The organism is Mesorhizobium sp. L103C105A0, assembly GCF_000502215.1.
Lineage (GTDB): Bacteria > Pseudomonadota > Alphaproteobacteria > Rhizobiales > Rhizobiaceae > Mesorhizobium.
In genome coordinates, this window is the sequence record NZ_AYXF01000002.1 from 1 (window position 1) to 56,050 (window position 56,050).

General features: G+C 62.5%; 56 protein-coding genes and 3 tRNA genes (1 of these 59 cut by a window edge). 24 read left to right on the forward strand and 35 right to left on the reverse strand.

All coding sequences use genetic code 11. The annotated features are described in order from the left end of the window. Positions 1-170: GTP-binding protein (locus X727_RS1000000166075; RefSeq protein WP_245266236.1), on the reverse strand; the 170-nt coding region annotated here is incomplete at its 3' end. Between the two features lie 312 nt (positions 171-482). Between X727_RS1000000166075 and X727_RS159645 the strand changes: the two genes are divergently transcribed. Beyond that, the gene (locus X727_RS159645; protein ID WP_023833708.1) at positions 483-1,445 is read left to right on the forward strand and encodes a DMT family transporter; all 963 of its coding nucleotides are present in this window, start codon (positions 483-485) and stop codon (positions 1,443-1,445) included. A gap of 65 nt (positions 1,446-1,510) precedes the next feature. On the opposite strand, the gene X727_RS159640 is transcribed toward X727_RS159645, so the two are convergent. Continuing rightward, on the reverse strand, positions 1,511-1,768 hold the full coding sequence (locus tag X727_RS159640) for a GlsB/YeaQ/YmgE family stress response membrane protein (protein ID WP_023688411.1): 258 nt from the start codon (positions 1,766-1,768) through the stop codon (positions 1,511-1,513). 130 nt (positions 1,769-1,898) lie between these two features. Here X727_RS159640 and X727_RS159635 point away from each other — a divergent pair, with 130 nt between their 5' ends. Next, entirely contained in the window at positions 1,899-2,375 is a 477-nt protein-coding gene (locus tag X727_RS159635) for a YidB family protein (protein ID WP_023833241.1), read from the forward strand. Here X727_RS159635 and X727_RS159630 read toward each other — a convergent pair. After that, positions 2,372-3,259 (reverse strand): helix-turn-helix transcriptional regulator, encoded by an 888-nt coding sequence (locus X727_RS159630; protein ID WP_023833709.1) that lies wholly within the window; start codon positions 3,257-3,259, stop codon positions 2,372-2,374. The genes X727_RS159635 and X727_RS159630 overlap by 4 nt on opposite strands. Positions 3,260-3,357: 98 nt before the next feature. Between X727_RS159630 and X727_RS159625 the strand changes: the two genes are divergently transcribed. Further along, positions 3,358-3,747 carry a VOC family protein gene (locus X727_RS159625; RefSeq protein ID WP_023688409.1) on the forward strand — a complete coding sequence of 130 codons (390 nt, stop codon included), beginning with the start codon at positions 3,358-3,360 and terminating at the stop codon, positions 3,745-3,747. 16 nt (positions 3,748-3,763) lie between these two features. Here X727_RS159625 and X727_RS159620 read toward each other — a convergent pair. The 3 genes from X727_RS159620 to X727_RS1000000166080 form a co-directional block, all read right to left on the reverse strand. Beyond that, a tRNA-Gly gene (locus X727_RS159620) sits at positions 3,764-3,837 on the reverse strand. Positions 3,838-3,865: 28 nt separating this feature from the next. Continuing rightward, positions 3,866-3,950: transfer RNA gene (locus X727_RS159615), tRNA-Tyr, on the reverse strand. Next, positions 3,929-4,162, reverse strand: coding sequence for a hypothetical protein (locus X727_RS1000000166080; RefSeq protein WP_023818201.1), 234 nt, complete (start codon positions 4,160-4,162; stop codon positions 3,929-3,931). The genes X727_RS159615 and X727_RS1000000166080 overlap by 22 nt, the downstream gene beginning before the upstream one ends. Between X727_RS1000000166080 and rlmB the strand changes: the two genes are divergently transcribed. Next, entirely contained in the window at positions 4,161-5,012 is an 852-nt protein-coding gene (gene rlmB, locus X727_RS159610; protein WP_023833710.1) for a 23S rRNA (guanosine(2251)-2'-O)-methyltransferase RlmB, read from the forward strand. The two genes, X727_RS1000000166080 and rlmB, sit on opposite strands and share 2 nt — an antisense overlap. Positions 5,013-5,074: 62 nt before the next feature. On the opposite strand, the gene X727_RS159605 is transcribed toward rlmB, so the two are convergent. The 3 genes from X727_RS159605 to gcl all read right to left on the reverse strand — a co-directional run bounded on the left by X727_RS159605 (position 5,075) and on the right by gcl (position 8,936). Next, positions 5,075-6,193, reverse strand: coding sequence for a 2-hydroxy-3-oxopropionate reductase (locus tag X727_RS159605; RefSeq protein ID WP_245274125.1), 1,119 nt, complete (start codon positions 6,191-6,193; stop codon positions 5,075-5,077). Then, positions 6,180-6,977 (reverse strand): hydroxypyruvate isomerase, encoded by a 798-nt coding sequence (hyi, locus tag X727_RS159600; protein ID WP_023821365.1) that lies wholly within the window; start codon positions 6,975-6,977, stop codon positions 6,180-6,182. The genes X727_RS159605 and hyi overlap by 14 nt, the downstream gene beginning before the upstream one ends. Before the next feature lie 168 nt (positions 6,978-7,145). Continuing rightward, positions 7,146-8,936: a glyoxylate carboligase gene (gene gcl, locus X727_RS159595; protein ID WP_023833712.1), complete on the reverse strand. Its 1,791-nt coding sequence runs from the start codon at positions 8,934-8,936 to the stop codon at positions 7,146-7,148. Between the two features lie 204 nt (positions 8,937-9,140). Between gcl and bhcR the strand changes: the two genes are divergently transcribed. Together bhcR and X727_RS159585 are read left to right on the forward strand one after the other, a co-directional pair. Then, positions 9,141-9,959, forward strand: a complete 819-nt coding sequence (gene bhcR, locus X727_RS159590; RefSeq protein WP_023667454.1) for an HTH-type transcriptional regulator BhcR — start codon at positions 9,141-9,143, stop codon at positions 9,957-9,959. Between the two features lie 47 nt (positions 9,960-10,006). Next, a complete protein-coding gene (locus X727_RS159585) occupies positions 10,007-10,375 on the forward strand; it encodes a hypothetical protein (RefSeq protein WP_245261846.1) in 369 nt (122 codons plus the stop codon). Positions 10,376-10,449: 74 nt separating this feature from the next. Here X727_RS159585 and X727_RS159580 read toward each other — a convergent pair whose 3' ends face one another. The 3 genes from X727_RS159580 to X727_RS159570 all read right to left on the reverse strand — a co-directional run bounded on the left by X727_RS159580 (position 10,450) and on the right by X727_RS159570 (position 11,473). Continuing rightward, a complete protein-coding gene (locus tag X727_RS159580) occupies positions 10,450-10,758 on the reverse strand; it encodes a BA14K family protein (protein WP_023667455.1) in 309 nt (102 codons plus the stop codon). A gap of 202 nt (positions 10,759-10,960) precedes the next feature. Further along, complete coding sequence (locus tag X727_RS159575; RefSeq protein WP_023688402.1) at positions 10,961-11,170, reverse strand: hypothetical protein; 210 nt, start codon at positions 11,168-11,170, stop codon at positions 10,961-10,963. A gap of 120 nt (positions 11,171-11,290) precedes the next feature. After that, entirely contained in the window at positions 11,291-11,473 is a 183-nt protein-coding gene (locus X727_RS159570; RefSeq protein WP_023667458.1) for a hypothetical protein, read from the reverse strand. Between the two features lie 158 nt (positions 11,474-11,631). On the opposite strand from X727_RS159570, the gene X727_RS159565 reads away from it, so the two are divergent. Next, positions 11,632-11,707: transfer RNA gene (locus X727_RS159565), tRNA-Thr, on the forward strand. 126 nt (positions 11,708-11,833) lie between these two features. On the opposite strand, the gene X727_RS159560 is transcribed toward X727_RS159565, so the two are convergent. The 4 genes from X727_RS159560 to X727_RS159545 form a co-directional block, all read right to left on the reverse strand. Beyond that, positions 11,834-12,361, reverse strand: a complete 528-nt coding sequence (locus tag X727_RS159560; protein ID WP_245260196.1) for a DUF2569 family protein — start codon at positions 12,359-12,361, stop codon at positions 11,834-11,836. Positions 12,362-12,527: 166 nt separating this feature from the next. Next, positions 12,528-13,217, reverse strand: coding sequence for a TetR/AcrR family transcriptional regulator (locus tag X727_RS159555; protein WP_023725772.1), 690 nt, complete (start codon positions 13,215-13,217; stop codon positions 12,528-12,530). 69 nt (positions 13,218-13,286) lie between these two features. Then, positions 13,287-14,714 carry an amidase gene (locus tag X727_RS159550; RefSeq protein ID WP_023830719.1) on the reverse strand — a complete coding sequence of 476 codons (1,428 nt, stop codon included), beginning with the start codon at positions 14,712-14,714 and terminating at the stop codon, positions 13,287-13,289. 97 nt (positions 14,715-14,811) lie between these two features. Beyond that, entirely contained in the window at positions 14,812-15,846 is a 1,035-nt protein-coding gene (locus X727_RS159545) for an extracellular solute-binding protein (protein ID WP_023833713.1), read from the reverse strand. Positions 15,847-16,131: 285 nt separating this feature from the next. On the opposite strand from X727_RS159545, the gene X727_RS159540 reads away from it, so the two are divergent. The 3 genes from X727_RS159540 (at position 16,132) to X727_RS159530 (ending at position 22,124) form a co-directional block, all read left to right on the forward strand. Then, entirely contained in the window at positions 16,132-19,107 is a 2,976-nt protein-coding gene (locus X727_RS159540; RefSeq protein ID WP_023833714.1) for a caspase family protein, read from the forward strand. Positions 19,108-19,550: 443 nt separating this feature from the next. Then, the gene (locus tag X727_RS159535) at positions 19,551-20,318 is read left to right on the forward strand and encodes an NAD kinase (protein ID WP_023715779.1); all 768 of its coding nucleotides are present in this window, start codon (positions 19,551-19,553) and stop codon (positions 20,316-20,318) included. A gap of 192 nt (positions 20,319-20,510) precedes the next feature. Continuing rightward, positions 20,511-22,124, forward strand: coding sequence for a DEAD/DEAH box helicase (locus X727_RS159530; protein ID WP_031203971.1), 1,614 nt, complete (start codon positions 20,511-20,513; stop codon positions 22,122-22,124). A 167-nt stretch (positions 22,125-22,291) separates the two neighbouring features. On the opposite strand, the gene X727_RS159525 is transcribed toward X727_RS159530, so the two are convergent. Continuing rightward, on the reverse strand, positions 22,292-23,185 hold the full coding sequence (locus tag X727_RS159525) for a LysR family transcriptional regulator (RefSeq protein WP_023833715.1): 894 nt from the start codon (positions 23,183-23,185) through the stop codon (positions 22,292-22,294). A 117-nt stretch (positions 23,186-23,302) separates the two neighbouring features. Between X727_RS159525 and X727_RS159520 the strand changes: the two genes are divergently transcribed. Beyond that, complete coding sequence (locus tag X727_RS159520; RefSeq protein WP_023833716.1) at positions 23,303-24,187, forward strand: NmrA/HSCARG family protein; 885 nt, start codon at positions 23,303-23,305, stop codon at positions 24,185-24,187. Between the two features lie 47 nt (positions 24,188-24,234). Further along, a complete protein-coding gene (locus X727_RS159515) occupies positions 24,235-24,504 on the forward strand; it encodes a DUF2798 domain-containing protein (RefSeq protein WP_023667468.1) in 270 nt (89 codons plus the stop codon). Positions 24,505-24,741: 237 nt separating this feature from the next. Here the strand turns inward: X727_RS159515 and X727_RS159510 are convergent, their stop codons facing one another. The 4 genes from X727_RS159510 to X727_RS159495 form a co-directional block, all read right to left on the reverse strand. Next, a complete protein-coding gene (locus tag X727_RS159510; protein WP_023667469.1) occupies positions 24,742-25,350 on the reverse strand; it encodes a hypothetical protein in 609 nt (202 codons plus the stop codon). A gap of 235 nt (positions 25,351-25,585) precedes the next feature. Continuing rightward, complete coding sequence (locus X727_RS159505) at positions 25,586-26,236, reverse strand: OmpA family lipoprotein (RefSeq protein WP_023667470.1); 651 nt, start codon at positions 26,234-26,236, stop codon at positions 25,586-25,588. A 149-nt stretch (positions 26,237-26,385) separates the two neighbouring features. Then, the gene (locus X727_RS159500) at positions 26,386-26,754 is read right to left on the reverse strand and encodes a GFA family protein (protein ID WP_023667471.1); all 369 of its coding nucleotides are present in this window, start codon (positions 26,752-26,754) and stop codon (positions 26,386-26,388) included. 146 nt (positions 26,755-26,900) lie between these two features. Continuing rightward, positions 26,901-27,791: a LysR family transcriptional regulator gene (locus tag X727_RS159495; protein ID WP_023681487.1), complete on the reverse strand. Its 891-nt coding sequence runs from the start codon at positions 27,789-27,791 to the stop codon at positions 26,901-26,903. A 103-nt stretch (positions 27,792-27,894) separates the two neighbouring features. Here X727_RS159495 and X727_RS159490 point away from each other — a divergent pair, with 103 nt between their 5' ends. After that, positions 27,895-28,764: an NmrA/HSCARG family protein gene (locus X727_RS159490; RefSeq protein WP_023833717.1), complete on the forward strand. Its 870-nt coding sequence runs from the start codon at positions 27,895-27,897 to the stop codon at positions 28,762-28,764. Between the two features lie 54 nt (positions 28,765-28,818). Here the strand turns inward: X727_RS159490 and X727_RS159485 are convergent, their stop codons facing one another. From X727_RS159485 to X727_RS159465, 5 genes are all read right to left on the reverse strand, one after another. After that, complete coding sequence (locus X727_RS159485; RefSeq protein ID WP_023708478.1) at positions 28,819-29,217, reverse strand: hypothetical protein; 399 nt, start codon at positions 29,215-29,217, stop codon at positions 28,819-28,821. Between the two features lie 286 nt (positions 29,218-29,503). Beyond that, complete coding sequence (locus tag X727_RS159480) at positions 29,504-29,923, reverse strand: GFA family protein (protein WP_023833718.1); 420 nt, start codon at positions 29,921-29,923, stop codon at positions 29,504-29,506. 118 nt (positions 29,924-30,041) lie between these two features. Beyond that, a protein-coding gene (gene prfB / locus X727_RS159475; protein ID WP_155922402.1) for a peptide chain release factor 2 occupies positions 30,042-31,173 on the reverse strand; the annotation gives its coding sequence in 2 pieces (ribosomal slippage) (positions 30,042-31,106 and positions 31,108-31,173; 1,131 coding nt in all). Between the two features lie 130 nt (positions 31,174-31,303). Further along, positions 31,304-33,760, reverse strand: coding sequence for a penicillin-binding protein 1A (locus tag X727_RS159470; RefSeq protein WP_023695364.1), 2,457 nt, complete (start codon positions 33,758-33,760; stop codon positions 31,304-31,306). A gap of 213 nt (positions 33,761-33,973) precedes the next feature. Beyond that, complete coding sequence (locus tag X727_RS159465; protein ID WP_023833719.1) at positions 33,974-35,233, reverse strand: N-acetylmuramoyl-L-alanine amidase; 1,260 nt, start codon at positions 35,231-35,233, stop codon at positions 33,974-33,976. Between the two features lie 646 nt (positions 35,234-35,879). On the opposite strand from X727_RS159465, the gene X727_RS159460 reads away from it, so the two are divergent. After that, positions 35,880-38,798 carry a ribonuclease E/G gene (locus X727_RS159460; RefSeq protein ID WP_023691224.1) on the forward strand — a complete coding sequence of 973 codons (2,919 nt, stop codon included), beginning with the start codon at positions 35,880-35,882 and terminating at the stop codon, positions 38,796-38,798. Positions 38,799-38,902: 104 nt separating this feature from the next. On the opposite strand, the gene X727_RS159455 is transcribed toward X727_RS159460, so the two are convergent. Both X727_RS159455 and X727_RS159450 read right to left on the reverse strand, forming a co-directional pair. Beyond that, positions 38,903-39,832, reverse strand: coding sequence for a glutaminase (locus X727_RS159455; RefSeq protein WP_023691223.1), 930 nt, complete (start codon positions 39,830-39,832; stop codon positions 38,903-38,905). Further along, entirely contained in the window at positions 39,819-40,991 is a 1,173-nt protein-coding gene (locus tag X727_RS159450; RefSeq protein WP_023725769.1) for an aminotransferase class I/II-fold pyridoxal phosphate-dependent enzyme, read from the reverse strand. The genes X727_RS159455 and X727_RS159450 overlap by 14 nt, the downstream gene beginning before the upstream one ends. Positions 40,992-41,143: 152 nt before the next feature. On the opposite strand from X727_RS159450, the gene X727_RS159445 reads away from it, so the two are divergent. From X727_RS159445 to aat, 6 genes are all read left to right on the forward strand, one after another. Further along, the gene (locus X727_RS159445) at positions 41,144-42,556 is read left to right on the forward strand and encodes a M48 family metalloprotease (RefSeq protein WP_023691221.1); all 1,413 of its coding nucleotides are present in this window, start codon (positions 41,144-41,146) and stop codon (positions 42,554-42,556) included. Between the two features lie 58 nt (positions 42,557-42,614). Continuing rightward, positions 42,615-43,418, forward strand: coding sequence for a DsbA family protein (locus X727_RS159440; protein WP_023667484.1), 804 nt, complete (start codon positions 42,615-42,617; stop codon positions 43,416-43,418). A gap of 147 nt (positions 43,419-43,565) precedes the next feature. Then, entirely contained in the window at positions 43,566-44,000 is a 435-nt protein-coding gene (gene aroQ, locus X727_RS159435; RefSeq protein ID WP_023667485.1) for a type II 3-dehydroquinate dehydratase, read from the forward strand. Positions 44,001-44,026: 26 nt separating this feature from the next. Further along, positions 44,027-44,491: an acetyl-CoA carboxylase biotin carboxyl carrier protein gene (accB, locus tag X727_RS159430; protein WP_023681496.1), complete on the forward strand. Its 465-nt coding sequence runs from the start codon at positions 44,027-44,029 to the stop codon at positions 44,489-44,491. A gap of 10 nt (positions 44,492-44,501) precedes the next feature. Beyond that, on the forward strand, positions 44,502-45,845 hold the full coding sequence (gene accC, locus X727_RS159425) for an acetyl-CoA carboxylase biotin carboxylase subunit (RefSeq protein ID WP_023681497.1): 1,344 nt from the start codon (positions 44,502-44,504) through the stop codon (positions 45,843-45,845). 27 nt (positions 45,846-45,872) lie between these two features. Beyond that, positions 45,873-46,490, forward strand: a complete 618-nt coding sequence (aat, locus tag X727_RS159420; protein ID WP_023681498.1) for a leucyl/phenylalanyl-tRNA--protein transferase — start codon at positions 45,873-45,875, stop codon at positions 46,488-46,490. A gap of 42 nt (positions 46,491-46,532) precedes the next feature. On the opposite strand, the gene X727_RS159415 is transcribed toward aat, so the two are convergent. The 3 genes from X727_RS159415 to X727_RS159405 form a co-directional block, all read right to left on the reverse strand. Next, on the reverse strand, positions 46,533-46,916 hold the full coding sequence (locus X727_RS159415) for a hypothetical protein (RefSeq protein WP_023667489.1): 384 nt from the start codon (positions 46,914-46,916) through the stop codon (positions 46,533-46,535). Positions 46,917-46,991: 75 nt separating this feature from the next. Continuing rightward, complete coding sequence (locus X727_RS159410) at positions 46,992-47,543, reverse strand: DUF2155 domain-containing protein (RefSeq protein ID WP_023681499.1); 552 nt, start codon at positions 47,541-47,543, stop codon at positions 46,992-46,994. A 115-nt stretch (positions 47,544-47,658) separates the two neighbouring features. Further along, the gene (locus X727_RS159405) at positions 47,659-48,057 is read right to left on the reverse strand and encodes an NADH:ubiquinone oxidoreductase subunit NDUFA12 (protein ID WP_023710575.1); all 399 of its coding nucleotides are present in this window, start codon (positions 48,055-48,057) and stop codon (positions 47,659-47,661) included. Positions 48,058-48,386: 329 nt separating this feature from the next. Here X727_RS159405 and panB point away from each other — a divergent pair, with 329 nt between their 5' ends. The 4 genes from panB (at position 48,387) to X727_RS0133380 (ending at position 53,054) form a co-directional block, all read left to right on the forward strand. Next, positions 48,387-49,217 (forward strand): 3-methyl-2-oxobutanoate hydroxymethyltransferase, encoded by an 831-nt coding sequence (gene panB / locus X727_RS159400; protein ID WP_023744843.1) that lies wholly within the window; start codon positions 48,387-48,389, stop codon positions 49,215-49,217. An 11-nt stretch (positions 49,218-49,228) separates the two neighbouring features. Then, positions 49,229-50,086 (forward strand): pantoate--beta-alanine ligase, encoded by an 858-nt coding sequence (panC, locus tag X727_RS159395; RefSeq protein WP_023738938.1) that lies wholly within the window; start codon positions 49,229-49,231, stop codon positions 50,084-50,086. A 224-nt stretch (positions 50,087-50,310) separates the two neighbouring features. Next, positions 50,311-51,471 carry a PAS domain-containing protein gene (locus tag X727_RS159390; RefSeq protein ID WP_023738939.1) on the forward strand — a complete coding sequence of 387 codons (1,161 nt, stop codon included), beginning with the start codon at positions 50,311-50,313 and terminating at the stop codon, positions 51,469-51,471. Positions 51,472-51,608: 137 nt separating this feature from the next. Next, positions 51,609-53,054, forward strand: coding sequence for a glycosyltransferase family 39 protein (locus tag X727_RS0133380; protein WP_155923526.1), 1,446 nt, complete (start codon positions 51,609-51,611; stop codon positions 53,052-53,054). A 16-nt stretch (positions 53,055-53,070) separates the two neighbouring features. Here X727_RS0133380 and X727_RS159385 read toward each other — a convergent pair whose 3' ends face one another. The 4 genes from X727_RS159385 to X727_RS159370 all read right to left on the reverse strand — a co-directional run. Then, a complete protein-coding gene (locus tag X727_RS159385; protein ID WP_023710580.1) occupies positions 53,071-53,559 on the reverse strand; it encodes a GNAT family N-acetyltransferase in 489 nt (162 codons plus the stop codon). Between the two features lie 4 nt (positions 53,560-53,563). After that, positions 53,564-55,063, reverse strand: coding sequence for an Asp-tRNA(Asn)/Glu-tRNA(Gln) amidotransferase subunit GatB (gene gatB, locus X727_RS159380; protein WP_023688375.1), 1,500 nt, complete (start codon positions 55,061-55,063; stop codon positions 53,564-53,566). A gap of 202 nt (positions 55,064-55,265) precedes the next feature. Continuing rightward, positions 55,266-55,697 carry a CBS domain-containing protein gene (locus tag X727_RS159375; RefSeq protein ID WP_023667498.1) on the reverse strand — a complete coding sequence of 144 codons (432 nt, stop codon included), beginning with the start codon at positions 55,695-55,697 and terminating at the stop codon, positions 55,266-55,268. Between the two features lie 138 nt (positions 55,698-55,835). Further along, positions 55,836-56,050: the 3' end of a rhomboid family intramembrane serine protease gene (locus X727_RS159370; protein WP_023667499.1), read on the reverse strand. 553 nt of this gene lie beyond the right edge of the window; the window shows 215 of its 768 coding nt (coding positions 554-768); its start codon lies off the right edge, out of view; it ends in the stop codon at positions 55,836-55,838.

A 56,050-nucleotide genomic window follows, 5' to 3' on the forward strand; every position in this document is an offset into this window, starting at 1 on the left:
GTGATGCCGCGGGCCTTCTCTTCGGGCGCCGCATCGATCTGGTCGTAGCGCTTGTACTCGCCAAAATACTTCGTGATCGCCGCCGTCAGCGACGTCTTGCCATGATCGACATGGCCAATCGTGCCAATGTTCACATGAGGCTTGTTACGCTCGAATTTACCTTTTGCCATAGTCTCTTTCCTTGGACGGCCTTGACCTTCAGTTCAGTCGAATGCGGGGCGATTAGCGACTACGGCCGAAAAACACAAGTGCCTTGTGGCCGGGTGCGCTGTCCACTCGGTCTCAACCGATGATCCGATTGCGGGATGTGGCGCTGATATAGGAACGCGCGAGCGGAAATGAAATGGGGGCTGCGGGCTCCAGCACCTGTTTGCTATTCCCGCCCATGTCCTGTCCCGCCCATGTCCTGGCCTTTGCCTGCCGGATGTGCAGCCGGCGCCTGGCCCATTGCCGCTACGGCGGCGGTCTGATTTGGTTGCCCCATGCAATTCATACCGACCTCCATACGCGGCCCGCTGTTCATGATCGTTTCGACGGGGTCGTACCTCGTCAACGACACGATGATGAAACTCGCGACCGCGGGCTTGCCGTCCTATGAAGTGCTGTTCCTGCGCGGGGTCGCGGCCACGCTATGGGGCATGCCGCTGCTGTTCCTGCTGGGCTATGGCAGGCAGATTCCATTGATCTTCGACAAACGCGTGCTGCGCCGCAACCTGCTCGAGCTGGCGGCCATCCTTTGCTACGTCGTGGCGCTGGCCAACATGCAGATCGCCGATTCGACCGCGCTCGGGCAGATCACCCCGCTTTTGATGCTGGTCGGCTCCTCCATCCTGTTCGGCGAACGGATCGGCGGCGTGCGCATGGCGCTGATCGGGCTCGGCTTCATCGGTGCGCTTATGGTGGCCCAGCCGACCATGCAGGGCATCTCGGTCTATGCGTTGCTGGCGCTCGGCAACGCGGCATTGGCGGCGGCGCGCGATCTTGCGGGCAGGCGGGTCGCGGCCGAGGTGCCGGGCATGATCGTCGCCATTTCCGCCGTCGTGGTGGTGCTGATCGGCGCGGGCGCCGCGCATCTCGTTTCCGAGCGCTGGGTCATGCCGGAAGCCCGGCACCTGCTGCTCATGGCCGGCGCCGGATTCTTCCTGATCTTCGGCCATTTCTTCATCTTCATGGCCTATCGCGTCGGTCCGACCGGCGTGGTGGCGCCGTTCTACTACTGCTTCACCGTCTGGGCGGTCATCTCAGGCGTTCTGGTGTTCGGCCAGTTCCCGAATGCCCTGGCGGTCTGCGGCATCCTGCTGGTGGTCGCGAGCGGGCNAGGCGTTCTGGTGTTCGGCCAGTTCCCGAATGCCCTGGCGGTCTGCGGCATCCTGCTGGTGGTCGCGAGCGGGCTGACCATCGTCTCGCTTGATGAACGCAAGCGCAGGCTGACCGTCGTCGCCTGACCTTCAAGTCAACGCGTCGAAGCAGGTTTGGCCGTCCTGCGGTCAGCCAGTCGGCAGACTGGTGCCTAAAGCGTTCGCTTGCCGGAGAACTGGTGATAGGCCCACAGCACGACCACCGCGCCGATGATGGCGACGATCAGGCTCCAGATGTTGAGGCCGGTCACACCCGTGGCGCCAAAGGCGCTGAAGATCAGCCCTCCGACGATGGCGCCGACAATGCCGAGCACGATATCCATGATCAAGCCCTGGCCGGTCTTGTTGACGATCTTGCTGCCGATAAAGCCGGCGATGACGCCGAGGATGATCCAACTGATAATGCCCATTTTTCCTCTCCATTCCCCGCCCGCCGATCATGGTCACATGATTGTCAAAAGCTCAAGCCAACTTGAAATTCCGCCCGCATGGTCCATTGTAGCCGGCGGGACGGGCTTGGCCGTTATGGAGGATTGACCTATGGGACTCTTTGACAACGCCGTACCCGGCGGCAACATCACCAAACCGCTGATGATCGCGCTCGGCGCGCTGCTGGTCGGAAAGATGCTGAGCGGCAGAAGCGCCGAACAGACGAGTGACGGAGAGACGGGCGAGCCCGCCCCACCTCAAACGCCAGCCCCCACCGGCACCACGGCCTCAGGGGATGGCGGCCTGCTTGGCGGACTGGGCGGACTGCTCGACAAGCTCAAGACTGCCGGCCAAGGCAATGTCGCTGACTCCTGGGTCGGCACCGGACAGAACCAGCCGATCAACGCCAATGATCTGGGCAAGGCGATCGGCCCGCAGGTCATTCGAGAGATCGCGCAAAGGACCGGACTGGACGAGCAGGAGTTGCTCAAGCAATTGTCCACAGCCCTGCCAGGCATTGTCGACAGACTGACGCCGAACGGACAGGTGCCGCAGCAACACCAGGTCGCGTCCGCCTTCAACAGCTAGACTTCTGCGCCTGCATCACGCGCAAACACGCCCGGCACCGCCTTGCGGCTGTCGGGCGTTGCTTCGACCAGCGCCGCGAACCGCCTGGCAGTCGACGCATCGACCGGCGTGTAGAGGGAAACCGAGAAATCACTGTCGCGGCCGCCCGGCTGCAGCGTGGCGAAATCGAACGCCATTGCGCCGACGAGAGGGTGCCGGATGGATTTCCGCCAGATCGGTGGCTCGGCGATGTCGTGGCTGTTCCAGCACGTGGCGAACGCTTCGCTTGCCGCTTCCAGTGACGAAACCAGGGCGGCCAGCACCGGATCGCGAGTCATGGCAACAGTGGCAAGCCGGAACTGCGCGACCGCCGAGCGCGAAACCTCCGGCCAGTCGACAAAGCGCTGCCGCCATTCCAGGTCGAGAAACAGCCGGGCGAGCAGGCTGCCGGACCACTCATCATCCGTCTCGAAATCCCCGAGCAGCACCGCCGCGGGGTGGTTCCAGGCGACGACCTGCCAATAGCGATTGACGACATATGCCGGGTGCGGCGCCAGCCCGTCGAGCAGGCTGAGCAACGGCGCGCTGGGCAGGCCTTGCTCGCCGAGCCGGTTTCGCCAGTCGAGATCGGGCCGCGCCAATTGGAACAGATAGGCCTGCTCGGACCGGCTCAGCTTCAGCACCCGCGCCAGCGAGCGAAGCACCTGCGGCGACGCGTTCACCTCCCGTCCCTGCTCGAGCCAGGTGTACCAGGTGGTGCTGATCCCCGCCTCGGCGGCGACCTCTTCGCGCCTGAGGCCCGGTGCCCGGCGGCGGCCATTGGCGCCATCGATCCGCGGCAAGCGGTCCCGCCGCTCGCGCAGGAAGCGGGCAAGCTCATCGCGCCGTGGGCCGTCGTATGGCATGCAGTCACCTCCGATACCAGTATAAGCTATAGTCTTGTACTACTTTAAAGGAAAGCTAGGTTGCGGGCGACCGAACATCAGCCCACGGGACTTCGACAATGAACGCGCTCAATGAAATCCGTCAGATCGACTACACCGTCATCTTCGCCCGCGACATGGCCGCCATGCGGCACTTCTACGGGGATGTGATGGAATTTGATCTGCAGCGCGAACTCGGCGACAGGTGGATCGAATATCGGGTCGGCCCGAACACGCTGGCCTTGACCAGCCTCGGCATGATGTTCAACGACACGCCGCAGCAGCGGGATGCGCTGTCGCTGCAGCTGGCATTCCGGGTGGCGCCGGAGATGGTCGCTGCCTGCGCCGAGGCGCTTCAGGCCAAGGGCGTGCAGCCGGTCCTGCCGCTCACCGACCAGGAATGGGGCCACAGAACAGTGTTCTTCCGCGATCCGGACGGCAACGTTGTCGAGATATTCGCTGAGATCTGATGCGGAGTGGGGAGTTTGGAGCGGGTAGCGGGAATCGAACCCGCATATTCAGCTTGGAAGGCTGCTGCTCTACCACTGAGCTATACCCGCATCGTCCTCAAGGTTCGCGGGCTGGCAGTGGTGGAGAGGGTTGGATTCGAACCAACGTAAGCTAAGCTAACGGATTTACAGTCCGTCCCCTTTAACCACTCGGGCACCTCTCCAGCCTGCCGTCGAAGCCTTGCAACGAGGCATTCTCGCCGATCAGGTCGAAACCAGGGTTTTGTCCGAAATCAGCGAAGCGCCTTATGGCGGCAAGGCCAGTGGGTGTCAACCGCACCCCAAGGCAAAATGCGCTGAATTTGACAGCCTGCCCGGCAAGCCGGGTTTCTGCCTGTATCCACAGCCCGGCGACGCGGCTATAGAAGCCGGCCATGAGCAATGACAACACGCCCAAGACCGCCAAAGACACCCATTACGCCAAGCTGCGCCGCGCCCATCGCGACGAGAAGGCCGGCGGCGCGCCCGCCTTCCGGCCGCGCCAGCCGGTGCCGCCGGGCGAGAACGCCGCCGACGGGCTGGTGCGGCTTTATGGCCTGCACACGGTGCGCGCCGCGCTCGACAATCCGCGCCGGCGGATCAGAAAGATGTTGGTGACGCGCAATGCCGCCGAGCGGCTGGCGATCGCCGACCTCGCCGCTTTGCCGTTCAAGGCCGAACTGGTCGAGCCGAAGGACATCGACAAGATCACCGGTTCGGACGCCGTCCACCAGGGCGTGCTGATCGAGGCCGAGCCGCTGAAGCCCAAGCGCCTTGACGCGCTCGGCGATACCAAACTGGTGCTGGTGCTCGACCAGGTCACCGACCCGCACAATGTCGGCGCCATCCTGCGCTCGGCGGTCGCCTTCGGCGCCGGTGCGCTGATCACCACGGCCCGCCACAGCCCGCAGGAATCCGGCGTGCTGGCCAAATCCGCCTCCGGCGCGCTGGAACATATCGACCAGATCGAGGTGAAGAACCTGGCCGACGCGCTGGAACAGCTGCACGAAGCCGGCTTCCAGACCATTGGCCTCGATTCCGATGGGCCGGCCGAACTCGAAACGAGTTTTTCAGGCGAAAAGATAGCGTTGGTGCTCGGCGCCGAAGGCAAGGGCCTGCGCCAGAAAACGCGCGAGACGGTGACGACACTCGCCCGCCTCGACATGCCCGGCGCCATCCGCTCGCTCAACGTGTCGAACGCCGCGGCGGTGAGCCTTTATGCGGCACGGAAATTCCTTGGAAAGTGAATGGTGAAATAGTGAATGGTGAATGGTGAATGGTGAATGGAAGCGTTCTTACCATTCACCATTCACCGCACTTCATGTCCCGCCATCCGCTCCAGCGCCCGCACCAGCGCCGAATGATCCTCTTTCGCCCCGCCATTCGCCGCGCACGAGTTGAACAGCTGCTGCGTCGTCGAGGTGTTGGGCAATGAGACGCCGAGCGCCTTGGCGCCTTCCAGCGCCAGGCTGAGATCCTTCTGGTGCAGTTCGATGCGGAAGCCCGGCGCGAAGGTGCGCTTTATCATGCGCTCGCCATGCACCTCGAGGATGCGCGATGCCGCCAGCCCGCCCATCAGCGCCTGCCGGACCTTGGCGGGGTCGGCGCCGGCTTTTGCGGCAAAGACCAGCGCCTCGGCGACCGCCTCGATGGTCAGGGCCACGACGATCTGGTTGGCAACCTTGGTGGTCTGGCCGACGCCGTTCGGGCCGACAAGCGTGACGTTCTTGCCCATCTTTTCGAACACGGGCTTGGCGCGCTCGAACGCCTTGTCCTCGCCGCCGACCATGATGGTCAGCGACGCCGCCTTTGCGCCGACCTCGCCGCCCGACACCGGCGCGTCAAGATAGTCGCAGCCGAGATCGTTGATTTTCTTGGCGAAAACCTTGGTCTCGATCGGCGAGATCGAGCTCATGTCGATGACCAGCTTGCCCTTGCTCAGGCCGGAAGCGACACCATTGTCGCCGAACAGCACGTCGGCTACCTGCGGCGTGTCTGGGACCATTGTGATGATGATATCTGCGGCCTTGGCCACTGCCGCGTGGCCGGTGATGCTTCTCAAGCCCTTGGCGACGAGATCGGCCGGCGGCTTCGAGCGGTGGTCGCTGGCGACGACGGTGTAGCCGGCATTGAGCAGATGCCCCGCCATCGGCGCGCCCATGATGCCGAGGCCGATGAAGCCGATGGTTTCCATTGTTGTCTCCTTTGTTGAGGCTGAGTTCCTTCGCGCCCCCCTCTGGCCTGCCGGCCAATCTCCCCCACTTGTGGGGAGATTGGCAGTTTCGGCGCCTCGCTCACCCTGCAATGTTGGGGATTGGCGAAAGCCGGGATGACGTCCGATCTCCCCACCTGTGGGGGAGATGGCCGGCAGGCCAGAGGGGGGCGCGAAGGAACGCGACTTCAAATTGCAACAGCTAAGCCGCAGCACTCCCCTGCCCGGCCAGCTCTCTGAACCACTCCAGCCCGGCCTCCGTCCCCGCCTTCGGCTTGTATTCCGCCCCGACCCAGCCGGAATAACCAATCCGGTCGATATGCTCGTAGAGGAAGGGATAATTGATCTCGCCCGTCCCCGGCTCGTGACGGCCGGGATTGTCCGCAAGCTGGATATGCGCGATGCGGCCAAGGTTTGCCTCGATGGTACGGGCGAGATCCCCCTCCATGATCTGCATGTGATAGATGTCGTATTGCAGATAGAGGTTCTTCGAGCCGACGCGGTCGATCAGCGCCAGCGCCTGGTTCGAATAGTTCAGGAAGAAGCCCGGGATGTCACGCGTGTTGATCGGCTCGATCAAAAGCCGGATGCCGGCCTGCTCCAGTTTCTCGGCCGCAAACGCGAGGTTCTCGGCTAAAGTATTTTCCAGCACCGAACGATCCACGCCCTGCGGCGCGATGCCGGCGAGGCAATTGACCTGCTCGCAGCCGAGCGCATGGGCATAGCTGATCGCCTTGGCGATGCCTTGCCGGAATTCCGGCGCGCGGTCTGGCAAAACCGCGATGCCGCGCTCGCCCTTGCCCCAGTCGCCGGCCGGGAGGTTGAATAGCACCTGTGTCAGGCCGTTCTTCTTCAGCCGGGCCGCGACCACGTCAGGCGTATGATCATAGGGGCCGATATATTCGACGCCCTTGAAGCCGGCGCGGGCTGCGGCATCGAAGCGATCGAGGAACTCATGCTCGCCAAAGAGCATCGACAGATTGGCTGAAAAACGCGGCACTCTTTTTCTCCTTCTTCTGCTTGGCCCTAGGCGTGTTGAGATTCAGGTCGGGCAGAGTCGAAAACGGTGACTTTCGACAACCGGAGCGGAACGTACTTTCTGTACGTGAGCACCGGAAGCGCAGGAAGGCGCCGTTTGCAGGCCTGTCTCACCTGAATATCGGCGCGCCTAATCGAGCAACACAATCGCCGTCGGCGCATCCTCATGGCTTTCGGCAAGGTCCTCGAATTCGGTGATCTTGTCGATTTCCGTGCCCATGGAAATGTTGGTGACGCGCTCGAGGATGAATTCGAGCACCACCGGCACCTGGTATTCCTTCATCAGCCGCTGCGCTTCCTTGAACGCGCCGGCGAACTCTTCCGGTTTGCGCACCCGGACCGCCTTGCAGCCCATCGCTTCTGCGACCGCGACATGGTCGACGCCGTAGCCGGCCTCCGGATCGTTGGCGCGGTTGACGTTCTCGAAGGCCAGGCTCACCTCGAAATCCATCGCAAAACCGCGCTGCGCCTGGCGGATCAGGCCGAGATAGGCATTGTTCACGACGACATGGATATACGGCAGTTTGTGCTGTGCGCCGGCCGCCAGTTCCTCGATCATGAACTGGAAGTCGTAGTCGCCCGACAGCGCCACGATGTTGCGATCCGGATCGGCGGCGCGCACGCCAAGCGCTGCCGGCAGCGTCCAGCCGAGCGGGCCGGCCTGGCCGCAATTGATCCAGTTGCGCGGCTTGTAGACATGCAGGAACTGCGCCCCGGCGATCTGCGAGAGGCCGATCGTGGTGACGTAGGTGGTGTCACGGCCGAACGCCTTGTTCATCTCCTCATAGACGCGCTGCGGCTTCAGCGGCACCTGCTCGAAATGCGTCTTGCGCTTCATCGTCTTCTTGCGGGTCTGNCGGGTCTGGCATTCCTTCGCCCAGCCCGACCAGTCGCGCAGCTTTCCTGCCGTCTTCCATTCGGTGGCGACGTCGAGCAGCATCTTCAGTGCCGCACCGGCGTCCGAGACGACGCCGAGATCCGGCGCGAACACCCGGCCGATCTGGGTCGGTTCGATGTCGACATGGATGAATTTCTTGCCCTTGGTGTAGACATCGACCGAACCGGTGTGGCGGTTGGCCCAGCGATTGCCGATGCCAAAGACGAAATCGGCTTCCAACATCGTCGCATTGCCGTAGCGATGCGAGGTCTGCAGCCCGCACATGCCGGCCATCAGCCGGTGGTCGTCGGGGATCGCGCCCCAGCCCATTAGCGTCGGGATGACCGGCACGCCCGTTATCTCGGCGAATTCGATCAACAGATCCGACGCATCGGCGTTGATGATGCCGCCGCCGGCGACGATCAGCGGCTTTTCCGCGGCATTGAGCATCGCCAAGGCCTTTTCGGCCTGGGCGCGCGACATTGCCGGCTTGAACGGGACCAGCGGTTCATAGGCATCGATATCGAATTCGATCTCGGCCAATTGCACGTCGACCGGCAGGTCGATGAGCACCGGGCCCGGTCGCGACGAGCGCATCAGGTGAAATGCCTTCTGCAGCGCCATCGGCACGAGATAGGGCTCCATGACCGTGACCGCCCATTTGGCGACGGGTGCGGCTATGGCGGCGATATCGACCGCCTGGAAATCCTCCTTGTTGAGCCGTGCCCGCGGCGCCTGACCAGTGATGCACAGGATCGGGATGGAGTCCGCCGCCGCCGAATAGAGCCCGGTGACCATGTCGGTGCCGGCCGGGCCCGACGTGCCGATGCACAGCCCGATATTGCCTGATTTGGCTCTCGTGTAGCCCTCGGCCATATGCGAGGCCGCCTCGACATGGCGCGCCAGGATGTGGCGGATCGAGCCCCTCGCCTTCAGCGCCGAATAGAACGGATTGATCGCCGCGCCCGGCACGCCGAAGCCGCAGGAAATGCCTTCCTTTTCGAGAACGAGAACCGCTGCATCGACAGCGCGCATCCTGGCCATGTCCAGCCTCCTCAAGATTGTTGGTTGGTTGACAATGCCAGTGTCGTTTTCATTTTTCAATTTTTTCAGAATAATTTTTCATTTCGAGAAAACCCCTTCTATACACTGATTCCACTGGCTTTTTCGTTTTCCATGAATCCGGCCATCAAAATTGATGAAAAAGTTTTTCATTGCGATTTCGGCGAAACCGGCGACAATGCCGCCATGGAAACCAGCGAAAAACGCCAGCGCGGCCGGCCGCGCGCTTTCAACGGTCCGTCCGAGGCCGGTTCTGTACAGTCGCTGGACCGGGCCTTGCGCATCCTGGCCATCGTCGCTGAAGGCAGTGGCCTGTCGCTGAGCGAGATTTCGGCGCGTAGCGAGCTCGCGGCGTCCACCGCCTACCGCATGCTGACGACGCTGCAGAACCACGGCATGGTCGAGTTCGATACATCGGACCAGCTGTGGTCGATCGGCGTCGAGACCTACCGCATGGGTGCCGCCTTCCTGCGCCGCCGCAAGCTTGTCGACCGGGCCCGCGTGGTCATGCAGGAATTGATGGAGAAGACCGGTGAAACCGCCAATCTCGGCGTCGCCGAGGACGATTGCGTCGTTTTCGTCAGCCAGGTCGAGACGCATCAGGCAATCCGCGCCTTCTTCCGCCCGGGCACGCGCAGCTCGTTCCATGCCTCCGGCATCGGCAAGGCGGTGCTGGCGCAGCTCGAGCCGGAACGCGTCGCCGCCATCCTGCGCAAGTCGGGCCTGCAGCGCTTCACCGACAAGACGCTGTCCGACATTTCGGCGCTGGCCCATGACCTGGCTGTCATCAAGCACCGCGGCTGGTCGGTCGACGACGAGGAGCGGCATCCCGGCATGCGCTGCGTGGCCGCCGCCATTTTCAACGAGTTCGGCGAGCCGATCGGCGGTGTCTCGGTCTCCGGACCGACGGTGCGGGTGACGATGGAGCGGCTGGACGAGATCGGGCCGCTGGTGCGCGACGCCGCCGCTGAGGTGACGAGGATGATCGGCGGGTTCCGATCATAATGCGGAGAACGCTTCAGCTTTTGCTCGCCGCTTCACTGTGCGGATGCGTGGCGACGGCGCCCGAGCCCGCCCCTGTCTCCCAGCAAGTCAGCGAGATTCCGATCTCGCTCGCTTTGGAGGAGACAATCACGATCGGCATTCGCCAGCATTTGCAGGATCCTGTATCCGCCAAATTCGGGACGATGCGCGCCGGCGAGCGGACGCTCAACGGCCGCCGGGAAATCGTGGTCTGCGGCCATGTCGCCGCGAAGTCATCGTCCGGTGGTCATACAACAGACCAACCGTTCGCCGCCAAGATCTATCCGGATGAAGGAAGCAGCTTCGAACTCATCGCCATGGGCGATCAATCGCTGAATGCGAGCGGTGGTGTTGTCGGCACCTGCCATGCAGCCGGATTACCGATCTCCAAACCGTAGCTGACACTGCCACGCGCTCAAATGTAGGAAAGAGGGGCTGCGTACAGCCCCTCCTTCTTGTGGGGAGCCTCCTCTTAGAGGCGGCAATAGTGGCGGTAGCCGTCATAGCCGACATAGGTGTCGGAGTACGGATCGTAGCTGGCGTAGCGATTGGCGCAGCGGCGGACGTGCCAGGAACCACCCTCGTCGTCGACATAGACGGTGCGGGGCTGCTGGTTGAGCAGGCTGCCGAGCACGAAGCCGCCGACGCCGGCGGCGATGCCGATGCCGATTTCGCGGTTGTGGTGATGGCTGTGGGCGGCCGAGGGCTGGACGGTGCCGACCAGCGAGGTGGCGGCGACGGTGCTGGCGATGAGGGCAGAAGCGATTTTGCGCGTGAACATGACGATCTCCTTGTTTCGTTGCGAGAGGCGATCCATCCGCCTCTTGATCATCTGTCGTTTCGGCGCGGAAAAAGGTTCGAAAGAATTTGGGATTTTCTTGAAGGCCGGAAATCAGCCGATGGAAACCAAGATCTGATCGATCGAGCGCTCAACGCAAAAAAGGGCGGCCGAAGCCGCCCTTCCGCGAGGCAGGTCGTCTCGCTCAAAGGAAGATGATCACCTTGCCGTGGTGATGATGATGCTTGTGGTGATGGTGCTTGTGTTGATGGTTCCACCACCAAGAGGGCTTGTCGTGGTGCTTGTGATGGTGGTGATGATGGCTGTGAGCGGAGGACGACTGCACGGTACCGGCGAGCGCGCCGGTGGCGACGAAGATGGCGACCAGGCCCGAAGTAAGACTGCGCTTCAACATGATGATCTCCTTGATCGAGGCGACCATTCGCCTCTGGAGATCAGTCGCGGTGACGTGGTGAAAGGTTCGAGGTTTTGAGCGAGTAGTGAGTAGTCAATGGTCCGAAAGGCGTTCGCCCATTCACCATTCACCATTCATCCCCATCCCAGTCACATGCCGCAGCCAAAACGCCATCGCGATAAAACCGACGATGGCGGCGATGCCGGTCCAGTCGACATTGGCGCTCTTCACGTCCCTGATGAGCTTTACCGCAAGCAGCCAGGCAATGACGACAAGCGGCAGGATGATGACAAGTCTGATCATGCGACACCCCGTTCGATGCGTTTGCACCTGAGAGATATGTAGGGATCGCATTGGCGGTTTTCAGCATGGCGGCCCGCCCACCTCGGCGGGGTCCATTAGCGATCGAAAACGGAGTTTTGTCTTTACTGGCGCACGAAATATGCTAACCGGAGCGCCGTGCCCTTGTAGCTCAGCTGGTAGAGCAGCGGTTTTGTAAACCGAAGGTCGGCGGTTCGATTCCGTCCGGGGGCACCACCCTTCGCTCTTCGAGCTTCGGGTGGCAGGCCACTCGAAGCTCGTTAGTCGAAGGAGGACTGCCGACGGTTCTATTCGGCGGAGCTGGCAGCACGACATCAGGCCAACTCGCAGCCGTCGGACCTTCTAGGAAAATGTGGCAGCCTGTATGGCTGCCGTATCGCCGAACGTGTTCCTCACCCTAACCGACCTGTAGACGTAGGCGGCCCAGATCCCTGTGACTATGAAGGATGCCAAAGGTGTAACCAGAGCTCCTCCGGCAAGCAAACGGTTTACCGGGACACCCAGAACAGTCGATATCCAAACTGTGTCCAGTACGAATAAGAGAGGGATCGCGAACCACAGACATATGAACAGCTGCGGAAAGCGGTGGCTTCGCCGCAGCATCGAAACAAGCACGACCAGCTGAAGCACCAGAAATGCCAGATTGAGGGCTGCCTCGCCATAGATGGCCAAGGCCCCGTTGGGCACTGTAACAAGCTGTTGGTAGGTTTTGACCAGACTGGCCATATCGACAAGTGTGCGCAACGGCGAAAGGGACAGGCTGATCGCCAGCAGGATCAGCCAGCCGCCGAACCCCACGAGGTCATCTGGGCTCTGTGAGGATTTGCGCGACGACCGGACGGCGAAGAAAACCGGCACGCCAATCAGCAACAGAAGTATCGCCCAATGCCACATTTACCCACCCTCGAATGCATCCCTGGGTTGTTTAGCTCGCACCTCTGGATTGTGCAAGCGTTTTTACAGAGATCAAGGCATCGTAGAGATTTTCGGGTTTAGGTTTGCAGAGGACGCTTTCGTCGCTCGCAATGGCCGCATCTCACCCCAAGTCAAAATGCCGCGGAAAGGCCTGGTGCAGCAGGAGCAGCATGGTCTTGCGCAGCACGTCGGTGTCGCGGCTGGACGGGTTGAGATGGTCCCAATACCAGGCGCCGTGAACCAGATAATTCAGGCTCTCCGACAGCGTGTCTATGTCGACGCCGGTGTAACCGCCGCTGCGCGAAATCTCGATCAGCAGTTCGCGCGCTTCGGCCGTGTAGGCGAGATCGCTGGGCAGGCCTATCTCGTTGTAGAGCTGCATGCTCTTGCGGTCGCTGGAGAACACGACGAAGACCGACACCCAATTCGGATGCTGGCGGGCAAAGCGTTGCGCGCAATCGACCGCGCCCAAGACCCGCTCGACCGGCGACAGGCCGGGCGCCCGCACCAGCGTCAGCCACAGCGCGTCATATTGGTCGCTGAGATATTGCAGGACGGCTCGGAACAGGTTCTCCTTGCTGCGAAAATGAAAGACCACCAGTGCGTTGGACGAGCCGACATGCTCGGCGATGCGCTGCATGGTGACGCTGGCCAGCCCCTCCTCCGCGATGAGCTCGATTGTGGCGTCGATGATGCGCTGGATGCTCGCTTCGCCGCGCTCGCGCCGGCGGTCCTTGGGCGCAGCGTCGTTCGCCGCACCCTTGGCCGCCTTGCTTTTTCCCGCATCCGGAGTGGCTATGCGTTGCGCCATTGTCGTCAGGCCTTTCCCCGGCGGCCGAAACATCCCGCCGCTGCCTTGGGATGCCGGCGCCCTGCGGACTCACAGCGCCGGGCGTGTCCCGGCATTCGTGTACCACTGACCACGAGCCGTCTCATAGGCCATACCCGCCCGGAACACGTCGGCGTCGCTATAGGTGCGGCCGACAATCTGGATGCCGGTGGGCACGCCGTTGGCGGCGCGGCCCGACGGCACGGACAGAACCGGGCAGCGGCTCAGCATGTTGAACGGCGTCGTCATCACCCAGCCCAGCGACGGGTTCACCTCTCGTCCATTGATCTCGACCTTGCCTTTGGTCTGATCGAATTCCGCCGGCACTGCGGGAAGCGCATTGGTCGGGCAGATCAGCACATCGTGTTTTTCCAGCAACGGCCCCAGCGTCAGATACATCCTGGCCGCCACGTCCAAGGTCGCGACGAAGTCCGTGGCCTTCGACTTCTGCCCGTCGTTGGCAAACTGCCTGGCATAGCTGGTCATGTCCTTGCCGTGCTTGGCGAGCAGCGGCGACAGCGAGGCGCCGAAGAGATGTTCGAGATAGGCCATGCCGGCCTTGAGCACCTCGTCGCCCCAGCCGAGGTCCACCACCTCGACGGTGGCGCCGAGCGAGCGGAACACATCGCAGGCAGCGAGCGTGTTCTTGCGCACGTCCGCATCCACCTCGAAGGACCCGAGATCCATGGAGAATGCGATCTTCCAACCCTTGATCGGCTTGTAGTCGAGCGGCAGGCGCAGTTTCGGGCGCAGCGTGGCGATGTCGAGCGGGCTCGGCCCGGCCATGACGTTCTGCAGCAGGATCGCATCCCCGACGTTTCGGGCCAAGGGCCCGGTGTGGCAGTAGAAATCGAGATTGAACGGCGCCTCATCGGGATTGCGGCCGTAAGGCGGCTTGAAACCGACCAGGCCGCAGGCCGAGGCAGGGATGCGGATTGAGCCCGCTATGTCCGAGCCGGTTGCGATCGACGACGTGCCGGAGGCCAGCGTTGCCGCCGAACCGCCCGACGAACCGCCCGGCGTGAAATCCGGGTTCCAGGGGTTGCGCGTGACGCCCCAGCGCTTCGACCAGGTATAACCGGCGCAGCTGAATTCGGGCGTCGCGGTGCGGGCGTGGACGATGCCGCCGGCCTTCATGACACGCTCGTTCATGGTCGAGGTATGGCCGCCAATGGCGTCCCCGGACAGCAGCGAGCCATGCGAGGTCGGCTTGCCCTTGATGTAGCTCTCATCCTTGATGCCGATCGGCAGGCCCTCGAGCGCGCCGGTCCTTGCGCCTCTGGCGTATTTCGCCTCGGCTTTTCTGGCGAGATCCATCGCCTCGTCGAAATGCGTGAAGGTGAGGCAGTTGATCGTCGCCTTGGTTGCCTCGGCGCGGCGGATGGTGGCCTGCATCAGTTCCACAGGCGACAGTTTCTTCGCCTTGAACAGCCGCAACGCCTCGCTGGCCGGCATGTAGCAAAGGTCGAGATCGGACATAAAAAATCTCCCGCGGCGGCTTTACGGCATCTGGCATTGGGGATGGCCGAGCCGCGATGCGCGGCCCGATGTTGGTCAGCTTCGGCCGGCGGCGCTGCTATTTCTGCAGATCGGTCCAGATCCTGGTGTAGAGCGCCTGGACGTCTGCGGGACAGGCCGGCATGAATTGGCCCTTGTCGGCAAATTCGGCCGGAACATCCACTTCGGACGCGCCCTTCATATCGGCCGGCAGGAAGGGCTCGGAGCCCTTGATGCCGTTGGCGTAGTGCGCGAAGGCCGAGATCATCGCCGCATTCTTCGGGTCCATGATGAAATTCTGGAAGAGCTTGGCGTTCTCGACGTTCTTGGCATCCTTGAGCACCGCGACATTGTCCATCCAGATTGGAAAGCCCTCCTTGGGATAGCCGTAGACGATCTTGTCGTTCTCCAGCCGCTCGCGCAGCGATATGCCGTTCCAATTGACGCCGGCGGCAATGTCGCCCCTGCCGAGACCGTCGACGGCCGCGTAGTCGAGCGACAGCCATTTCGCTTTCGCCTCGATGAGCTTGTCATGCACCTTCTTCAAAAGCACCTTGTCGTCGGTGCAGTACTTACCGCCCTCATAGGCAATGGCGAGGAACATGATGTCTCCCATTTCGGGCACGACATTGATCTTGCCCACGAGTTCCGGCGGCGGATCGAGGAAAATCGCCGAGGTGTTCGGATCGCCCGCATAGACCGATTTGTTGACCGAGATGCCGGTCGTGCCCCATTGCCACGGCACCGAATATTTGCGGCCGGGGTCGAACGGCACGTCGACCCATCTCGGATCGACGTTTCTAAAGTTCTCCATCGTGTTGGGATCGGTTTCCAAGAGCAGGCCTTCGCTGATCCAGATCGGCATCACGCTGGCCGATGGAACGACGATGTCATAGCCGGAAGCGCCCTGGCGGACCTTGGCCAGAGCCGTATCGTTGGAGTCGTAGTCGGTGACGGTAACCTTGACCTTGTAGCTTTCCTCGAACTTCTTGATCAGGTCCGGGCTGGTGTAGTTGCCCCAATTGTAGATTTGGAGTTCGCCCTCGGCGCGGGCAATGCCGGTCATCGCCAGCAGCGACAGGCCGAGCGCCGTGGCGGTCGATTTCAACTGCATGCTTGTGTCTCCCATTGTTGGGACCGGCGGGATTGCGCCTCGAGTCCCTAAGTTCCCTTCGTCCTGGTGATCATTCACCGGCGAATGCCGGCTGACCAACTCGGTATCCCGGGCAACGGTATTAATTACTAAACATACAGTCAATATCTTTTAGCGACACAACTGCATCATCGGCACCGGCAGTGCGCCGGCGAAGCCGACATGATATGGTCAAGGTTGGGCCATTGATGAATTGGGGCAAGCCGTGGCGTGAGCGCCGCAGCCTGCAGGGCTTGGAGCACGGTCATGCGCCTTTTTCTGGCGGTCGTGCTGCTGATGACCATGGCGCTCTTCTCCGCTGCGCGCGGCGAAGAGCGGATAGCGCTGGTTGTCGCCAATCCGGCCTCTGAGGGCTCACCGGCAATCGCCAACGCCGACCTCAGTGCCGAACTCGTTGCAGCGACACTACGATCGCTTGGCTTCACCGTCCGGCAGGTGTCGGATGGCGACCGCGCCGATGTCGCGCGCGCCATGCATGATTTCGCCCAATCCCTGGCCAATCCGGACTCCGTCGGCATCTTCTACTATGTCGGCCACACCGCGCAGGCCAACGGCAGGAACTATTTACTGACGCGCGGCACCCGGATCGATTCAAAGGAAACGGTCGACCAGACGGCATTGCCCCTCGATCTGTTCATGCAGGCGCTCGAGGCAACCCCGACATTGAAGGTGGTTCTGCTCGACAATCCCGGCGATGGCCACAACCCTACTTCCGGCGTGATGCAGGGTCTGGCGGCGGTCGATCCCCTCACCCACGCCGTCGTCGCTCTGTCGGCCAAACCCGGAACCGTTGCACTGGACGAAGCCCGCCCCGTCACCGTATTTGCCGATGCGCTCACCGCTGCGCTGGTCAAGCGCGGCGCGGACATAGCCATCATCCTCGCCTCGGTCAGGCAAACCACTATCGACAAAACGTCAGGCGCCCAGTGGCCATGGATGGCATATGGCCGCTCGGCAGACGCTGCCTTTGTGCTGACGCCGGACCAGGTGGCCGGCGCGTCACCGGCGCTGCCGCTTGTGCCGGAACCGGCACCGCCGGCGATGGCGAGCGGCGGCTACATCTCCGGGAGTGGCGGTTGGGAGCCTGATGGCAGCGACTACGCCGATGGCAGCGGTCAGGAGCCCTACCCCATGGACGTTGCCCCGGGCTCCGGCAGTCCCGATGCCGCGATGGGCGACAGCGCCAAGGAGGCGGCGCTCTACGAGGAATACAAACGCCAGGAACAGCAGCGCCAATTGCAGGAAGAGCAGGCTCGGCAACGATACGAAGAGGAAAAGCAACGTCTTGAAGACGCAGCTGCGGCCGCTGCCCAGAACAATCTCGGCGGGACCTATCCGCAGGATGGCGGAGCCACCGGCGCCGAACCGCCCCCCGATAAGGCAGGGATCCCCCCTGAGGACGGCATGACATCGGCCCCGCCACCCGCGACCGGCGCCGAAAGTCCGCCGGAGGCGCAGGCGCCACCGAAACCAGCGCCGCCGCCCATCGACCAGGCGCAAAGCCCTCCTTCCGGCGGCGCCCTTCCACAACCCGAGACGGGCGCTGTCGAGGTGGTGCGCCATCCAACCATCGATGCGCCGGATGAGATTGTCGCCGGCGAGACGGTGACCGTTTCGATCGCCCTTACCGAAGAGCAATTCACGCCCGAAGTGAAGGTGAAGGCAGCGCCGGGCTCGTCGGTGACGGAAGATGGCGCCCTGGCCATGGCGATGCCGGCGGGAACCGAGCAATGGCCGATCGATATCGATCTGTTCGCCTCCGGCTTCGATCTCGCTGACGGCGGCAAATGGAGCCGACGGACGACGCTCTACCGCCAGGGCGACAGCGACTTCGTCCGCTTCGACGTCAAGGCGCGGCCGATCGCCAAGGACAGCAAGCCGGCCCAGTTCATCGCGCGCATCTACAGCGCCGGGAGGTTCCTGGGATCGGCATCGCGGTCGGTTATCATTCGCCGCACCGCGCCTGTCGAGGCAGCCGCTCTGAGCGCCACAGCCGAACGCTCCGCAGCACCTGCCATGCTGATGCTGGCCGCAGCGGCGCCGCAGCCGGCGGTAACTGGCAATGTGACGCTCGGCGGCGCAGCCGGCGATGACGTCCCCGATCTCGACGTGACCATCCTCTATGACGATCCGAGCGGGCTGGGTTCGGGGCAGATCATCATCCATTCGCCGCATCTGGCCGGTCCGGTGACCGATACGTTCTCGACGCCACCTGAGATGGCGGCATGGCTGGACTCCGAATACCGCCGCCTGCTGCAGCTCGGATTGAGCCTGCGCGGCGCCGTTTCGCTGCAGCAGCCTGCCGCAAGCAGCGATACGGGGGCGCAAAAGCGCTTTGTCACGCTCGCCGCCGAAGGTTTTGGCGATGCGCTCTACCGCGACTATGTGCCGAAACCGTTCAAGGACGTGTTCTGGTCGCTGCGCGGCAAAGGCGAACTCCATTCGATCCAGATCACCTCGAACAGCCCGACGCTGCCCTGGGAATTGATCCGCCCGCGCAGCGTCGACGGCGCTATAGCCGACGGTTTTCTCGGCATGGGCTACCGGCTGGCCCGCTGGGCTCCGCGCAGCAGTGCCTCACAGGTCGACAACCCGCTCGACCGCATGACCTTCACCGGCGTCGCGGCCGTCGCGCCCTCCTATGTCGACAAGCGCTCGCTGCGCTTTCAGCAGGACGAGATCGCGGCACTGAGCAAGCTTGCCGGCTACCGCCGCTTCGATGGCGATTTCACCTCTTTCGAGAAACTGGTCGGTGAAGTCTCGACCGGTTTCATTCATTTCTCCGGTCATGGCGCGGTCAACCAACCGGGCAGCGGCCGGCCGGTCTTTGCCATCGATCTCGTCGATCAGTCGCTCGACCCGGATACATGGGCTGCGTTGGTCGCCACCGCGCATGGCAAGGGCAATCCGTTCTACTTCTTCAACGCCTGCGACACAGGCCGTTCCCAGATGCTCGGCGGCTTCGTGCAGGGCTGGGGTCCGGCGGTTCTGGCGGGCGGCGCTTCCGGCTTCATCGGCGGCATGTGGCCACTGACCGACCGCGCGGCAGCGGCCTTCTCGACCGATTTCTATGGTGGCATCAGCACGCGGATCAAGGACAGGCCGGTCTATCTGGCCGAGATCCTGCAGGATGTCCGCAGAGAATTCTACCAGACCGGCGATCCGACCTATCTCGCCTACACATTCTACGGCAACGCCAATCTTCAGATCGTCGCGCAGTGAGCGATGGATCGTCGTTGGCAGATTGGCTTCAGCCTACAACGCGTTTTGCGGGCATGGCACGCCGGCGTCGCCGCAGCGTGAGGCCGTCGGCCTGGAGCTCATGTCTTCGGAATGCCGTACAAGCTCAGCAAAGAGAAGGGCGAAGCTTCCCAGCATCAGGAAGACGATAATCAGGCGTGTCACCGGCAATATACAGGTCTCGACTGGCTAGCCCCCAGCCACCCATCCTCTGTCGGCTAACATGATCGATCAGGCTTTACGAGTGCTTAAGCTCGCACTTAACCATCACATTCGCCGTTCCGGCGACATGAAGCGCGAGCCGCCGATTTCGTTTCGCCGCGGCCGCAACTGCGCCGACGATGCCTCCCTTTGCAGATGCGCTTGCCCATGCTACCCCACGCAACCGCCGCCGACCGCCATCGGCCGACCGCCATCGGAATGTCATGAGCAAAGCCAATTTCGCCTTCGTCTCCTCCGACACTGCCGATGCCAAGGCGGCGATGGAGAGCCTGTCGGCCCGCTATGGCCAGGCATCCTTCGACGACGCCCAGGTGGTGGTGGCGCTGGGTGGCGACGGCTTCCTGCTGCAGACCTTGCGCGACACGATGAGCACGGGAAAGAAGGTCTACGGCATGAACCGTGGCACCATCGGCTTCCTGATGAACGAGTACCGCGTCGGGGGCCTCACCGAGCGCATCGCGGCCGCCGTCGCCGAAACGATCCGCCCGCTGGAAATGCTGGCGTTGACGCATGAGGGCGAGACGGTTTCGGCACTCGCCATCAACGAGGTGGCGCTGTGGCGTCAGTCCTACCAGACGGCAAAGATCCGCATCACCGTCGACGAGCAGGTCCGCATCGAGGAACTGAACTGCGACGGCGTGATGATCGCGACGCCGGCCGGCTCCACCGCGTACAATCTTTCGGCGCACGGGCCGATCCTGCCGCTGGATGCGCCGTTGCTCGCGCTGACCCCGGTCAGCCCGTTCCGGCCGCGCCGTTGGCGGGGTGCCTTGTTGTCAAACAAGGCGACCGTACGCTTCGATATTCTGGAGTCGGAAAAGCGCCCGGTGAACACCGCCGCCGACCACACCGAGGTCAAGGCGGTGGCTTCCGTAACGGTCCGCGAATCGCCGACTGCGACGGCGACGCTGCTGTTTGATCCCAACCATTCGTGGAACGAACGCATTCTCGCCGAGCAATTTCGCTATTGAGCCGGCGCAAAGAGTGACTACCTAATTAAGCATCGCGATTAAGCTTACGTTTTCACAATCGTGCCAATCCCGCCCGTTTCTGTTGACAAATCGCGGGCTTGCGCCTAATCGCAATACCAATCTTGCAGGCACGCTGTGCTTGCCGCGACGGATGCCGTTGCGCTTCCCCGAACCAGCCAAAGACAGCAACTCTTGTCCTCAGACACCACGACCGCTCTAGAAGCGTTGACCTTTTCAGACCTCGGCCTGTCGCCCAAGGTCCTTTCCGCAGTCACCGATGCGGGCTACACCGTGCCGACGCCGATCCAGGCTGGCGCCATCCCGCATGCCTTGCTCGGCAAGGATATTCTGGGCATAGCACAGACCGGCACCGGCAAGACGGCTTCCTTCGTGCTGCCGATGCTGACCCGCCTCGAAAAAGGCAGGGCCCGTGCCCGCATGCCGCGCACGCTGATCCTCGAGCCGACGCGCGAGCTCGCCGCGCAGGTCGAAGAGAATTTCATCAGATACGGCAAGAACCACAAGCTCAACATCGCGCTGCTGATCGGCGGCGTCTCCTTCGACGAGCAGGACAAGAAGCTGGAGCGCGGCGCCGACGTGCTGATCGCCACGCCCGGCCGTCTGCTCGATCACCGCGAGCGCGGCAAGCTGTTGCTCAACGGCGTCGAGATCCTCGTCATCGACGAGGCCGACCGCATGCTGGACATGGGCTTCATCCCCGACATCGAGCGCATCTGCGAGATGATCCCGTTCACCAGGCAGACGCTGTTCTTCTCAGCGACCATGCCGCCGGAGATCACCAAGCTCACCGAGAAATTCCTGCATGCGCCGGTGCGCGTCGAGGTGTCCAAGGCGGCATCCGCTGCCACCAACATCATCCAGCGCCTGGTCAAGTCCGGCTCCAAGCCGTGGGACAAGCGCGAGACGCTACGCAATCTGATAAAGGCCGAAGACGCCGAGCTGAAGAACGCTATCATTTTCTGCAACCGCAAGGTCGAGGTCGCGGAGCTGTTCCGCTCGCTGCTGAAGTATGACTTCGACGCCGGCGCCCTGCATGGCGACATGGACCAGCGCGCCCGCATGCAGATGCTGGCCAATTTCCGCGATGGCAAATTGCGCTATCTCGTGGCGTCCGACGTCGCCGCGCGCGGCCTCGACATTCCCGACGTCAGCCACGTCTTCAACTACGACGTGCCGATCCACGCCGAAGACTATGTCCACCGCATCGGCCGCACCGGCCGCGCCGGACGCTCGGGCAAATCCTTCACCATCGCCACCAAGTCCGACACCAAATACATCGACGCCATCGAGCGGCTGATCGGCAACAAGATCGAGTGGCATGACGGCGACCTGTCGACCGTGGTCGCCAGCGAAGGCGGCGAGGACGAAGCGCCCCGCCGTGGCCGTGGCGCTCCGCGCCGCGCCGGCCGCAAGGACGAGGACCGCAAGCCCCATGATCGCAAGGACGGTGGCGAGCGCAAGCCGCGCGAACGCCATGCCAAGCGCAGCGACGACGCGCCGGCGGCAGATGCCGCGCGCGAGGAACAGCCGGTGGTAGCCGAGGCCGCGGTCGCCGACATCGGCGAACGGCATCAGCGCAAGGAAGCGATCCGCTCCGAAAACAGCGACCGCAAGGTCTCCGATCGCAACAACGAGAACCGCGCCCCGGAACGCGGCGACACAAGGCCGCAGCGCGCCAGCAACAGCCGCCCTGCCCGCGGCAACAACCGCGGTGAAGACAATGACGGCACCGTCGGCTTCGGCGACGACATGCCGGCCTTCATGAAGATCGTCGCCAAGGTCTGATCCCATGAGCCGCGGCGTCCCGAGGACGCGCGGCTTGCCTGGACGCGACGGGGATGTGAGATCTGGAGCCCGCTCCAGGATCAGTCGGCGCCATGCGCGGTAATCGCAAGACAGGCTCGATCTACCCGATCGCTTCCGGCCTGGAGGGCTTAAATAGCCCGTCGATGCTACAGGCTTTTCAATTCCAGGCGGGATGCCAATAAATCCAAAAATGCCCGAACCTTGGCCGAAGATGACCGGCCTTCCTGCCACAAGGCATGGATCGGCACCGGTGCCGGCTCGAATTCCGTCAAAACCAGTTCGACGAGACCGTCGTCAACCAAATGTGTTATCTGCCACAGAGGCGAGAAGCCCAAACCCAGTCCGTGGATTGCGGCGGCATAGACCGAGGTCATCAGATTGGAGCGAAAAGCGCCTGCGACCTTCACGGTCCGGGGTTTCCCGTCGATCTGAAACGTCCATTCACCTGGACGCTCGTTAGCGGTTCTGATGATGCAACTGTGCTCACTCAGCTGGAAGGGATGGGCCGGCCGGTCGCACCGCGCGAAATAGGAAGGCGCGCCGAACACAACGCGCCGCAACGCTCCCAGGCGTTTGGCTTTCAAGTTGGAATCCGGCAAATCGCCGATGCGTATTGCCAGGTCGAGACCTTCGGCGCCAAGATCGGCAAATCCATCGGAAAGTTGAAGATCGACCTCGACCCGGGGAAATGTCCGCATGTATTCCGCGATGACAGGCATCAGGACGTTCGGGCCAAACAGAACCGGCGCCCCGATGCGCAGGACGCCTGCCGGCTCCGATCGTTGATTGATCGCCTGAAGTCTTGCGTCGTTTATGTCGTCGACCGCGGGTTTGATCCGGTTGAAAAAGGCTGCTCCGACTTCACTCGGTGTCGAGCGACGCGTTGTCCTGTGGATCAGCTCGACGCCGACTGATTGCTCCAGTGCCGCCAGGGACCGGCTGACCGACTGCAGCGAGCGGTTCAGCCGATGTGCGGCAGTCGTCAGACTTCCATGCTCGACGATCGCGATGAAAGCCTCGAAATCGTCCATCCGGCTCATGCATTCTCCCGACATTCGACATAATATATCGCAAAAACGGGTAATTGTAACGACACTTGCGACGTCGTACCTCTGCAAGTTGTCCCGCGAGGACAGGCTTGATGGAAGGAAATCGTCATGCAAGTAGCCAATCCAACTGTTCTGGTCGTTGGTGCCACAGGCCGAGTTGCGGGACTTGTCGTGCCTGAACTTGTCCGCCGCAATGCCAATGTTCGAGCGCTCGTTCGCGACCCTGCGAATGCCGAAAAGGCCCGGAAGCTAGGGGCATCCAAGGTTGCGACAGGAGATTTGCGAAATCGTCAGAGCCTCGAAAGGGCGGTCGAGGGCGTCGACGGCGTCTTTCACATTGGGCCGGCTTTTGCTCCCGATGAAGCAGCCATGGGCGTTGCCATGGTTGAGGCCGCCACGCGAGCAGGAGTTCGAAAGTTCGTCTTCTCGTCGGTGATCCAGCCTACCAATACGCGACTGAAGAACCATGCCAGCAAGGTGCCTGTCGAGGCTGCTCTCTACTCGACGACGATGGAATATACGATTCTGCACCCTGCCAATTTCATGCAGAACCTCGCAGCGGCCTGGCCGTCCGTCGTTGAACATGGTGTTTTCTCGGAACCGTTTCCAAAGACGGCGAAGCTGGCCCGCGTCGACTACCGCGACGTCGCTGAGGTGGCGGCGATCGCCCTAACCGAAGCGCGATTGTCCTACGCGACCCTCGATCTGTGCGCTGACGGCATGCACAGCCGGGAAGACATCGTTGCGATGATGAGTGAGGAACTTGGCCGACCCATCTCTTCTGGTGAGCCGACATTTGGCGAGTGGGCGGCCGAGGCACGCCTTCCCTACAATGACCGCCAAATGCAGGTGCTGGCCAAAATATACGCCCACTATGCCCACTATGGCCTTGGCGGAAACAGTCTGACATTGCGCGCCGCCCTGGGCCGCGAACCGCGTTCGTTGCGCGGCTTTATTCGGAACCTGGCCCAGCAAATGGCGCAGGCCGCCTGACTGCGCCCAGCCGCGCATACTTTCACTTTTCGAGAAGGAGATAGGTGATGCGACCGTCATCCCACAAGGTTTTGAAATCGAGAAAGCTACCGGCCTCTTACAATGCGCTGGTGATGCCATTCGTTCTTTCCATCCTGATGTCGTGCATTGTTTCCGCGGTAGCGACGCTGATCAATGCGGGCTGGACAACCGGTTTCGTGGCGACCTGGCCGTATGCATGGGGAGCATCATGGCTAGTGGGCTTTCCAAGTCTGCTGCTGGTCTTGCCGATCGTGCGCCGTATCGTTGCGGCAATTGTCGATCAGCCGACCTCGTAGGCCTTGATTACAGGGGCCGATATGCCAAGCAAAACGGCCCTTGCGGGCCGCTTCTACCTTCGACTGACGGCTCGCAGCGCCATTGTCGGGTTCCGCGACCAGATACCTGTCTTCATGCGGGCAGCCTTCATGCGCGCCAGCCCTCATGCCGATCGTCCTCCGAGCCTGATCCCGAGCGCCCTCAAATGGCAGCCGGCCGGCTTGCACTCTTGGCAAGCTCCTATCCTGGCCCGTCCGTCACATCGGGCCGGGCATCATCTTGGTCGGTTTTTCCAGCATCGGAAACTCTGCCTTGCTGCATTTCACGTTCGGGTTGGTCGGACTGAACATGCCGTTCGGATTGTCTCTGAACAGCCAGGCATGAAGGTCGTAGTGGACGAACTCCCTCGGAATGAGCGGATAGTGCCCTTCCATCGGTCCCATGAAGGTCTGGCCAAATAGTTTTGGAGGTTCCTTGGTGTCTGGCGTCAGGGGCATCAGCCATTCCACGCCAACCAATTTCAAGCCTTTCTTGGTCGGCTCGTAGATCAGCACATTGGGGCGCATCGGATCGAGTTTCTGACCGACACTCGGAACGTTGACGAAATGGATGCCCATAGCGCCCTTCGGATAGTCCATTGCGCCCTCGATCCTGTCCCCGCTGTAATAGACACACCCGACAGTCGACAGATAAAGGTCGCGGACGGCGACCGTGTAGTCCTCATATTTGGCGAGCGATTTCTTCAAAGCTTCGATGTCGGCTTTGTTGGCGTCCTCGGCTCGAGCCGTGGCGGCTGCGCACCAAGCTGAGACCAGACCTGTCAAAATGAGGACGCCGCAACGCCCAAGACGAGCTGTTCTTGTCATGCATTCCTCCCAGATTTCCTTATCTGGCCGTGCAGGACCGGGGCCGACTAAGTGACTGCGCGGCCGTTTGTATCGCCCCATCCCCTCTGGAACCGCACCAATGCTAATCCCTTCCAAGGTCTCCGGAAAGGGATTATTAGAAATCTCTAATGCATTAGACCTTTTGGCGGACCACAGGAGCCCAAAAAGAAAGCGGCCCTTGCGGGGCCGCCTTCGCGTTTCGATGCCGACCTGATCAGGTCAGCGGCGAAAGCTGGATCTCGACGCGCCGGTTCTGCGCACGGCCGGCCGCCGTTCCATTGGACGCGATCGGACGGGTCTTGCCGAAACCGGTGACGGCGAAGCGGCGCGAATCGACACCTTGGCCCGAGAGATAGTTGGCGACCGCCAATGCACGGCGCTGCGACAGATCGAAATTGTGTTCGTCGCCGCCGGTCGAATCGGTGTGGCCGAACACGTCGACCGTGGTCTGCTTGAACTTCTTCAGCACCAGCGCAACCGAGTTCAGCACCTGGTAGAAGCCAGGCTTCACCGCATCCTGGTCGACGTTGAAAGTAATGTCGGACGGCATGTTGAGGATGATCTGGTCGCCGGTGCGGGTGACGCTGACGCCGGTGCCTTCGAGCTGGCGGCGCAGTTCAGCCTCGTTCTGGTCCATGGTCGCGCCGATGGCGCCGCCGGCCAGCGCGCCGATACCGGCGCCGATCAGCGCGTTGCGGCGGTCATTGCCGCCGGCAAGCAGGCCGAGGCCCGCGCCCGCCAGGGCACCAAGGCCGGCGCCGGCTGCGGTGTTCGAAACCTTCTGCTCGCCGGTGTACGGATCGGTCGTGGTGCAGGCACTCACCAGCACAGCCGTCGCAACGGCGACGAGCACAGTCTTTTTCATAGAATCGTCCCTCTCCAAAGCGCGGCCTTTGCGCTCGCGCATATAAGCCCTTCTCGGGTCTTGTAACATGAAATGCGGCGAAAAACCGAGCGGCGAAAGCGGCTTTTCCCCGCTCGCGCCACTCTTCCGCTTCGGTGGCTGGTGCTGGCCTACCAGAGGTTCTTGCCGTCAATGACGACCACCTCGACCTTATCGAGGTCGAAATCGTCGAACAGCCGCGAATTGACTGATATCTTGGGATTGTCGAAGTCCGGTTTGCCGGTTGACCAGTCCGGCGTTTCGGTGAAGGTGCCGCAGCCGCAAATGGCGCAAAACCCGTGTTTGACGGTCTTCGATCCCCATTGATAGAAGGAAACGTTTTCCGGCGAGCTGGTGAGCTTGAATTGCGACGGAACGTAGTAAGCCCACAGCGAACCGCGCTTGGAGCAGAACGAGCAGGTGCATTGTGTTACCGTCTCGGGCGCCTGCGAAACCTCGAACGTCGTCGCCTTACAATGACAGCTGGCCTTGATGGTCATGAAAAGCTTTCCTCTCCGTTGCCGCCACCCATGCGGCAAGGCACCATAAAGGAAGGCTCCTGACAACTGTCTGTCAGCAGGCTCTGATCGATCGAGCCGAGCGGCGCTCTGGCCGAAGCGGACCCGTCGTCACCTCCCAATCGTCGTCACCTGCCGATATAGGCGGCCAGTTCGTCCGGCGTCCCGTTTGGGAAAGCCTGTTTCAGAAAATCCAGGAACGCCGACACGCGCGCGCTGAGCAGCCGCCGCGACGGGTAGAGCGTCCATAGAGAAATTTCGGGGCCGTCGATATCCCCCCAATTCACCAGTGTGCCGTCAGCCAGGTCGTGGGCCACCAACGAAATGGGAAGCCGTCCTGCGCCGATGCCGGCTCGCACCGCATCCCGGACCATGATGAGCGTCGACAAGGCGAGGACCGGCTCGATTCTAAGTGTTGCCCGGCCACCTGGTGTCTTCACCTGCCATGTTTGCCGCTCGCCTGTCCCGCGCGCAACGCCAGGAGCGGCGAGCCCATCGGCCGGGCGAGGAAGGTCCGGGCTCGCCACAACGACCAGGCGGTCGCGGAGAAACGCCCGTCCGACCAGGCTTTCATCGGGATCCGGATTGACCCGGATTACCAGATCGTAGCCTTCCTCGATCATATCGACATGCCGGTCTTCGGTGGTCACTTCAAGCCTCACCTCAGGATACCTCAGGGCAAATCCCGCAGCGATCCTCCCCATTGCAGTCTGCGAAAAATGCAAAGGCGCGCTGATCCGCAATCTGCCCTTGGGTCTCTGACCGCCCGAGGCAATCGCCGATGCCGTCTCGTCCAGCTCGGCAAGCAACGCCCCCGTCCGCTCGAAGAGCGCCCGTCCTTCTTCGGTCAGCTTCAGGTTACGCGCACCCCGTTCGAACAGACGCAGATCGAGACTGCTTTCCAATTCGCCAACGCGCCGGGACAACGTTGCCTTGGGCCGGCCGGTGGACCTTGCCGCTTTGCCGAAGCCGCCATGGCGAGCCACGAGGTTAAAATCGGCAAGGGCTAAAAGATCCATGACTGTCCCACCAGTGAGACGACGTGTCTAAAATTGCCGTCTACTGGGCTCTTTTTGAGCCACACATATTGGGACTGTCAAGCAACCCAACAGGAGAAATTCCATGACCATTCTCGTTACCGGCGCCACCGGCAATATCGGCCGCCAAGTCGTCGAACAGCTCGCCAAGCGCGGCGCCGATGTGCGTGCTCTCGTGCGCGATCCGTCGAAAGCCAGTTTTCCGGCAGGCGTATCGGTCGTGCAAGGCGACTTTCTCGATGTCGATTCGCTGCGCAAAGCCATGTCTGGCGTTTCCACGCTGTTTCTCTTGAACGCCGTGGTGCCGGACGAATTCACCCAGGCTTTGATCGCCTTGAACGTCGCCCGATCGGCCGGCATCGAGCGGATCGTCTATCTCTCGGTGATCCACGCTGACGTCTATGTGAACGTGCCGCATTTCGCGGGTAAGTTCGGCGTCGAGCGAATGATCGAGCAGATGGACTTCAAAGCTACGATCTTGCGCCCGGCCTACTTCATCCAGAACGATCTGACGGTCGAAGACGTCATCACCGGCTACGGCACCTACCCAATGCCGATCGGCCCCAAGGGTCTCGCCATGATCGATGCCCGCGATATCGCCGAGATCGCCGCTCTTGAGCTGCTGCGTCGCGAACGGTCCAAGGAGCCGCTTGCGTTCGAGAGGATCAACCTCGTCGGTCCGCAGACATTGACCGGGACGGACATTGCCGCAATCTGGTCAGACGTACTCGCCCGCCCGATCAGCTACAGCGGCGACAATACGGAGGGTTTTGAGCAAAATCTCAAGCAGTTCCTGCCCGCCTGGATGGCCTACGACATGCGCCTGATGGGCGAGCGCTTCTTCACCGACGGGATGCTGCCCGAGGCCGGCGACGTCGAGCGCCTGACGGCACTTCTGGGTCGCCCACTGCGCCCGTATCGCGACTTCGCCTCGGCACTCGCTGCTGCCGTCTGACGCAAGCGCCTTCAGCACCAAGGCCGGCCTTCCGATGAGAACTGCCAACAGAACTCAGTAGGAACGCGGTGGCACGAACAGGCAGATCGTCTTGCCTGCGTCGAGGCCGGCCTGATGCGCGCACCAGTGGAAATCGCCGTCGGGTGAGTCCTTGACCCGCTTGTCGCTCATCGGAACGACCTCCCCCGTTCCGGCGATGACATAGCCCTCCGGCTTTTCCAGCACCTCGCCGGTATGGGTGGTGCGGCAGTCGTAGTTTGCGCAGCAGGCGAAGGGATAACTCCAGCCTTGCGGCTTCGCCGCCGTGGGCTTGGCGTCATGGGCGAAGGCGGGTGCGGTCAGCACCGCCATCGCAAGCATCGCGATGGCAAAGATCGGGGTCACGAACAAGGAAAACAGGAGTCGGCCAGCCGGTTGAACGGCTCTGGCCGATCGGAGAGTGGCAGCAGACATGGAAGCGTTCCTTTCAAACGAGCATCAAGCGTTCGCTTGCCCGTTCCCGGAACGTGTCTTCCCAGTGGCCGGATCGTCAGGTCGCAGATATGCCGCGTCCGGCCATAAATGCTTTTTCTCTTCCAGCCCTCGGATGCTGGGCTGATTCCTAGGCTGGCGCAAGAAGTTGCTGCGCGAGGCCGCACATCTACGCCGCTATCTGCAACCGCTGACGAGATCCAAGGCCAGGCTCAACTCCCGGCAGACGGGCATCGAAACAACGGGATTGGCCGAATGTGGTTCCAGCCTATACTTCGCCTGGACCGGCGATCACATGCCCTTCATATTGCGGCAAGTCGTCGGCGATGGTGAACCATGGCGCTTTGGAGCCGACGAAGATGTGCGCGGTCGGCCGGATCGTCGGATCGTCGACCAGCGTGCCCATGGCGACATGGACATAGGCGCCGTCGCGGACCAGCGAATACAGCAACGAGCCGCAGCGGCTGCAATGCGCATCGTGGCCGCTGTCATCGCCGAAATGGATGAGCCCGTGATGCCCTTCGGCAAGGGCAAGTTTCTCGCGCTCGATGCCGGCGAAGGGCTTGAAGGCGGAACCTGTGGTGCGCCGGCAGTTCGAACAATGGCAGATCGCGGCATAGACGAACTCGTCCGCCACTTCATACTGAACCGTGCCGCAAAAGCATTTGCCGGTGAGCCTGCGAGTCATGGTTCCTCCTTCGCTCCCCCGCCAAGGGATGTTCTTATTCAAGTCAGCCGAGTCGAAAGTGGCGGAAGCGCAGGAATCAGCCATTCGCAGCCCGGCCTCAGCTGAATATGGACATATCCTAGTCGAGGTCGGCCACGGCTTCACCGGCACCGCCCTCGATGCGCTGCGACAACGAGGCTTCCATGAAGTCGTCGAGGTCGCCGTCGAGCACGCTCGACGGGCTGGTGCTCTCGACGCCGGTGCGCAGGTCCTTCACCAACTGGTAGGGCTGCAGCACATAGGAACGAATCTGGTGACCCCAGCCGATGTCGCTCTTCGACGCTTCTGTGGCATTGGCCACCGCTTCGCGCTTCTTCAGCTCTTCCTCGTAAAGGCGCGAGCGCAGCATTTCCCAGGCCTTCGCCTTGTTCTTGTGCTGCGAGCGTTCGGCCTGGCAGGCAACCGCGATGCCGGTGGCGATATGGGTGATGCGAACCGCCGAGTCCGTGGTGTTGACGTGCTGGCCGCCCGAACCGGATGAGCGGTAGGTGTCGATGCGTACATCGGATTCCGAGACGTCGATCTCGATCCTGTCATCGACGACCGGGTAGACCCAGACGCTGGAGAAGGACGTGTGGCGGCGCGCATTGCTGTCATAGGGTGAAATGCGGACCAGGCGATGAACGCCCGACTCGGTCTTCAGCCAGCCATAGGCATTGTGGCCCTTGATCAGGAGCGTGGCGGACTTGATCCCGGCCTCTTCGCCGTCATGGACTTCCAGCACTTCGACCTTGAAACGGCGACGCTCGGCCCAGCGCGTATACATGCGCAGAAGCATCGAGGCCCAGTCCTGGCTCTCGGTGCCGCCGGCGCCGGCATGGACTTCGAGATAGGTGTCGTTGGCGTCGGCCTCGCCCGACAGCAGCGTCTCGACCTGGCGGGCCTTGGCCTCGCCCTGCATCGAGCGGAGGGCTGCTTCCGCCTCGGCGATCACGCTCTGGTCGCCCTCTTCCTCACCCAGTTCGATCAGGCCGATATTGTCTTCCAGCGCCTGAGTCAGGCTTTTGACGCCGGCGATCCCGTCTTCGAGGCCCTGGCGCTCGCGCATCAGCTTCTGCGCTTCCAGCGGATCATTCCAGAGGCTGGAATCCTCGGCGCGCACGTTCAGGTATTCAAGCCGCTTTATGGCCTGATCCCAGTCAAAGATGCCTCCTCAGCAGGGTGATCGCCTGCCTGATCTCGTCGACAATATTCTGCGTTTCCGCGCGCATGGCTGGTTGTTCTGTCCTGTTTTTGAAGTGGCGCTTGGGTCGGCGCGATACATAGGCACGGCATTGCTGCCTGTAAAGCGAAATGGGCCGGCTCAACAAGCCAGCCCATTCGACGTAAAAAATCAGGTCGTCAGTAGAGTCCGCCGCCGGGTGCCTGGATAGCTTCCGTAGCCTGCGGCGATAGCGGTCCGCCGGCGCCGTTGGACCCGTCGGCGCCCATGCCGATCACCCAATAGCTGTCGGCGGGGCCGGTGCCGGGCTTGAAGGCTTCGATGATGGTGCCGGGATCGCCCGACGCGGCACGCATGCCGGTCTTGCGGTTGATGGCGACCAGGTTCATGCCTTCCGGCACCTTGAAGTCGACATTGGGCGTGCCGTCCAGCGCAACGCGCATGAAGTCCTTGAAGATAGGCGCCGCCAGACCACCGCCGGTGGCGCCATGGCCGAGACCGCGCGGCGTGTCGTAACCCATGTAGAGGCCGACGACGAGGTTCGGCGTATAGCCGATGAACCAGGCGTCCTTCTCGTCATTGGTCGTTCCGGTCTTGCCGGCGATGTGGCGGCCAAGCTCGGCGATGGTGGCGCCGGTGCCGCGCTGGACCACGCCTTCCATCATCGAGGTGATCTGGTAGGCCGTCATCGGATCGAGCACCTGCTCGGAATTGTCGACCAGTTCCGGTTCGGGCTGGTTGTTCCATTCGGGCGCATTGCAGCCTTCGCAGCCGCGCTCGTCCTGCTTGAACACGGTCTTGCCGTAGCGGTCCTGGATGCGGTCGATGAGCGAGGGTTTGATCGACTTGCCGCCATTGGCCATGATCGAATAGGCCGACACCATGCGCATCACCGTCGTCTCGCCGGAACCCAGCGCCATCGGCAGATACGGCGCCAGATGGTCGTAGACGCCGAAACGCTCGGCATATTCCACCACCAGCTTCATGCCCATGTCGTTGGCGAGCCGCACCGTCATCAAATTGCGCGACTTTTCGATGCCGGAGCGCAAGGTCGCGGGGCCGGCCACCGTGCCGTCATAGTTCTTCGGCGTCCAGGTCGTGTTGCCGCTCTGGATGGTGATCGGTCCGTCCATGATAACCGAGGCCGGCGTATAGCCATTGTCGAGCGCGGCCGAATAGACGATCGGCTTGAAGGACGATCCCGGCTGGCGCATCGCCTGCGTGGCGCGGTTGAACTCCGACTGCGCATAGGAGAAGCCGCCGACCATGGCCAGCACGCGGCCGGTATGTGGATCCATGGCGATCAGGCCGCCCTCCACTTCCGGCACCTGGCGCAACGTGTAGGCGCCTTCCGACCCTTCGTTCTTCTGCACGAAGATGACGTCGCCGGGCTGCAGTACATCGGCCGGAGACTTGGCCTTGACCGTCTTGCCATCGACCACATGGCGCATGGCAAAGCTCATGTCTTCCTTGCTGACGGCGCCTTCGACGCGTTCCTTGACGATATCGCCCGAAATCTGCCGCGTCGGCTGCAGGCCGATGGAAAGGCCGGTCGCCGAGCTGTCGAGCACGACGGCAAGCGACCATTCCGGCACGTCTTCCAGCCCCTTGACGTTGCCCAGCGCCACGCCCCAGTCGCCGGAAGCATCGATATGCGTCACCGGTCCGCGATAGCCGCGCAGCGTGTCGTATTTGAGCAAGCCGTTCTGCATCGACTTGCGGGCGATGAGCTGGATCTTCGGATCGAGTGTCGTGCGCACCGAAAGGCCGCCCTCATAGAGCGCGTTCTCGCCATAGCGCGAGATGATCTGGCGGCGCACTTCCTCGGTGAAATATTCGCCCGCAAACAAATAAGAGCCATTGCGGCGCGGAGTCACGCCGAGCGGCTCGGCCTTGGCCTTGTCGCCTTCCTCGCGCGTCACGTAGCCGTTCTCGACCATCTGGTCGATGACCCAGTTGCGGCGCTCGATGGCGCGGTCGGCATGCTTGAAGGGATGGTAGTTGTTGGGCCCCTTCGGCAGCGACGCCAGATAGGCGGCTTCCGCGACGGTGAGTTCGTTGACCGACTTGTCGAAATAGGTCAGTGCCGCGCCCGCAACGCCATAGGCGCCGAAACCGAAGAAGATTTCGTTGAGATAGAGCTCAAGGATGCGGTCCTTCGAATAAGCCTGCTCGATGCGGAAGGCCAGGATCATCTCCTTGATCTTGCGCTCGTAGGTCTGGTCCGAGGACAAGAGGAAGTTCTTCGCCACCTGCTGGGTGATGGTCGAGGCGCCGACCTGGCGCCTGCCCGAACCCAGATTCTGCAGGTTGACGTAGATGGCGCGGCCAAGCCCGGTGATGTCGATGCCGGGATGGTTGTAGAAATTCTTGTCCTCGGCCGACAGGAACGCCGCCTTGACCCGGTCCGGAACCGCCTGGATCGGCAGATAGAGCCGCCGTTCGCGCGCATATTCGGCCATCAGCGAGCCGTCGGAAGCATGGATGCGGGTCGTCACCGGCGGCTCGTACTTGGCCAGAACCTCGTAGTCGGGCAGGTCTTTCGATAGATGGCTGATGTATATCGCCACGCCCGCGGCGACGATAAGCGCCAGCGTCGTGCCGATACCAAAGAAATAGCCGATAAGACGAATCATGCCCGCTCCAGTCCGAGGTCCGGGAATTTCCTAGACGAAGCCGCCTTTCGCGCAAGCCTTCGCAACTGTCCCGATCCGTGATGGAAAACCCATGTCGCCACCATGTGGGCAAAATACGGCAGTGCCCGGTTTCGGCATCCCCCACCGGAAATAAAAGCGCCTGGTGTTGTCGGCGTGCAACGCTGCCTCCGGTTGTGGGCGGCGGCGACCATCTCAGCCTCCGGTTCCCGTTCCCATCTTGGCGGAGGCAAACAGGGCGACGGCATTGGTGATGCTCTGCGCCGCCTTGCCGCGCCAGTCGGCGTCGAGCAGTTGCGCCTCATCCTTGGCGTTGGAGAGATAGCCGAGTTCGACCAGCACCGACGGAACATCGGGCGCTTTCAGCACTTTGAAGCCGGCTGAGCGCTGCGGATTGTTGATCAGGCCGACGCTGGTGGACAACTGGCCGACCAGAGTGTGGGCAAAGCTCATCGAGAAATTATGCGTCTCGCGGCGGATCAGGTCGATCAGTATGTCGGTGACTTCCTTGTTGTCGTCCTTGATCACCATGCCGGCGAACTGGTCGGAGAGGTTTTCGCGGTCGGCAAGCGCCTGCGCTTCCGGGTCGGATGCCTTGTCGGAGACGGTATAGACGGTGGCGCCTCTGATACCCTTGACGCTGATCGTGTCGGCATGGATCGAGATCAAAAGGTCGGCCTCGTGCTGACGGGCGATGCGCACGCGGTCATCGAGCCGCAGGAACTCGTCGGTATCGCGCGTCATGAACACGTCGTAGTTGCCGACGGCGGCGAGCTTGTCGCGCAGTTCGGTGGCGAAGGCCAGCGTCACGTTCTTCTCGATGGTGCCGTTGAGGCCTTCGGCGCCACCGTCGATGCCGCCATGGCCGGGATCGATGACGATGGTGAAGCGATGCCCGGGATTGGAGATCGGCCCTGTGCCGACCCTGGAGCCCTTGTCGGTGGAGACGGTCGAGCCGGTGGTCAGCGCCTGGTTGGCAAGGGCTTCGTCGAACTCGCGGTCGGAGGCTGCCGACATGTCGATGGCGATGCGATAGCCTGCGCCGTCCTCGTTCTTGAGCACCTCGAGCTTGTCGACCGAGAACGGCCCCTTGCCGGTCAGGATCAGCCGCGATCCCTCGCCCTGATCGCCATAACGCACCGCTTTGACCAGGCCGCGGGCCTTGGCGTCCTTCGCGCCAATGGCGAATCGGGTGCGCGGCAGGTCCACGACCAGCCGGTTGGGGCCGCGCAGCAGGAACCATTTGATGTCGGGCTCGCGGTCGAAATCGATGACGATGCGCATCTTGGTTGCGTCGCCGGCCATCTTGTAGGCGGTGGCGCCGAGTGGCGCATCGGCGGCGCGTGAAACCGGCGCAAAAGCAAGGCAAAGCGCCAGCAGCAACAGCACACCGGCAGCGCGCAGGAAACGGCCTGCACGGCCATGGCCCTTGCCTGTGATGCCCGCCAGTCCCATTTCTTTGCAGTCGCTCCCGGTTTGGCGCTTGCGCCCGCGTGGTTGGTCGAAATGCCGGTCAGGCCGCAGACTCGATTAACGATTGGTATCCAGAGAAGGTTAACCAAGCCTTTTCATCGAGGATTAAGGCCTGTGCTTCCGTTACGGCACTGCTTTTTGCCGGCATCCGAAATCGGGGTTGCCTTCCACCCCGTCAAATCATAAAAGCGATGGTGGATCACTGCAATCCTGGAACCGCTTCTCCCGCAGCTTCCTGCTACAGGTCAGATGAAAGGCGGCTCCTTTCGCTCCAGCGAAAAGGCTTAGGTGATCGCGACGAATTTCGCAGGTGTGCGCCCGTGGCGGGGGAATCGCCTGCGTGAGGAAAACGGCCGGGTTTGTTCCCGTGCCGGCTCTGTATGAGCAAACAAGCTGGTCCGGTTCGTCCGGGCTTTGGTTCAAAAGGTTCTGCTGGTGACGATGGCTTCAAGCGCAATCATGGAAAGGTCCGCATCAAACCGCGCCATTGTGGCTGCGGGCGGCACCGCCATGGCGCTCAAGCGGCGTCCGGCGGACATTCAGACATCCGGCACCCACATCCCAGACACGCAGCAGCGGGCTTTGCCTCGCAAGCTGCGGCTGACGGCTGCCGGGAGGAAACGAAATAATGCCCAACAAAATGCTGATAGACGCCTCCCACCCGGAGGAAACACGCGTTGTCGTTATCCGCGGTAACCGTATTGAAGAATTCGACTTTGAATCCCAGGACAAGAAGCAGCTCAAAGGAAACATCTATCTCGCCCGCGTAACGCGCGTCGAACCTTCCCTTCAGGCAGCCTTTGTCGAATATGGCGGCAACCGTCACGGTTTCCTCGCCTTCAGTGAAATTCACCCCGACTATTACCAGATCCCGGTCGCCGATCGTCAGGCTTTGCTGCGCGCTGAAGCGCAGGAAGCCGAGGACGAGGAGAACGAGGACAATGACGGCGACGACCGCCAGAGCCGCGATCGCGGCCGGCGCGGCCGCCGGCGCGGCGGCAAGGGTCGTGAGCGGGGCGAACACAAGCGCGACGCCGGCGCCGATGATGAGAACGGCGAACATGGCGATGCCGGCAGCGATGCCGTCTCCGAAGCGCCTGCTTCCGAGCATGCCGCGGCCAATACCGCCGGGCATGACGATCATGCCGGGCATGGCGACAGCGAAGCCTCCGACGCCGAGACATCCGGGACCGAACCGTCGGAAGGCGGCCCGACATCGATCGCGGCAAGCGTCGAAGCGGATGTGATCTCCGAAGCTGTCCCTGCGGCGGAGCCGGGTGACGAAAGGTCGTCCAGCGAGGCAAGTGGCGAAGCCACCTCCGAGGACAATGATCGCGGCATGCTGGAAGAGGTGCAGTCCTCGCATCCGGACGACCACGAGATCGAATCCGTAGGCGCCGAGGATGCGCTGGAAGAGGTGCGCAGCCGCCGCAAGCCGGTGCGCCGCCAGTACAAGATTCAGGAAGTCATCAAGCGCCGGCAGATCCTGCTGGTGCAGGTGGTCAAGGAAGAGCGCGGCAACAAGGGCGCTGCACTCACCACCTATCTGTCGCTTGCCGGCCGCTATTCCGTGCTGATGCCCAACACCGCACGCGGCGGCGGCATTTCGCGCAAGATCACCAGTGCGGTCGACCGCAAGCGCCTCAAGGAGGTCGTTGCCGATCTCGAAGTGCCGCAGGGCATGGGCGTCATCCTGCGCACCGCCGGCGAAAGCCGCACCAAGGCGGAAATCAAGCGCGACTACGAATATCTGATGCGGCTTTGGGAAAACGTCCGCAATCTGACGCTGCAATCCACCGCCCCTGCCCTCGTCTATGAGGAAGGCAGCCTGATCAAGCGCTCGGTGCGCGACCTCTACAACAAGGATATTGACGAGATTCTTGTCTCCGGCGAGGAAGGCTACCGCGAGGCCAAGGATTTCATGCGCATGCTGATGCCGAGCCACGCCAAGGTGGTTCAGCCGTTCCGCGACACGACGCCGATCTTCGTGCGCAACGGGATCGAGGCGCAGCTCGACCGCATGCTGCAGCCGCAGGTGACGCTGAAGAGCGGCGGCTACATCATCATCAACCAGACCGAGGCGCTGGTCGCCATCGACGTCAATTCGGGCCGCTCCACCAAGGAGCACTCGATCGAGGACACCGCTCTCCACACCAACCTTGAAGCGGCGGAAGAAGTCGCCAGGCAATTAAGGCTGCGCGATCTCGCCGGCCTGATCGTCATCGACTTCATCGACATGGAGGAGAACCGCAACAACCGCTCCGTCGAGAAGCGGCTGAAGGATCACCTCAAGAACGACCGAGCCCGCATCCAAGTCGGCCGCATCTCGCATTTCGGCCTGATGGAGATGTCGCGCCAGCGCATCCGCGCCAGCGTGCTGGAATCAACCATGAAGCCGTGCCCTCATTGCGGCGGCACTGGCCATGTGCGCTCCGATTCGTCGGTGGCGCTGATGGTGGTGCGGGCGATCGAGGAATTCCTGCTCAAGGATTCGCGCAGCCACATCACGGTGCGGACCCCGGCGGCGACCGCTCTCTATGTGCTCAACCACAAGCGCGGCACGCTGGTGGAACTCGAAAGCCGCTTTGGCCTGACCATCACCGTCGAGGCCGATGATACGGTCGGTGTGCAGCACTACGCGATCTTCCGCGGCGCCATTGCCGAAAAGCCGGAAGGCTTTGTCGAAGCGCGAACCTTCCCGGCCTATGTCGAGCCGGAAGAGCCCGAGGACGAGATCGTCATCGAGGAGGAAGACGACGAGGTTGTGGTACAGGCCGAGCAGCCGCGCCAGGCGCAGCCGCAATCGCAGCAGCAGCAGCCGAGATCGGCTGAGGACGGCGAAGGCCGCGACCGCAAGCGTCGCAAGCGCCGCAGGCGGCGCGGCGGCAAGGATCGCGAACGCGAACATGGCGATCGCGAGCATGGCGCCGAAGGTGCTTCGGTTTCGGCGGCAAGCGACGACTTTGCCGCTGAACCAGGCGATGACGATGCAACACAGCAAGACGAAGCCCAGGTTGGCGCCGTCGAAACGGTGGAAGCATCAGATGACGCCCAGGGCAAGAAGCGCCGTCGCGGCAAGCGCGGCGGCAAGCGCAATCGTCGCGAAGACGGCACGGAGACCGAAGCCGGCGAAACCGCCTCGGTGGCCGAGGCCGCTGAAGTCGGAACGGCCGCAAGCGAGCCCGTAGCAGCCGTAGCGGTTGAAGAAGCGGCGGCTCCCGCCGCGGCGAACGACGACGCTCCAGCCGAAAAGCCGAAGAAGAAGCGCGCTTCAAGGGCAAAGAAGGCTGTGGTGGAAGTCGCCGATGAGACGGCGGCCGAGGCTGCACCGGAAGCTGCCGTCGAAGCTGCCGCCCCCGCTGCGGCCGATGCCGCCACGGAAACGACCGTCGACGACGAGCCCGCCAAGGCTCGCCCGTCACGGCGCAAAGCCGTGGCCGCGGATACCTCCGCGGTGCCGGTGGTTTCCTCCAGCGTTGCCGACGAGGCAAAGGCCGAGGAAAAGCCGAAGCGCGCCGGCTGGTGGCAGCGGAAGGGCTTTTTCTAAGCTATTCAGCCGATTAAGATAGGTTCCTGACAAAAATCCCGCGCCGTTCAAACCACGGCGCGNCCACGGCGCGGGATTTTTGCATGCACGAATGACGGAAGGCGTCAGGGGGCGAAAATCGACCAGTTCATCATCCTGGCCAGTTTTTCCAAGGCGATCGACCCCAGCTTGGAATTGCCGTTGGCGTTCAAGCCCGGCGACCATACGGCGAGCGAAGCAACACCCGGCACGATCCCCAATATGCCACCGCCGACGCCGCTTTTGCCGGGAATGCCGACACGGAAGGCGAAATCGCCGGAACCGTCATAGTGGCCGCAGGTCAGCATCATGGCGCCGATGCGCCGCGCCCGCTCGGCAGACACCACGGAGTGCCCGGTTGCCGGGTTTCTGCCGCCATTGGCGAGGAAGCGGCCGGCCAGCGCCAATTGCCGGCAGCTCATTGCGATGGCGCAATGGTGGAAGTACACGCCCAGCGCCAGCTCCGGTGCATGGTTGAGATTGCCGAAGGATTTCATGTAGTTGGCAAGCGCGAAGTTGCGATAGCCGGTGGCGCGTTCGGAAGCCGCGACCTCGCGGTCGATGATGATGGTTTCGTCATCGGCAAGGAACTGGATGAAGCGCAGGATTTCGCCGATCGCCTCGCGCGGCTGGTGGCCGGCAAGCAGTATGTCGGACACGACGATGGCGCCGGCATTGATGAACGGATTGCGCGGAATGCCGTTCTCATGCTCGAGTTGCACGATCGAGTTGAACGGATTGCCCGACGGCTCGCGTCCGACACGCTGCCACAGCGCGTCGCCGACATTGCCGAGCGCCAACGTAAGCGTAAACACCTTGGAGATGGACTGGATCGAAAACGCCTGGTCGGCGTCGCCGGCGACCAGCACGCGGCCGTCATTGGTCACGGCGGCAATGCCGAATTTCTTCGGATCGACCTTGCCGAGCTGCGGAATGTAGGTGGCGACGTCACCGCAATCGGTGCGCTCGGCCATCTCGGCGGCGACATCGGCCAGCGCTTGTTCAAGATCCGGCATGCTCGTCCCCGCTTTTCAGCCAGCGCTCGATGCGCGCCATCGCCTCGACCATGTCGTCATGGCTGCCGGCATAGGAAAAGCGCATCGTGCGGTGGCCCTGAAGTGGATCGAAATCGCGGCCGGGCGTCGCCGCCACATGCGCCCCGGCCAGCATCTTGCGCGCAAAGGCCATGCTGTCATTGGTATGCCGGGTAACATCGCAGAAAGCGTAGAAGGCGCCGTCCATCGGCGCCGCCAAGGGAAATCCGAGTTCCGGCAGGCGCCGCATCAACAGCTCGCGGTTCCAGGCGTAGCGCGCCTTTACCGCTTCCAGCTCTTGCGTCGCCTTGAAGGCTTCGATCGCCGCGATCTGCGACAGTTCCGGCGGCGAGATGTAGAGGCTCTGGGCGATGCGCTCGATCGGCCTCACCAGAGCTTCCGGCAGCACCATCCAGCCGATGCGCCATCCGGTCATGCAATAATATTTCGAGAAGGAATTGATCACCGTCACGCCTGAGCCATGGGCCAGCGCCGTGGTGTCGGGCGCGGCATAGGCCAGCCGGTGATAAATTTCGTCCGATATCACCGCGATGCCGAGTTCTTCGGCTGTCCTCACCAGTGCCGACAACTCGTCGACGGGAATGACCGCACCTGTCGGATTGGCCGGGCTGGCGAACAACACGCCCTTCAGCGGTTTTTCCCGGTGCGCCGATTTCAAATGTTCGGCATGAAGATAGGCGTCGCTGCCGAGCTCGATCTCGACGATCTGGATACCGAGCGCGGCCATGATGTTGCGGTAGGCCGGATAGCCGGGTGCTGCGATGGCGACGCGGTCGCCGGGATCGAACATCGCCAGGAATGCCAGATTGAAGGCGGCCGACGATCCCGTGGTCACGGCGATCCGGTTCGGCGCGACATCGATCCCGTAATGGTCGCCACAATGCGTCGCGATCGCCTTACGCAGATCCGCCAGACCGAGCGTGTCGGTATAGCCGATGCGTCCGATCCTCAGCGCATTTGCGGCTGCTTCCCTCACGCCCACGGGCGCCGGATCGGATGGCTGGCCGACGGCCATGGACACGACAGGCACGCCCGTCGCCTTCAGCCGGTTGGCTTCGGCCAGAATGTCCATGGCGTGAAACGGCTCGACTTCACCGCGGCGCGACAGCGAAACTACCATTTGACCTCAATCTTTCCGTCCGGCCCGCCGCTCAAAGCCATCAACCGGCGGCAGCGCCGCACAAATGCCCGATTGATGTGAGGATCACAAGTTCGCCTAGTTTCGGTGCCGTGACTTTTCATCGTTCGCCCGCTCGTTTACCAGTGGACCTCATGCTGAGCCGACCCAAATCGACGATGTCCAAATCTTCCATCGGGAAGACAGCGCGCGGCTTCGCGACGCTTTTGCTTGCCGCCGCCGTCGCTGTCACCGGCTCGGTGACGGCCTTCGCGCAGGCGGTGCCGGTCGTGCGCGATGCCGAGATCGAGGCGCTGGTGCGCGACTATGCGCGGCCGATCTTCAAGGCGGCCGGTCTTGCCAATGACGGTGTCGATATCGTTCTGGTCAACGATCAGAGCTTCAACGCCTTCGTTACCGGGCGCCGGCTGTTCATCAACACCGGCGCGCTGATGCAGGCCGAAACGCCCAACGAGATCATCGGCGTCATCGCCCACGAGGCCGGCCACATCGCCGGCGGCCATCAGCAGAAATTGCGCGACCAGCTCGAGCGCGCCAAGACCATGGCCATCATCGCCACGCTGCTTGGCGCCGGCGCCATCGTTGCCGGCGCCACCACCAACAGCCGCGGCCTTGCCGGCGCCGGCATGGGCGTGGCTGCGGGCGGCGGCGAGATGGCGCAGCGCAGCATTCTTGCCTACCAGCGCACCGAAGAGTCGACCGCCGACCGCTCTGCCATCACCTATCTCAATGCCACCGGCCAGTCCGGCATGGGCATGCTGAAGACCTTCGCCCGCTTCCAGAGCGCGCTGTCGCTTTCCGGCACGCAGGTCGATCCCTACCGCATCAGCCACCCGATGCCGCAGGAGCGCATCGCCAATCTCGAAGTGCTGGTCAAGCAGAGCCCTAACGTCGACAAGGTCGATCCGCCGGCACTGCAGCAGCGGCACGACATGATGCGCATCAAGATCGCCGCCTATATGGGCGGCCAGGCCGCCGCCACGCGGCTGATCCGCAAGGCCCCGGGCAGCCTCGCCTCGCGCTATGGCGAAGCGCAGATGGCCTATCTCTACGGCAATCTGGGTGCAGCACTGACCAAGGCCAATGCATTGATCAAGGAACAGCCGAAGAACCCCTACTTCCAGGAAATGCGCGGCGACATACTGATGAAGGCCAACAAGCCCAAGGACGCCGCGGACGCCTATGCCAAGGCGGTCAGCCTCGATCCGGTGAGGTCGGGCCTGTTGCCCGTTTCCCTCGGCCAGGCGCTGATGGCCATCGGCACGCCCGACTCGCTGAAGAAGGCGGTGGTGCAGATCAACAACGGTCTCGGGCGCGACAAGGAAAACACGGTCGGATACCGCTATCTCGCCCAGGCCTATGGCGAGCTTGGCAACATTCCGGCGGCGGAACTCGCCACCGCCGAGGGCCACTTTTATTCCGGCGATTACACGAATGCGAAAATTTTCGCCATGCGCGCGCAAAAAGACTTGAAGCGCGGCGAGCCCGGCTGGATTCGGGCGCAGGACATCATAAACTACAACCCTTCAGGCAAACTCAAGAAATGAACCTTCCGGTCGCCCGCGGCGACTAGGATAGACCGGAACCGGTAAAGAGGATGAGACGATGAACAAGGCAATATTGCTCGGCACGACGGGAGTGGCGGCTGCTCTTGCCATGCTCGCTTTCGGGTTCGTCGCCGGCAGTCCGCAGGTGGCCAAGGCCGGCACGGCGCAGACCGTGCAGACCGCCTCTGCCGACACCAAGATCGATCGCACTGAGGTCGAGGGCATTATCCGCGACTATCTCCTGAAGAACCCCGAAGTGCTGCTCGAAGTGCAGGAGGCGCTCGAGGCCAAGCAGAAGGAAGAGCAGCGCATAGCCAGCCTCGGCGTCATCGAGAAGGCCAAGTCCGAGATTTTCAACTCGACCTTCGACGGCGTCGTCGGCAATCCGAAGGGCAAGGTCACCATCGTCGAATTCTACGACTACAATTGCGGCTTCTGCAAACGCGCCATCGACGACATGCAGGCTCTGACAAAGGCCGATCCGGAGCTGCGCTTCGTGCTCAAGGAATTCCCGATCCTCGGGCCGGATTCGCAAAAGGCCAGCGTCGTCTCGATGGCTTTCCACCTGATGCATCCGGAGAAATACGGCGAGTTCCACAACGCCCTGCTCGGCGGCCAGGGCCGCGCCACCGAGGCGGCGGCCATCAAGGTTGCGCTGTCGCTAGGCGCCGATGAGGCGAAATTGCGCGAGAAGATGAAGGACCCGACCATCACCGAGGCCTTCTCCAAGACCTTCGACCTCGCCAACAAGCTGGCCATCACCGGAACGCCGTCCTATGTCGTCGGCAATGAAGTGGTGTTCGGCGCGCTCGGCCAGGAAGTGCTGGCCGAAAAGATCGAGGCGGCGAAAGCCGCGCTCTGATCTTGCACGCGAGCCTTCTCACGGGCACATTTCCGCCTGTTGTGGACAGTGAAAGATCGCACTTGTGCTCTTTCCGCGGGCGGCTATGCCCATTATAGAAGGCCCTGCGCGCCGGCTTGAGGCCGGCGTCGGAAAAGGTCGGCATTTTTGAAAACGATTTTCGTCCTGAACGGCCCCAACCTGAACGCGCTCGGCAAGCGCGAGCCGGGCATCTATGGCGGCAAGACGCTTGCCGCGATCGCCGACGACTGTAAGCAGGCGGGCGCCGCCCTTGGCCTCGAGATTGATTTTCGCCAGTCGAACCATGAGGGCGACCTCGTCGACTGGATCCAGGAAGCCGGCGACAAGGCAGCCGGCATCGTCATCAATCCGGGTGCCTACAGCCACACCTCGATTGCCATTCACGACGCCATCCGCGCTGTCGCGCCGCTGCCCGTCGCCGAAGTTCACCTCTCCAACATCCACGCGCGGGAACCATTCCGCCACGTCTCCATGGTCGCGCCGGTCGCTGTCGGCATGATCTGCGGGTTCGGGCCGCTTGGCTACTCGCTGGCGCTGCAGGCGCTGGCGGCACGCCTATGACCGGCCCACAAACAGAAGGCTCGAAAATGTCGATAAAGAAGACCGGTGTTGACCAGCAACTGATCCGCGATCTCGCGGGCATACTGAACGACACCAATCTCACCGAGATCGAAGTCGAGCTCGGCGACCTGAAGGTGCGCGTGTCGCGCCAGGCGCCGGCCGTCCACGCCATCGCCGCCCCGCAGGCCGGTTATGCTCCGGCAGCGCAGCAGCCCGCGGCGGGCGCGGCTGCCGCACCAGCAGTGGCCGACCCGTCCAAGAACGCGGTCCCCTCGCCGATGGTCGGCACCGCCTATCTCGCGCCCTCGCCCGACGCCAAGGCCTTCATCGAAGTCGGCCAGAAGGTCAAGGAAGGCCAGACGCTGCTGATCATCGAAGCGATGAAGACGATGAACCAGATCCCTTCGCCGCGCGCCGGCACGGTGACGGCGATCCTGTTCGAGGACGGCCAGCCGGTCGAGTACGGCATGCCGCTCGTCGTGATCGAGTAGAGCGGGCCGGATGTTCCAGAAGATCCTCATCGCCAACCGCGGCGAAATCGCGCTTCGGGTGCTGCGCGCCTGCAAGGAACTCGGCATCCAGACCGTGGTCGTGCATTCGACCGCCGACGCTGACGCCATGCATGTCAGGCTCGCCGACGAAAGCGTGTGCATCGGTCCGCCGCCGTCGCGCGACAGCTATCTCAACATCCACCAGATCGTCGCAGCCTGCGAGATCACAGGCGCCGATGCCGTGCATCCGGGCTATGGCTTCCTGTCGGAAAACGCCAAGTTCGCCGACATTCTCGCCGCCCACAACATCACCTTCATCGGTCCGTCGGGCGACCATATCCGCATCATGGGCGACAAGATCGAGGCCAAGCGCACGGCAAAGCGGCTCGGCATTCCGGTTGTGCCGGGCTCCGACGGCGCCGTCACCGACCAGAAGGAAGCCAGGCGCATTGCCGCCGAGATCGGCTATCCCGTGATCATCAAGGCTTCGGCAGGCGGTGGCGGGCGCGGTATGAAGGTCGCCCTTACCGAAGCCGATCTCGAGATCGCCTTGCAGACAGCCAGCACGGAGGCCGGCGCGGCCTTCGGCGACGATGCCGTCTACATCGAGAAATACCTGGAAAAGCCGCGCCACATCGAGGTGCAGGTATTCGGCGACGGCGCCGGCCGCGGCGTGCATTTCGGCGAGCGCGACTGTTCGCTGCAACGCCGCCACCAGAAAGTCTGGGAAGAGGCGCCCTCGCCGGCCCTCAACGCCGAGGAGCGCGCCCGCATCGGCAATATCTGTGCCAAGGCCATCGCCGACCTCGGCTACTCCGGCGCAGGCACCATCGAATTCCTGTACGAGAATGGCGAGTTCTACTTCATCGAGATGAACACGCGGCTGCAGGTCGAGCATCCGGTAACGGAGGCGATCACCGGCATCGATCTCGTCCACGAACAGATCCGCGTCGCCTCCGGCGGCGGGCTTTCGGTGCGCCAGGAGGACATCAAGTTCAACGGCCACGCCATAGAATGCCGCATTAATGCCGAGGACCCGCGCACCTTCACGCCTTCGCCCGGCACGATTACGCATTTCCATACGCCTGGCGGTCTCGGCATCCGCGTCGATTCCGGTGTCTATTCCGGCTACAAGATCCCGCCCTATTATGACAGCCTGATCGGCAAGCTGATCGTGCACGGCCGCAACCGCGTCGAATGCATGATGCGGCTGCGCCGGGCGCTCGACGAGTTCGTCGTCGACGGCATCAAGACGACGCTGCCGCTGTTTCGCGACCTGGTCGGCAATGCCGATATCGCCAATGGCGACTACGACATCCACTGGCTGGAAAAGTATCTGGCCAAAGAGGAATAGCGCCCGACTTGCCGCTATGATGCCGCGATGACCCGTCCTTACGCTCCCGGCTATCGCATTCCGACCGACCTGTTGCTCAAGGCCTATGCCTCGGGCGTCTTCCCGATGGCCGAGAGCGCTTCCGACCCGGAAGTGTTCTGGGTGCGGCCGGAGACGCGCGGCATCATACCGCTCGATGGCTTCCACACGCCGAAGAGCTTGCGGAAGACAATTCGCAAGCACCCGTTCGACATCCGCTTCGATTTCGATTTCGAGGCGACGATCGACGGCTGCGCCGAAAAGCGCGAGGAGCGCCGCTCGACCTGGATCAACGCGCCGATCCGCGAAGCCTATATCGAACTGCACCGTCTGGGGCACTGCCATTCGGTCGAGGCATGGCGCGAGGAACGGCTGGTCGGCGGCCTCTATGGCGTCTCGCTCGGTCGCGTGTTCTTCGGCGAAAGCATGTTCGCCCGGGAAACCGACGCGTCCAAGACCTGCCTGTATCATCTGGTCGAGCGGCTGAAGGCGCGCGGCTTTGCCCTGCTCGACACGCAATTCACCACTGAGCATCTCAAACGCTTCGGCGCGGTCGACGTGCCGCGCGTCAAATACGAGAAGATGTTGGCCGACGCGCTGAAGGGCGAAGCCGTTTTTTATCCCTGACCGGAGACCGAGCGGCCGAGCCGGCTCGACCGGTGAAAGGGGTCAGCCCTTCGCGGTTTCCATCGGCGTCTGCGAATGGAACATCATCTTCCAGCCGTTGACACGATGAACATAGCCGGTGCTAACCAACGCGGCGTAGGGCTCGCCGTTTTCTCGTGTCGCATGAGCCTCATAGGTCAGCATGATAATGTCGCTGCCGGGCTCGATGATACCCTTGAGGTCGATCTGAAGGTCGCGCCAGCGGTTCGGCTTGGTCGCGGTCTTGGCCAGATCGGCATTGTCCATTGCCTGTGCCATCTCAGGAAATGCTACCAGGCATTCTGTGTCGACATTGGCGGCGTAGTAAGCTTCGTCGCCCGTCCAGAACCCCTTTTCGAGTTCGAGCAGGTCGTCTTTGCTGGCCGTGATCCGTTTGCTGTCCGACATCAGAATATCCTCCAAGCGCATAAATGCGTCATCGTCCATGGCCCAACGCATAGTTGCCACCACGGTTCCGGAGGATCAGTTGGTGTTGGTCGCGTCAGGTTCCGTAGGGTCCGGCTGTTCGGCGGCCGGAGCAGCGGCGGGCTTTGGCTTGGACGTGTCGACCTTGGGCGTCTCGGCATTGGCCGCGTCGGGCGGCGGCACATCCGACTTCTGCTTGCAGCCCTTTAGCCAGACGTCATAGACGGCGTGCTCGACGGCGTTTAGGCCGGGGCTCTCGGCGAACATCCAGCCGGTGAAGATGCGGCGGATCTTGCGGTCGAGCGTGATTTCGTCGACTTCGACGAAGGAATCGGTCTTCGGCTCTTCATTCTCCGGCCGCGAATAGCAGATGCGCGGCGTCACCTGCAAAGCGCCGAACTGCACGGTTTCGTCGATGTAGACATCGAAGGTGATGATACGGCCGGTGATCTTGTCGATGCCGGCAAATTCGGCGACCGGATTGGTGATGCGATCGGAGATTGCGGGTGCTGCCGCAGGCGCCTGCGCCGCGGCAAACGCTGTCGGGAACATGGCGACAGCGCCAATTGCCGCCAGTCCGGCCATCGATGTCAGGCTGAAAATGTTCATGCGGAGATACCGGTGGTTTGGGCCCGGGTGATTCTGTCACGCCCAAGGCTATTCGCCGTTGTCATATCAGCAAGCAGCTAAACGCCAATTGTGGCGACAAAGGACCGGCCGGCGGTCAAGAACCAGGCGTCCACGCATCGTAGTCGCCCGTCACCTGCGGACGGTGCTGATTGGTGAGCACGGAACCCTTCGGGCGATAAGCCGCCGGTGTTCCCGTGAGGTTCGGCTCATGCGCCTTTTCCCATTCGCGCGGCCGATAGTCGTCGCTTGGCGGCGCCACATCGACGCGGTGATGCATCCAGCCGTGCCAGCCCGGAGGGATCGCCGACGCCTCCGAATAATTGGCGTAGATGATCCAGCGGCGGGTGCGGCCTTCCGAATCGACGCCGCCTTCGTAGTAGACATTGCCGGCCCCATCCTGGCCGACCTTGTTGCCGTGGCGCCAGGTGTGAAAACGGGTTCCCAGCGTCTGGCGGTTCCACCAGGTGAAAAACTGCAGAAGGAAAGTTTTCATTCAGATCCTCGCGGGCGCGCGGCGGTGGCTGTTCCCTGCTTATGGCGTCAGGCCTTGGCGAAGGCAAGGGTTTTGCGGCGCCTGCGGCACTGACGGCATGCCGAAACGCTCGGTCATTGGCCGATCCATTTCGCACCTGCGAACCGACGCTTGCCAAGCCGGCTGCGTCTTCCTAAAGCTCTCATCGCCCGCCCGGCGCTGCCGCATGACCCCGAAAATCGAAATCGATTTTCGGAAAGGATCATGCGCAAACCAAAGTGCTACAGCGTCCTTTGCGCGTCCACGGGACGCGCGGCGCTGTAGTCAACGCCGGCTGCGGGAGGTGAGGAATGGCCTTAGCTGTCGCCAGGATCAGTGCGGAGACAATACGCGCCCGCAAGGGCGGCGTGCCGGTCGTATGCCTTACCGCTTACACCTATCCCGTCGCCCGCCTGCTCGACGATCATGTCGACCTTCTCCTGGTCGGCGACAGCGTTGCCATGGTGCTGTATGGCCACAAGACCACGCTCGGCGCCTCGCTGGAGATGATGATCGCCCATGGCCAGGCCGTGATGCGCGGTTCGTCAAAGGCCTGCGTGGTGGTCGACATGCCGGCCGGCAGCTACGAGACTTCGGCCGCGCAAGCCCTTGCCTCGGCGCGCCGCATCTCTGAGGAAACCGGCTGCGAGGCGGTGAAGCTGGAAGGCGGCGTCGAAGTCGCCCTCCAGATCGCCGCAATCGTCACGGCCGGCATTCCAGTGATGGGCCATATCGGCTTGCAGCCGCAATCGGTGGAAAAGGACGGTGGCTACAAGATCAAGGGCCGCACGCCGGAGAATGTGGCCGCGCTCATGCGCGACGCCGACGCGGTCGCAAAGGCCGGCGCGTTTTCGCTGGTCATCGAAGGCACGGTCGAGACCGTTGCCGCCGACCTCACCCGGCACATTACCATTCCTACCATCGGCATCGGCGCCAGCCGCGATTGCGACGGCCAGATCCTGGTCATCGACGACATGGTCGGCCTGACGGTCGACCGGGTGCCGAAATTCGTCAAGGAATACGCCGATTTGCGCAGCGCTGTCGCCGATGCCGCGGCGCGTTATGCGGCGGAGGTGCGCAGCCGCACCTTCCCCGGGCCGGGCCACGTCTTTTCAGCCGCGAGCGACAAGGACAAGGCATGAACCGGCCCCCCATCCGCCAGCCGCTCGTCGTCGACACCGTGCCCGGCCTTCGCGCGCAGATCCGCGAATGGCGGCGCGAAGGCCTGAGCGTCGCCATGGTGCCGACCATGGGCGCTTTGCATGACGGCCATATCTCGCTGGTCGGGGCTGCGCTCGCAACGGCCGATCGCTGCGTCGTCTCCATCTTCGTCAACCCGGCCCAGTTCGCCCCCACTGAAGATCTCGACAAGTATCCGCGGCAGCTGGCCCGCGATCTCGACCGGCTGACCGAGGCCGGCGCACAGCTTGCCTTCACGCCTACGGTTTCCGAAATGTATCCGGCAGGCTTTGCGACGAAGATTTCGGTCGGCGGCCCGTCTTCTGGCCTGGAATCGGATTTCAGGCCGACCTTCTTCGAGGGCGTCGCCACGGTCGTGGCCAAGCTCTTTCTGCAAGCCCTGCCCGACTACGCCATCTTCGGCGAAAAAGACTACCAGCAGCTTTGCGTCGTCCGAAAGCTCTGCCGCGATCTTGACCTTCCGGTGGAAATCGTCGGCGCGCCAACCGTGCGCGATGCGCATGGCCTGGCAATGTCGTCGCGCAACGCCTATCTCGACGCCGCCGAGCTCGACGTCGCGCGACAGCTCAATGTCATCTTGCGCCAGACGGCGGCAGCGCTCGCGGCCGGTGCCGATGAAAACGGCGTGACCGGTAAAGCCACTGCCGCGCTTCTCGAGGCAGGCTTCGACAGCGTCGACTATGTCGCCGCGCGCGAGAGCCTGACGCTCACCTCGTGGCGGCGTGACGGCGATGGCCGCCTGCTTGCCGCGGCGTGGCTTGGCAGAACCAGGTTGATCGACAATGTGGAAGTTTACTCATTTATTCCCTGAAAAATTCCAATTCCGTTCACTTTGATTTGTATCGCAGAGCGGCCCGAGCGCTCTTAGACAACGGCTCATCAGGTACGTTCTGGCCAGCCCGTAAGCGCTCACGATACACCGAACGCCGCTGTGAGACGTTTCACAGACGTAACCAAGCCGGCTATGTTGTGTGCGACCCCAGGCAGAGACAATGTGTGACCTGCCACTACGCTGCAATCCTTACGAGGCTCTACGTGTCTGTCCAGGCCAACATAGTCGGTCGCGCCCTGCCGCAGATCGTCGAGGCAATCTACGATTCGATTGTCGATGTCGGCCGTTGGCCATCGACGCTTGAATCAATCTGCAAATTGGCGCTCGGCCGGCTTGCCATGCTGGCGGTCGTCGATACGGCGAGAAACTCGGCCCGGTTTTCGACTTCCTGCGGCGATCCGGTTCTGCTTGAGCCGCTGCAGCGCGACTACGCCTGCGAGGTGCCCTTTTTCAAGGCGGTGCCGAAGATGGAAGTCGACATACCGTTGACCGTCGACAGCGTCTACGCCCTGCAAGGCCCTGACGCCCGCCAGAACTGGCTCGAAAGCCGCATCGTGCGCGAGTGGGTGGAACCCAACCGTCTCGACGATTTCTTCTGGGTAGCGCTGATGAAGCAGCCGGCGCGCACCGGCACGCTGATGGTGGTTACCGACAAGGACAGGCCCCAGATTTCAGCCAGGGATATCGACCTGATGTCCAGGCTCGCCCCCCATGTCCGGCGTGCGGTGACCATCGGCGACCTGTTCGAGGCCGAGCGGCGCAAGGCCGACATCTTTCGCTCGATCCTTGAGAGCCTCGACCATCCAGTGCTGATCGTCGCCGACGATATGCAGATCATTTTCGCCAATCCGGCAGCCGAAGCCCTGCTCACCGAAACCGCCTCAGTGTCCTCGGTGCGCGGCCAGCTGTCCTTCGCTTATGCCAACGCCAACACCGCCATCGGCCGCGCCGTCCAGCTCGGCACGCGCGACGAATTCGCGCTCGGACCGTCCGGCATCAACATTCCGCTGGTGAAGGCCATGTCTCCGGCGGTGGCGCATGTCATGCCTCTGGCGCGACGCGACATTTCGGCCCGCATGTCGCCGCGCGCCGCCGCGGCCATCTTCATTGCCGCCGCCGGCGCCGCATCAGTGCCGGCGCTGGAAGCGATCGCTGCGCTGTTCGGACTGACCGCAGCGGAAAAGCGTGTCGCCGGCCATGTCGCCGCCGGGCTGACACGGCGTGAAATCGCGGCTGCCAGCGGCGTCTCGGACGGCACCGTCAAATCACAGCTGGCAACCATCTTCGACAAGACCGCCACCGGCGACCAGCGAGAGCTGGAACTCCTGATGCGCGAATTGACGCCGCCGCTGCGCTCGGCCTGAAGCCATACTCGGAGCCAATCATCAAATTTTTCAACTATTTGCCGGTACGCAGGCGTAATCCACAATACCAAGCCGGCATCGTTGCAATTCGGCCAAAATCATGGTGCGGTTCTGCTCCGGTCCGGAGACGGTGCATCGTGCACGACCGGACGTGGAAAACCATTTCCTGGGCGGTCCCGAACTTGATACCGACACGAATTGAACGGCTGCTGCCTTACCTCTTCCTGCTGGCCCTGCTTTGCATCGCGCTCGCTTTCCGTCCGCTACTGCCGGTCGACGAGACGCGTTATCTCAGCGTCGCCTGGGAGATGTATCTCGGTGGACATGTCTTCGTACCGACGATGAACTTTGCGCCCTATCTGCAGAAGCCGCCGCTGTTGTTCTGGCTCATCGATCTCGTCTGGAACATCTTCGGTGTGAGCCGCGCGGCGGCGATGCTCGTCATCTTCGCTGCCTCGTCGCTGGTCATCTGGCTGACGACACTTCTGGCCAAAACCCTGTTTCCCGAGCGCCCGGAAATCGCCAGTCGCATCCCCTGGCTGGTGGCCGGCAGCACCGTCTTTGTCATCTATTCGACCCTGATCCTGTTCGACATGCTTTTGACGGCCTGTGTGGTCGCCGCACTGCTGGCGTTGCTGGGCTTCGCCAGGACCGGCAACCGCTGGCAGGCGGTGCTGGCGGGTCTCTTCATCGGGCTCGGCGTGCTGGCCAAAGGCCCGGTCGTGCTCATTCACATCGGCGCGCCCGTCCTGCTCTATCCCCTCTGGCGTGACCGGCGAGCCGGCCTTGCCCCTTTGCAGTTCTTTGCCGGAGCCGGCCTGGCAATTCTCGCCGCCCTTGTCCCGGTCGCTATATGGCTGGCGCCCGCGACCATCCTGACCAAGGGCAGTTTCGTCTACGATCTCGTCTGGAACCAGTCGGCAGGTCGGGTTACCGGAAGCCTGCACAATTCGCATGGCCGGCCGTTTTACTTTTACCTGATGCTGTTGCCGCTCATGTTCGTGCCCTGGGCCTTTATCCCCCCGGTGTGGCGGCTGAGGCCGGTTGCCCGGATACGCAGCCTGATCGACACCAAATCCCCGGATCTGCGTGCCCTGCGCCTGCTGTCGTTCTCGTTCATTGCGGTGCTGCTGGTCTTCAGCGCCATATCCGGCAAGCAGCCGCACTATGTCGTGCCGGCACTACCGTTCGCGACCATTCTGCTGGGCTATTTCATGGCCGAGATTTCAGTCGCCAGGCTGAGGGCGACGGCCTTTGTCATGCTTGCCCTTTTCGCCATCGGCCACGCCGCCGCCTCGGCGACCGTGTTCAAACGCTACGATCTCACGCAGCTGGCGAGCTTCATCGACGAACGAAAGGACGCCGACTGGGCCGTCGCTTACGACTATCAGGGCGAGGTCGGTTTCCTTGGGCGAATAGAGAAGCCATTCGAGAACGCCGACAAGCCTGAGGAATGGCTCAAGTCTCACCCCGGCGGCTACGTCATCGAAAAGCAATCGAAAGATCCGGGCACATCCGAACAGATCGCCTTCCGGCAGCCGGTGGAACGCGGCTATCTGGTCGTGCTGAAAGGACAGCACTGAGCGTTTCGTCGGGCGCCTATCCCAGCGGTTTCTCGAAGATCAGCGCCGGCAACCCCGAACCGCCGCCGCAATCGGCGGTGCTGCCGACCGGCAAAAATCCCTTCGAACGGTAGAAGGCGATGGCCGGCACGTTGGCCTCTTCCACCTCGACGCGCAACCTGTTCGCCTCGGGAAAGCTGGCTTCGACCTCGTCCAGCAAGGCCTGGCCGATGCCTTGCCGCTGGCAGGCCGGCAGTACATAGAGCTGGTTCAGCAGCACGATCTTCGCATCCGTCGTTGCGGCGGCAAAAGCCATGCCGCCGATACGCTTGCCGTCATCGGCGACCAGGAATTCCGAGTTCGGCCTTGTCAGCCGCGCCTTGAGCGAGGCGATCGAATGCCAGTCGTCGGTAATTTCGATCACCCGCTGGGCGCCATAGATCGCGTCGTAGGTTGCGTGCCAGGTTTCGACCAGCAGCGCGCGGACAGCGGCAAGGTCACGTTCGCTGGCGGTGCGGACGAACATTGTTCTATTCGATACCGAGCTTGGCCTTGACCAGATCGTTGACCGCCTGCGGGTTGGCCTTGCCGCCGGTGGCTTTCATCACCTGGCCGACGAACCAGCCGGCCATGGTCGGCTTGGCGCGAGCCTGCTCGACCTTGTCGGGGTTGGCGGCGATCACCTCGTCGACCGCTTTCTCGATGGCGCCGGTGTCGGTGACCTGCTTCATGCCGCGGCTTTCGACCAACTGGCGCGGATCGCCGCCCTCGTTCCAGACGATCTCGAACAGATCCTTGGCGATCTTGCCGGAGATGGTGCCTTCCTTGATCAGGTCGATCACGGCACCGAGCTGCTCCGGTGTTACAGGAGCATTTTCAATGCCCTTGCCGGCCTTGTTAAGCTGGCCGAGCAGGTCATTGATGACCCAGTTGGCGGCAAGCTTGCCGTCGCGGCCCGAGGCCACCTGCTCGAAATAGTCGGCGATCGGCTTTTCCGACACCAGGATCGAGGCGTCGTAGGTCGACAGGCCAAGTGAAGAGATCAGGCGCGCCTTCTTGTCGTCGGGCAGTTCCGGCAACTCCTTGGCCAGCGCGTCGACATAGGCCTGATCGAATTCCAGCGGCAAAAGGTCGGGATCGGGGAAGTAGCGGTAGTCATGCGCCTCTTCCTTGCTGCGCATCGAGCGCGTCTCGCCTTTGACGGCGTCGAACAGCCTGGTTTCCTGATCGATCTTGCCGCCATCCTCGAGGATGGCGATCTGGCGGCGCGCCTCGAACTCGATGGCCTGGCCGATGAAGCGGATCGAGTTGACGTTCTTGATCTCACAGCGCGTACCGAATTCGCCGCCGGGCTTGCGAACGGAGACGTTGACGTCGGCGCGCATCGAGCCTTCGTCCATGTTGCCGTCGCAAGTGCCGAGATAGCGCACGATGGTGCGCAGCTTGGTGACATACGCCTTGGCCTCGTCGGCGGAGCGCATGTCGGGCTTGGAGACAATCTCCATCAGCGCCACGCCGGAGCGGTTGAGATCGACATAGGACATGGTGGGATGCTGATCGTGCATCGACTTGCCGGCGTCCTGCTCCAGGTGCAGGCGCTCGATGCCGATCTCGATGTCCTCGAACTCGCCCTGCCGGTCGGGACCGACCGAAATGACGATCGTGCCTTCGCCAACGATCGGCTGCTTGAACTGCGATATCTGGTAGCCCTGCGGAAGGTCGGGATAGAAATAGTTTTTCCGGTCGAAAACCGACTTGTGGTTGATCTGCGCCTTCAATCCGAGGCCGGTGCGGATCGCCTGCTTGACGCATTCCTCATTGATGACCGGCAGCATGCCGGGCATGGCCGCGTCGACCAGGCTGACATTGGCGTTGGGCGCCGCGCCGAAAGTCGTCGACGCCCCGGAAAACAGCTTTGCTTCCGAGGTCACCTGCGCATGGACCTCGAGGCCGATGATGATCTCCCAATCGCCGGTAGCGCCGGGAATAAAACGTTTGGCATCGGGCGTGCGGGTATCGATAAGGGTCATGGTGGCCTGCGCTTTTGGCTCGCGAAAACTGCGATTTTCGCGAATTTGGGTATCGGTCTTCGCTAGTGCAAACCGCTTCGCGAGACAAGCGCCCAAAGCAGCGCAGAGCAGTGGGCTGGCCTTTTCAGCCCCTTTCGGCCGCTCGGCAACCGATAGAATGAACGCCGCCGGCCGGTATTCGGTCGGCGGTTTCTTCGTCAGGTCAGGCCGTTGCGATATAGGCCCTGATTTCGTCGGCCTCGCGCTCGACATCCTCGATGCGGCGCTTGACCACGTCGCCGATCGACACGATCCCGTCGAGCAGCCCATCCTTTTCCACCGGCAGATGGCGGAAACGGCCTTTGGTCATGATCTCCATCACCTCGTTGACCGTGTGGTTCTCGTTGCAGATCTTCACTTTCGGCGTCATCGCCGAGCGTACCGTTATATCAAGTGCGGCAGCGCCTTCCCTGGCAACGACCCGCACGATGTCACGCTCGGAAAGGATGCCGACGATCTTGCGATCGCCATTGGTGATGACCAGTGCACCGATCTTGTGGTCGGCCAGGATTCGAATGGCTTCGCTGAGCTTTACATTCGGCCCGAGCGTGAACACGTCATGGCCTTTTCTCTCGAGAATTGCCTTAACCGTCATGGCGTCCTCCTCCTCCTGCTTGGCTAGCCAGCTCCCGCCCTGACCGGCTTCACATAAGAGTGAACATCGTGCGCCGTGATCGGTTGCTTTTCAAGTGTGCCAGTGGGGTGTGCCAGTGGGGTGCGCCAATAGAGTGCGCTAGTCGGGGGTGCGCTGGTCGTCGGGGATCTCCCATTCAGGCGCCCGCCAGCGCCGGTCGAACCAGCGCAATCCGAAGAAGCCTGCGACGAGGCCGCCAATGTGCGCTTCCCAGGCGATCTGGCCGGGTTCTCCGAGCCCGAGACCGTAAAGGCCGGTGGCGAGATTGATGACCATCCAGGCGCCGAGAAAATTGACGACGCCGCGCATGCGCA

Excerpts from the sequence above, each read along its gene's own strand:
- accC (WP_023681497.1), top strand. The coding sequence starts at position 44,502 with ATGTTCCAGAAGATCCTCATCGCCAACCGCGGCGAAATCGCGCTTCGG.
- X727_RS1000000166080 (WP_023818201.1), bottom strand. The coding sequence starts at position 4,162 with ATGGCCGGCTTCTATAGCCGCGTCGCCGGGCTGTGGATACAGGCAGAA.
- X727_RS159570 (WP_023667458.1), bottom strand. The coding sequence starts at position 11,473 with ATGATCAGACTTGTCATCATCCTGCCGCTTGTCGTCATTGCCTGGCTG.
- X727_RS159580 (WP_023667455.1), bottom strand. The coding sequence starts at position 10,758 with ATGTTCACGCGCAAAATCGCTTCTGCCCTCATCGCCAGCACCGTCGCC.
- X727_RS159575 (WP_023688402.1), bottom strand. The coding sequence starts at position 11,170 with ATGTTGAAGCGCAGTCTTACTTCGGGCCTGGTCGCCATCTTCGTCGCC.
- bhcR (WP_023667454.1), top strand. The coding sequence starts at position 9,141 with ATGGAAACCAGCGAAAAACGCCAGCGCGGCCGGCCGCGCGCTTTCAAC.
- X727_RS159480 (WP_023833718.1), bottom strand. The coding sequence starts at position 29,923 with ATGACTCGCAGGCTCACCGGCAAATGCTTTTGCGGCACGGTTCAGTAT.
- X727_RS159505 (WP_023667470.1), bottom strand. The coding sequence starts at position 26,236 with ATGAAAAAGACTGTGCTCGTCGCCGTTGCGACGGCTGTGCTGGTGAGT.
- X727_RS159630 (WP_023833709.1), bottom strand. The coding sequence starts at position 3,259 with ATGCCATACGACGGCCCACGGCGCGATGAGCTTGCCCGCTTCCTGCGC.
- X727_RS159470 (WP_023695364.1), bottom strand. The coding sequence starts at position 33,760 with ATGATTCGTCTTATCGGCTATTTCTTTGGTATCGGCACGACGCTGGCG.
- X727_RS159540 (WP_023833714.1), top strand. The coding sequence starts at position 16,132 with ATGCGCCTTTTTCTGGCGGTCGTGCTGCTGATGACCATGGCGCTCTTC.
- X727_RS159515 (WP_023667468.1), top strand. The coding sequence starts at position 24,235 with ATGCGACCGTCATCCCACAAGGTTTTGAAATCGAGAAAGCTACCGGCC.
- panB (WP_023744843.1), top strand. The coding sequence starts at position 48,387 with ATGGCCTTAGCTGTCGCCAGGATCAGTGCGGAGACAATACGCGCCCGC.
- X727_RS159535 (WP_023715779.1), top strand. The coding sequence starts at position 19,551 with ATGAGCAAAGCCAATTTCGCCTTCGTCTCCTCCGACACTGCCGATGCC.
- X727_RS159550 (WP_023830719.1), bottom strand. The coding sequence starts at position 14,714 with ATGTCCGATCTCGACCTTTGCTACATGCCGGCCAGCGAGGCGTTGCGG.
- X727_RS159415 (WP_023667489.1), bottom strand. The coding sequence starts at position 46,916 with ATGTCGGACAGCAAACGGATCACGGCCAGCAAAGACGACCTGCTCGAA.
- X727_RS159465 (WP_023833719.1), bottom strand. The coding sequence starts at position 35,233 with ATGGGACTGGCGGGCATCACAGGCAAGGGCCATGGCCGTGCAGGCCGT.
- X727_RS159490 (WP_023833717.1), top strand. The coding sequence starts at position 27,895 with ATGACCATTCTCGTTACCGGCGCCACCGGCAATATCGGCCGCCAAGTC.
- X727_RS159635 (WP_023833241.1), top strand. The coding sequence starts at position 1,899 with ATGGGACTCTTTGACAACGCCGTACCCGGCGGCAACATCACCAAACCG.
- accB (WP_023681496.1), top strand. The coding sequence starts at position 44,027 with ATGTCGATAAAGAAGACCGGTGTTGACCAGCAACTGATCCGCGATCTC.
- X727_RS159500 (WP_023667471.1), bottom strand. The coding sequence starts at position 26,754 with ATGACCATCAAGGCCAGCTGTCATTGTAAGGCGACGACGTTCGAGGTT.
- X727_RS159450 (WP_023725769.1), bottom strand. The coding sequence starts at position 40,991 with ATGGTAGTTTCGCTGTCGCGCCGCGGTGAAGTCGAGCCGTTTCACGCC.
- X727_RS159625 (WP_023688409.1), top strand. The coding sequence starts at position 3,358 with ATGAACGCGCTCAATGAAATCCGTCAGATCGACTACACCGTCATCTTC.
- X727_RS159375 (WP_023667498.1), bottom strand. The coding sequence starts at position 55,697 with ATGACGGTTAAGGCAATTCTCGAGAGAAAAGGCCATGACGTGTTCACG.
- gatB (WP_023688375.1), bottom strand. The coding sequence starts at position 55,063 with ATGACCCTTATCGATACCCGCACGCCCGATGCCAAACGTTTTATTCCC.
- rlmB (WP_023833710.1), top strand. The coding sequence starts at position 4,161 with ATGAGCAATGACAACACGCCCAAGACCGCCAAAGACACCCATTACGCC.
- X727_RS159445 (WP_023691221.1), top strand. The coding sequence starts at position 41,144 with ATGCTGAGCCGACCCAAATCGACGATGTCCAAATCTTCCATCGGGAAG.
- X727_RS159460 (WP_023691224.1), top strand. The coding sequence starts at position 35,880 with ATGCCCAACAAAATGCTGATAGACGCCTCCCACCCGGAGGAAACACGC.
- X727_RS159455 (WP_023691223.1), bottom strand. The coding sequence starts at position 39,832 with ATGCCGGATCTTGAACAAGCGCTGGCCGATGTCGCCGCCGAGATGGCC.
- X727_RS159640 (WP_023688411.1), bottom strand. The coding sequence starts at position 1,768 with ATGGGCATTATCAGTTGGATCATCCTCGGCGTCATCGCCGGCTTTATC.
- X727_RS159510 (WP_023667469.1), bottom strand. The coding sequence starts at position 25,350 with ATGACAAGAACAGCTCGTCTTGGGCGTTGCGGCGTCCTCATTTTGACA.
- X727_RS159410 (WP_023681499.1), bottom strand. The coding sequence starts at position 47,543 with ATGAACATTTTCAGCCTGACATCGATGGCCGGACTGGCGGCAATTGGC.
- X727_RS159555 (WP_023725772.1), bottom strand. The coding sequence starts at position 13,217 with ATGGCGCAACGCATAGCCACTCCGGATGCGGGAAAAAGCAAGGCGGCC.
- X727_RS159485 (WP_023708478.1), bottom strand. The coding sequence starts at position 29,217 with ATGTCTGCTGCCACTCTCCGATCGGCCAGAGCCGTTCAACCGGCTGGC.
- aat (WP_023681498.1), top strand. The coding sequence starts at position 45,873 with ATGACCCGTCCTTACGCTCCCGGCTATCGCATTCCGACCGACCTGTTG.
- X727_RS159405 (WP_023710575.1), bottom strand. The coding sequence starts at position 48,057 with ATGAAAACTTTCCTTCTGCAGTTTTTCACCTGGTGGAACCGCCAGACG.
- X727_RS159545 (WP_023833713.1), bottom strand. The coding sequence starts at position 15,846 with ATGCAGTTGAAATCGACCGCCACGGCGCTCGGCCTGTCGCTGCTGGCG.
- X727_RS159520 (WP_023833716.1), top strand. The coding sequence starts at position 23,303 with ATGCAAGTAGCCAATCCAACTGTTCTGGTCGTTGGTGCCACAGGCCGA.
- X727_RS159385 (WP_023710580.1), bottom strand. The coding sequence starts at position 53,559 with ATGTTCGTCCGCACCGCCAGCGAACGTGACCTTGCCGCTGTCCGCGCG.
- X727_RS159440 (WP_023667484.1), top strand. The coding sequence starts at position 42,615 with ATGAACAAGGCAATATTGCTCGGCACGACGGGAGTGGCGGCTGCTCTT.
- X727_RS159525 (WP_023833715.1), bottom strand. The coding sequence starts at position 23,185 with ATGAGCCGGATGGACGATTTCGAGGCTTTCATCGCGATCGTCGAGCAT.
- X727_RS159495 (WP_023681487.1), bottom strand. The coding sequence starts at position 27,791 with ATGGATCTTTTAGCCCTTGCCGATTTTAACCTCGTGGCTCGCCATGGC.